General features: G+C 62.9%; 44 protein-coding genes and 1 tRNA gene. 18 read left to right on the forward strand and 27 right to left on the reverse strand.

From position 1 onward, the window contains the following. Positions 1–689: 689 nt before the first annotated feature. The 3 genes from GPK42_RS07185 to GPK42_RS07195 form a co-directional block, all read right to left on the reverse strand. A tRNA-Ala gene (locus tag GPK42_RS07185) sits at positions 690–765 on the reverse strand. A gap of 69 nt (positions 766–834) precedes the next feature. After that, on the reverse strand, positions 835–1,476 hold the full coding sequence (locus tag GPK42_RS07190; protein ID WP_215694548.1) for a thiamine diphosphokinase: 642 nt from the start codon (positions 1,474–1,476) through the stop codon (positions 835–837). A gap of 9 nt (positions 1,477–1,485) precedes the next feature. Beyond that, positions 1,486–2,175, reverse strand: coding sequence for an HAD family hydrolase (locus GPK42_RS07195; RefSeq protein ID WP_215694550.1), 690 nt, complete (start codon positions 2,173–2,175; stop codon positions 1,486–1,488). Positions 2,176–2,506: 331 nt separating this feature from the next. On the opposite strand from GPK42_RS07195, the gene glgB reads away from it, so the two are divergent. The 7 genes from glgB to GPK42_RS07230 all read left to right on the forward strand — a co-directional run bounded on the left by glgB (position 2,507) and on the right by GPK42_RS07230 (position 15,935). Beyond that, positions 2,507–4,765 carry a 1,4-alpha-glucan branching protein GlgB gene (gene glgB / locus GPK42_RS07200; RefSeq protein WP_215694552.1) on the forward strand — a complete coding sequence of 753 codons (2,259 nt, stop codon included), beginning with the start codon at positions 2,507–2,509 and terminating at the stop codon, positions 4,763–4,765. A 94-nt stretch (positions 4,766–4,859) separates the two neighbouring features. Then, positions 4,860–7,286: a glycogen/starch/alpha-glucan phosphorylase gene (locus GPK42_RS07205; RefSeq protein ID WP_215694554.1), complete on the forward strand. Its 2,427-nt coding sequence runs from the start codon at positions 4,860–4,862 to the stop codon at positions 7,284–7,286. Positions 7,287–7,394: 108 nt separating this feature from the next. Beyond that, positions 7,395–8,543 carry a glucose-1-phosphate adenylyltransferase gene (locus GPK42_RS07210; RefSeq protein WP_215694556.1) on the forward strand — a complete coding sequence of 383 codons (1,149 nt, stop codon included), beginning with the start codon at positions 7,395–7,397 and terminating at the stop codon, positions 8,541–8,543. A 4-nt stretch (positions 8,544–8,547) separates the two neighbouring features. Next, a complete protein-coding gene (gene glgD, locus GPK42_RS07215) occupies positions 8,548–9,675 on the forward strand; it encodes a glucose-1-phosphate adenylyltransferase subunit GlgD (RefSeq protein ID WP_215694558.1) in 1,128 nt (375 codons plus the stop codon). Positions 9,676–9,764: 89 nt separating this feature from the next. Then, positions 9,765–12,095: a glycogen synthase GlgA gene (glgA, locus tag GPK42_RS07220; protein ID WP_215694560.1), complete on the forward strand. Its 2,331-nt coding sequence runs from the start codon at positions 9,765–9,767 to the stop codon at positions 12,093–12,095. A gap of 218 nt (positions 12,096–12,313) precedes the next feature. Further along, complete coding sequence (locus tag GPK42_RS07225) at positions 12,314–15,610, forward strand: 4-alpha-glucanotransferase (protein ID WP_215694562.1); 3,297 nt, start codon at positions 12,314–12,316, stop codon at positions 15,608–15,610. Positions 15,611–15,698: 88 nt separating this feature from the next. Then, positions 15,699–15,935: an FmdB family zinc ribbon protein gene (locus GPK42_RS07230; protein ID WP_055310612.1), complete on the forward strand. Its 237-nt coding sequence runs from the start codon at positions 15,699–15,701 to the stop codon at positions 15,933–15,935. A 140-nt stretch (positions 15,936–16,075) separates the two neighbouring features. Here GPK42_RS07230 and GPK42_RS07235 read toward each other — a convergent pair whose 3' ends face one another. From GPK42_RS07235 to gltX, 5 genes are all read right to left on the reverse strand, one after another. After that, positions 16,076–17,476 carry an RsmB/NOP family class I SAM-dependent RNA methyltransferase gene (locus tag GPK42_RS07235; RefSeq protein ID WP_215694564.1) on the reverse strand — a complete coding sequence of 467 codons (1,401 nt, stop codon included), beginning with the start codon at positions 17,474–17,476 and terminating at the stop codon, positions 16,076–16,078. Beyond that, positions 17,473–18,393, reverse strand: coding sequence for a methionyl-tRNA formyltransferase (fmt, locus tag GPK42_RS07240; RefSeq protein ID WP_215694566.1), 921 nt, complete (start codon positions 18,391–18,393; stop codon positions 17,473–17,475). Before fmt ends, GPK42_RS07235 begins: the two co-directional genes overlap by 4 nt. 327 nt (positions 18,394–18,720) lie before the next feature. Further along, on the reverse strand, positions 18,721–19,257 hold the full coding sequence (def, locus tag GPK42_RS07245; protein ID WP_035138252.1) for a peptide deformylase: 537 nt from the start codon (positions 19,255–19,257) through the stop codon (positions 18,721–18,723). An 18-nt stretch (positions 19,258–19,275) separates the two neighbouring features. Further along, on the reverse strand, positions 19,276–21,729 hold the full coding sequence (gene priA / locus GPK42_RS07250; protein ID WP_252200191.1) for a replication restart helicase PriA: 2,454 nt from the start codon (positions 21,727–21,729) through the stop codon (positions 19,276–19,278). Between the two features lie 89 nt (positions 21,730–21,818). Beyond that, entirely contained in the window at positions 21,819–23,294 is a 1,476-nt protein-coding gene (gltX, locus tag GPK42_RS07255) for a glutamate--tRNA ligase (protein WP_215694568.1), read from the reverse strand. Between the two features lie 276 nt (positions 23,295–23,570). Here gltX and metK point away from each other — a divergent pair, with 276 nt between their 5' ends. From metK to GPK42_RS07285, 6 genes are all read left to right on the forward strand, one after another. Continuing rightward, on the forward strand, positions 23,571–24,851 hold the full coding sequence (metK, locus tag GPK42_RS07260; RefSeq protein WP_215694570.1) for a methionine adenosyltransferase: 1,281 nt from the start codon (positions 23,571–23,573) through the stop codon (positions 24,849–24,851). 342 nt (positions 24,852–25,193) lie between these two features. Further along, positions 25,194–26,801, forward strand: coding sequence for an L-serine ammonia-lyase, iron-sulfur-dependent, subunit alpha (gene sdaAA / locus GPK42_RS07265; RefSeq protein ID WP_215694572.1), 1,608 nt, complete (start codon positions 25,194–25,196; stop codon positions 26,799–26,801). A gap of 149 nt (positions 26,802–26,950) precedes the next feature. Next, positions 26,951–28,684: a L,D-transpeptidase gene (locus tag GPK42_RS07270; protein ID WP_215694574.1), complete on the forward strand. Its 1,734-nt coding sequence runs from the start codon at positions 26,951–26,953 to the stop codon at positions 28,682–28,684. A 132-nt stretch (positions 28,685–28,816) separates the two neighbouring features. After that, a complete protein-coding gene (locus tag GPK42_RS07275) occupies positions 28,817–30,250 on the forward strand; it encodes an efflux RND transporter periplasmic adaptor subunit (RefSeq protein WP_215694576.1) in 1,434 nt (477 codons plus the stop codon). Then, the gene (locus GPK42_RS07280; RefSeq protein WP_195363999.1) at positions 30,250–31,023 is read left to right on the forward strand and encodes an ABC transporter ATP-binding protein; all 774 of its coding nucleotides are present in this window, start codon (positions 30,250–30,252) and stop codon (positions 31,021–31,023) included. The genes GPK42_RS07275 and GPK42_RS07280 overlap by 1 nt, the downstream gene beginning before the upstream one ends. After that, a complete protein-coding gene (locus GPK42_RS07285) occupies positions 31,020–32,234 on the forward strand; it encodes an ABC transporter permease (RefSeq protein WP_215694578.1) in 1,215 nt (404 codons plus the stop codon). The genes GPK42_RS07280 and GPK42_RS07285 overlap by 4 nt, the downstream gene beginning before the upstream one ends. 211 nt (positions 32,235–32,445) lie before the next feature. Here the strand turns inward: GPK42_RS07285 and cobK are convergent, their stop codons facing one another. From cobK to cobM, 17 genes are read right to left on the reverse strand one after another with little or no spacing between them, the layout of a single operon-like run. Continuing rightward, the gene (cobK, locus tag GPK42_RS07290; RefSeq protein WP_215694580.1) at positions 32,446–33,219 is read right to left on the reverse strand and encodes a precorrin-6A reductase; all 774 of its coding nucleotides are present in this window, start codon (positions 33,217–33,219) and stop codon (positions 32,446–32,448) included. Then, on the reverse strand, positions 33,216–33,857 hold the full coding sequence (locus GPK42_RS07295) for a precorrin-8X methylmutase (RefSeq protein WP_215694582.1): 642 nt from the start codon (positions 33,855–33,857) through the stop codon (positions 33,216–33,218). Before GPK42_RS07295 ends, cobK begins: the two co-directional genes overlap by 4 nt. Continuing rightward, on the reverse strand, positions 33,858–34,373 hold the full coding sequence (locus GPK42_RS07300; RefSeq protein WP_215694584.1) for a cob(I)yrinic acid a,c-diamide adenosyltransferase: 516 nt from the start codon (positions 34,371–34,373) through the stop codon (positions 33,858–33,860). Then, complete coding sequence (locus tag GPK42_RS07305) at positions 34,370–35,869, reverse strand: cobyric acid synthase (RefSeq protein WP_338404346.1); 1,500 nt, start codon at positions 35,867–35,869, stop codon at positions 34,370–34,372. Before GPK42_RS07305 ends, GPK42_RS07300 begins: the two co-directional genes overlap by 4 nt. Continuing rightward, a complete protein-coding gene (locus tag GPK42_RS07310; protein ID WP_215694588.1) occupies positions 35,862–37,085 on the reverse strand; it encodes a pyridoxal phosphate-dependent aminotransferase in 1,224 nt (407 codons plus the stop codon). The genes GPK42_RS07305 and GPK42_RS07310 overlap by 8 nt, the downstream gene beginning before the upstream one ends. Continuing rightward, entirely contained in the window at positions 37,082–38,056 is a 975-nt protein-coding gene (gene cbiB / locus GPK42_RS07315; RefSeq protein ID WP_215694621.1) for an adenosylcobinamide-phosphate synthase CbiB, read from the reverse strand. The genes GPK42_RS07310 and cbiB overlap by 4 nt, the downstream gene beginning before the upstream one ends. Beyond that, a complete protein-coding gene (locus GPK42_RS07320; protein WP_215694590.1) occupies positions 38,056–39,057 on the reverse strand; it encodes a histidine phosphatase family protein in 1,002 nt (333 codons plus the stop codon). Before GPK42_RS07320 ends, cbiB begins: the two co-directional genes overlap by 1 nt. Continuing rightward, positions 39,054–39,821, reverse strand: a complete 768-nt coding sequence (locus GPK42_RS07325; RefSeq protein WP_215694592.1) for an adenosylcobinamide-GDP ribazoletransferase — start codon at positions 39,819–39,821, stop codon at positions 39,054–39,056. The genes GPK42_RS07320 and GPK42_RS07325 overlap by 4 nt, the downstream gene beginning before the upstream one ends. Further along, complete coding sequence (locus GPK42_RS07330) at positions 39,818–40,360, reverse strand: bifunctional adenosylcobinamide kinase/adenosylcobinamide-phosphate guanylyltransferase (RefSeq protein WP_215694594.1); 543 nt, start codon at positions 40,358–40,360, stop codon at positions 39,818–39,820. The genes GPK42_RS07325 and GPK42_RS07330 overlap by 4 nt, the downstream gene beginning before the upstream one ends. 2 nt (positions 40,361–40,362) lie before the next feature. Continuing rightward, positions 40,363–41,505: a nicotinate-nucleotide--dimethylbenzimidazole phosphoribosyltransferase gene (gene cobT / locus GPK42_RS07335; protein ID WP_215694596.1), complete on the reverse strand. Its 1,143-nt coding sequence runs from the start codon at positions 41,503–41,505 to the stop codon at positions 40,363–40,365. Then, on the reverse strand, positions 41,498–42,880 hold the full coding sequence (locus GPK42_RS07340; protein ID WP_338404347.1) for a cobyrinic acid a,c-diamide synthase CobB: 1,383 nt from the start codon (positions 42,878–42,880) through the stop codon (positions 41,498–41,500). Before GPK42_RS07340 ends, cobT begins: the two co-directional genes overlap by 8 nt. Next, positions 42,877–44,226 (reverse strand): precorrin-6y C5,15-methyltransferase (decarboxylating) subunit CbiE, encoded by a 1,350-nt coding sequence (cbiE, locus tag GPK42_RS07345; protein ID WP_195240339.1) that lies wholly within the window; start codon positions 44,224–44,226, stop codon positions 42,877–42,879. The genes GPK42_RS07340 and cbiE overlap by 4 nt, the downstream gene beginning before the upstream one ends. Beyond that, entirely contained in the window at positions 44,214–44,957 is a 744-nt protein-coding gene (cobJ, locus tag GPK42_RS07350) for a precorrin-3B C(17)-methyltransferase (RefSeq protein WP_215694598.1), read from the reverse strand. Before cobJ ends, cbiE begins: the two co-directional genes overlap by 13 nt. Beyond that, entirely contained in the window at positions 44,957–46,048 is a 1,092-nt protein-coding gene (locus GPK42_RS07355; RefSeq protein WP_252200194.1) for a cobalt-precorrin 5A hydrolase, read from the reverse strand. Before GPK42_RS07355 ends, cobJ begins: the two co-directional genes overlap by 1 nt. 42 nt (positions 46,049–46,090) lie before the next feature. Then, complete coding sequence (locus tag GPK42_RS07360) at positions 46,091–46,324, reverse strand: SAM-dependent methyltransferase (RefSeq protein WP_215694603.1); 234 nt, start codon at positions 46,322–46,324, stop codon at positions 46,091–46,093. Next, positions 46,317–47,501: a cobalt-precorrin-5B (C(1))-methyltransferase CbiD gene (gene cbiD / locus GPK42_RS07365; protein WP_215694605.1), complete on the reverse strand. Its 1,185-nt coding sequence runs from the start codon at positions 47,499–47,501 to the stop codon at positions 46,317–46,319. The genes GPK42_RS07360 and cbiD overlap by 8 nt, the downstream gene beginning before the upstream one ends. A gap of 1 nt (position 47,502) precedes the next feature. Continuing rightward, positions 47,503–48,294 (reverse strand): precorrin-4 C(11)-methyltransferase, encoded by a 792-nt coding sequence (gene cobM / locus GPK42_RS07370; RefSeq protein ID WP_195361483.1) that lies wholly within the window; start codon positions 48,292–48,294, stop codon positions 47,503–47,505. A 458-nt stretch (positions 48,295–48,752) separates the two neighbouring features. Between cobM and GPK42_RS07375 the strand changes: the two genes are divergently transcribed. The 5 genes from GPK42_RS07375 (at position 48,753) to GPK42_RS07395 (ending at position 54,218) form a co-directional block, all read left to right on the forward strand. Further along, positions 48,753–49,679, forward strand: coding sequence for a sirohydrochlorin cobaltochelatase (locus GPK42_RS07375; protein ID WP_035138221.1), 927 nt, complete (start codon positions 48,753–48,755; stop codon positions 49,677–49,679). A gap of 145 nt (positions 49,680–49,824) precedes the next feature. Beyond that, positions 49,825–50,358 (forward strand): hypothetical protein, encoded by a 534-nt coding sequence (locus GPK42_RS07380; protein ID WP_215694607.1) that lies wholly within the window; start codon positions 49,825–49,827, stop codon positions 50,356–50,358. 163 nt (positions 50,359–50,521) lie between these two features. Beyond that, a complete protein-coding gene (locus tag GPK42_RS10075; protein WP_215694609.1) occupies positions 50,522–51,934 on the forward strand; it encodes an ABC transporter substrate-binding protein in 1,413 nt (470 codons plus the stop codon). A gap of 22 nt (positions 51,935–51,956) precedes the next feature. Further along, a complete protein-coding gene (locus GPK42_RS07390) occupies positions 51,957–52,979 on the forward strand; it encodes a FecCD family ABC transporter permease (RefSeq protein WP_215694611.1) in 1,023 nt (340 codons plus the stop codon). A 12-nt stretch (positions 52,980–52,991) separates the two neighbouring features. Beyond that, on the forward strand, positions 52,992–54,218 hold the full coding sequence (locus tag GPK42_RS07395) for an ABC transporter ATP-binding protein (RefSeq protein ID WP_215694613.1): 1,227 nt from the start codon (positions 52,992–52,994) through the stop codon (positions 54,216–54,218). Positions 54,219–54,313: 95 nt separating this feature from the next. On the opposite strand, the gene GPK42_RS07400 is transcribed toward GPK42_RS07395, so the two are convergent. Together GPK42_RS07400 and GPK42_RS07405 are read right to left on the reverse strand one after the other, a co-directional pair. Then, positions 54,314–54,925 carry a TetR/AcrR family transcriptional regulator gene (locus GPK42_RS07400; protein WP_055286458.1) on the reverse strand — a complete coding sequence of 204 codons (612 nt, stop codon included), beginning with the start codon at positions 54,923–54,925 and terminating at the stop codon, positions 54,314–54,316. Positions 54,926–55,041: 116 nt separating this feature from the next. Next, complete coding sequence (locus GPK42_RS07405; protein WP_215694615.1) at positions 55,042–56,349, reverse strand: lysylphosphatidylglycerol synthase transmembrane domain-containing protein; 1,308 nt, start codon at positions 56,347–56,349, stop codon at positions 55,042–55,044. Positions 56,350–56,533 lie beyond the last annotated feature (184 nt).

Genomic DNA, 56,533 nt, shown 5'->3' on the forward strand with positions numbered 1-56,533 from the left:
ATATTCAAACCCTGAGCCCAGTCAGACAAGCACGTGGCTCTGCCCCACCGTGAACGGTATGTATAGAAGCAGTTGCTAGAGACGCGGAGGTGTATCGCAAAAAGACCGCATCCCCAGCTGGCTGCGTGCGAGCCAGTCAAGCGGGTACAAAACTGGACCGCACGCAAACAGCTGTAGGACTACTACGCTTTGACACGCAAGCTATTAAATGCACCTTGGAATTACATCAATGCAAATAAATAACGTCGCATGACTTCTTTATTGGAGCTCGTGGTGTTTCTGGCACCGCCGTTACGGCCGGATGCTGATCAACCCTGCGCTTTATGGCTTGCTGGAGCCGCGAGCACAGTTGAACTCATGTAACGTTATGTATCCTAGCACAAGCTGTTAGTGAAACTGATTTGGGCAGTACTGGACAACATTTCGTTCATTTAGCGTGTTCAAGGGGGCTGTTTTGCGATGTTGTTCACATTGATGCAGGTTATTGGGATGCTAACGGTGATTAGGCGCGTTCCTGATGCCCAAATGGAACGGCGATCTACACTGTTAATAGCGTTTGTCTAACAAACTATGTACAGACATGTGAAATAAATTGTGCAACTTTTTGTTGACGTAGGAGGGGTTTGCGGCGCAAGGTATTTTGGCATGAAAAAAGGCCTTCGGAATACCGAAGGCCTTTGTATTCACGATGGTGGAGACGAGGGGGATCGAACCCCTGACCTCTTGACTGCCAGTCAAGCGCTCTCCCAGCTGAGCTACGCCCCCGTGACGACGAAATACTATAGGGGAAGTTGGCGCGACGTGCAAGGACTTTTTTGGTCAGACTCTAAATGCCTAATGATATAGGTAAGCGATGGCAGTGCCGGTATGGACTTGAATCGTGGCTGTTGACCTGACGACGTTGCTGATGCCCGTGTCGGCCAACAGGCCCAGGGTGCTGTGATCTAGTTCCCACTCTAGTCCGTGTTCGCTTACTACCGTCCCAGGGGCTATGGCGATGATGGAGAACGTCTTGCCTTCGGCGCCTTCGATGGTCCACGACTCGCCTCCGTGAAGGATGCGGGCGACTACCTTGTCCTCGGCAATCCAGACTGGGGCGTCATCGTAGCCCGCGAGCAAGCCCAGTACGGAAAGCGCCATATCAGGACGGCCGCCGGTGGCGCAGCTCGCAACCACTTCGGCACCCGGCCAGCGGCGGCGAACGGAATCGAGGGCCAGTGCTAGATCGGTATAGTCCTTGTACGGGTCGTGGCGCTCAACTTCAAAGTCGGTAGCGGCATCGACCAGCGCGCGACCTGCATCGCTCACCGTGTCGGCATCCCCCACATAAACGTCGCAGCCCAGCCCCGCTCCCAGCAGCGCATCCAGGCCGCGGTCCACGGCGACAACGTGGTCGCACTCCCCCGCGAGCCTACGCAACAGATCCGCACTCGCCACCACAGGTGAGCCGCAGACCACTAATACCTTGCAAGCCACAGCCTTCGCCTAACCTTCATACGCAAGAACGCGATCCAAATCCAGCTCCTCATAGCTGTCAATAAAGATATCGCAGTTGGCGCGCACATCGTCCCGCTTCATGCGGCCGTGTGGGTCATAAATACCTACACGCTTAAAACCGGCGGCGCCGGAGCTCTTAAGGCCAAAGACCGCATCCTCAAACACCCATGCGCGCTCAAACTTGTGCCCGTGACGCTCCTCCAAACGGCGCAGCGCCAGCTCGTATACGTCGGGGAACTGCTTGGAACGTCCCGCCTCGCCCGTGGTGGTAATAAACTCCATGTAGGCATCGAGCCCGGCGCCCGCAAGCGCAGACGTAACCAACTCGGCCGGCGTGGACGTGGCGACGCACATGGCAATACCGGCTTCCTTCGCCTGCTTCAAAAATGCAAGCAGGCCCTCGCGCGGCGGCACCTTGGAGTAGCCATCGATCAGGATGCCGCTCAGCTCGCGGTAGAGCTCCTCGCCATTATCGCCAGTGCCCCACGTGTCGTGGTAGGCCTGGCATTCGTCCTCGAGCGAAAGATGCTCAAACTGGGCAAAATCGTCGACCGTCACGTCGACACCGTGGCGGTGCAATAATTCGGGCTGGGCATAGGCCCAAACGGGGGTGCTATTAACCAGTGTGCCGTCGCAATCGAAAATAAAAGCAACCTTGGGAGCGGCGGTATGGGACATAAACGTACCTTTCGATGTCAAATGGTAAACAACCTGCTAAAATAGTTTTACCAAACGTCAGGCTAACAATTTTGAAACCCTAATTGGTAAAACTGTCAAGAGTTTTACCACAGCAATTCTGCCAGTGGTATAAACATGTCGCTTACCGATTAAACGCCCCCGCAAATCCGCTTTCGTCCATAAAACTAACGCACAGGTGTTATCGTAGTTTCTGCCGAAAGTTCCACCGAGCACGCGAGGTGGAACGAATCACTGAAACTTCGCCGTCCCTTCGATTCGTGCAGCCTTGGACCTTTCGCATCTAGTCACCAAGGCAACACGCTGCCGCGTCATGATGGGATCAAACGTGAGCGATACAAAGCTAAAGCCAACGGCTAAAAAGCCCGCAACCCGCAAACCGGCTCCGCACACACCGGAGCTCTCCAAGGACGATGTCTACCTGTTTGGCATTGGAATGTGGGAGCGCAGCTGGGAAAAGATGGGCGCGCATCCCGACACGCAGCAGCGCACGCGCGGCTGGCGCTTTTGCGTTTGGGCGCCCGACGTAAAGAGTGTCCATGTCATTGGTGAATTTAACGACTGGGATGAGCAGGCCAACCCGCTGGTGCCCGTGCATACGAGCGCTATTTGGGAAGGCTTTATTCCTGGCGCCGAGCAGGGTCAGCTCTATAAATATCTTATTGAGACCAACGAGGGTGAAAAGCTCTACAAGGCCGATCCGTATGCCTTTAAGGCCGAGTGCCCTCCGGGTACCGCGAGCGTGCTGTGGACCCTCGATGGCTACAAGTGGAACGACGCCGCGTGGCTCAAGCGCCGCGCCGGTCACAACCATATGTCGCAGCCGCTTAACATCTACGAGGTGCATATTGGCTCGTGGAAGCGCCACGGTGACGCGCCGCAGGGCGAGCCCGACGAGTACGGCAACTACCCCGGTCCCATGGACCCCTTCCCCGCGCAGCGCGGCGAGTTTTACACCTACGACGACCTGTCGGTGGAGCTCGTGGACTACGTGCGCGACATGGGCTATACGCATATCGAGGTCATGCCGCTCATGGAGCATCCCTTCGACGGCTCCTGGGGCTACCAGACGACCGGCTACTATGCCGCCACATCGCGCTACGGCAACCCGCAGCAGCTCATGCACTTTATCGATGCGTGCCACGAGGCGGGTATCGGCGTGATTATGGACTGGGTGCCCGGCGGTTTTTGCGCCGACTCCCACGGCCTTGCCACCTTTAACGGTCACATGCTGTTTGAGCACGAGATTCACCCCAACTGGGGCACGCACAAGTTTGACTTCGCCCGCGGCGAGGTCCGCTCCTTCCTGGTCTCCAACGTACTGTATTGGCTCGAGAACTTCCACGTGGATGGCATTCGCATGGACGGCGTGTCCAGCATGCTGTACCTCAACTTTGGCATCGATGATCCCGGCCAAAAGAAGTTCAACAAGTACGGTACCGAGGAGGACCTGGACGCCAGCGCGTTCATTCGCCAGGTCAACTGCGCCGTGGAGGCGCACTACCCCGACGTGATGATGATGGCCGAGGAGTCCACCGCGTGGCCGCTCGTGACCTATCCGCCGCAGGACGGCGGCCTAGGCTTCCACTACAAGTGGGACATGGGCTGGATGAACGACACCCTGCACTACATGCAGACCGATTTTCCGTGGCGTCCCGGCAACCACGGCCTGCTCACGTTCTCCATCATGTACGCCTTTACCGAGAATTTCATCTGCCCGCTGAGCCATGACGAGGTCGTGCACGGCAAGTGCTCGCTCATCGGCCGCATGCCGGGCGACTGGTGGCGCCAGTTTGCCGGCCTGCGCACGCTGGCTTTCTACCAAATGACGCACCCCGGTGCCAAGCTCAACTTTATGGGCAACGAGATCGGCCAATTTATTGAATGGCGCTACTACGAGTCCATTCAGTGGTTCCTGACCGACGAGTACGAGACCCACCGTCATCATCAGGCGTTTATCAAGGCGCTCAACCACCTGTACACCGCCGAGCCCGCCCTGTACGAGCGCGGCTATACCGACGACGGCTTTACCTGGATCGACGCGGACAACTCCAAGCAGTCCATCGTGAGCTTTGTGCGTCAGGGCGAGGACGTCGATGACGACCTGGTGATCCTGATCAACTTTGACCCGGCAAGCTACGAGAGCTTCCGCGTGGGCGTACCGCGTGAGGGTGACTGGGAGGTCATCTTTGACTCCGACCGTCCCGAGTTTGGCGGCAGCGGATACGCCGGTGAGGAACCCTACACCTGCTCGAGCGAGCCCTATCCCTGGAACGGGCAGATGGACTCTATCGAGATGAAGGTGCCCGGCCTGGCAGGCGTGGTGCTTAAACGCCGCGGTCCCAGTAGCTACAAGCCGCCCGTGGATGAGGCCCCCAAGAAGGCGACGCGCAAGCGCACGTCCTCGGTAAAGCCCAAGCCCGCGGCTGCCAAGAAGGCTCCGGTTAAGGCGAAGACCGCCAAGCCCGCTGCCAAGGCTACGGCTAAGACCAAGGCCAAGAAGGCAACCAATAAAAAGGCTGCTCCCAAGGCTAAGGCAGGCGCTGTTAAAGCATCCGGCAAGGATGCGTAACAAAGCCGTTACAGCTGTAATTACCCGCCCCGCGAGGGCGTAGGATACAAGTCATAACCGTTCCGGGAGAAACATCCCCGGGGGAAAGGAACGTATGAATAAGATCTTCGACAACAAGCAGGAGTTTACCGAGCTCTATCGCGATGCCGTCATGAGCATCAGCGGCAAGAGCATCGAGGCCGCCAGCGACCTCGACCGCTTTAACGCCCTGGCCAAGCTCGTGGCCGAGAAGGCGCGCACCGTTGCCACCAAGAGTGACGCCCGCGTCACCGCGGAGGGCAAGAAGCGCGTGTACTACTTCTCGATCGAGTTTTTGATCGGCCGCCTGCTCGACAACTACCTGCTCAACTTTGGCGTGCGCGACATGGTCGCCGAGGCGCTCGACGACATGGGCTTTGACCTGTCCGTCATCGAGAACCAGGAGCCCGATCCGGCTCTGGGCAACGGTGGCCTGGGCCGTCTGGCCGCATGCTTCCTGGATTCCATGGCAGCCGAGGGCATTGCCGGCTACGGCAACGGCATGCGCTACCGCTACGGCCTGTTTAAGCAGGAGATCGTCAACGGCAGCCAGGTCGAGGCCACCGACGAGTGGCTCACCCACGGCTATCCTTGGGAAGTCCGTCGTCAGGACAAGGCCGTGACCATTAAGTTTGGTGGCCACGTCGAGGGCTTTGAGGAGAATGGCCGCACGTTCTACCGCACGGTGGATACGCAGGACATCCTGGCCGTCCCTTATGACATTCCCGTCGTGGGCTATGCCGGCGAGACCGTCAACAAGCTGCGCGTCTGGGCCGCCGAGCCGGTCGAGGAGCACTTTGACCTTGAGGCCTTCAACCGCGGCGACTACGCCCTGGCCGACGCCGAGCGCGCCGAGGCCGAGGCCATCAGCGCCATCCTCTACCCCAACGACGCCGGCGAGCACGGCCGTCTGCTGCGCCTGAAGCAGGAGTACCTGTTTGTATCGGCCGGCATCTACAGCCTGCTCGACACCTTTGAGAAGGAGCACGGCGAGAACTGGGAGCTGCTGCCGCAGTTTGTGGCCATCCATACCAACGACACGCACCCCGCTATGTGCGGCCCCGAGCTCATGCGTATCCTCATCGACGAGAAGAAGCTCGAGTGGGACGACGCCTGGAACATCGTGACGCAGGTTGTGAGCTACACCAACCACACCATTCTGCCCGAGGCTCTGGAGAAGTGGCCCATCGGCACGTTCTCCAAGCTCCTCCCCCGCGTGTACCAGATCATCGACGAGATCAGCCGTCGTTGGCACGAGTCGTTCGACACCACGCAGGAGGGCTGGCAGGAGCGTCTGCGCCAGACCGCCATCCTGTGGGACGGCGAGATCCGCATGGCCAACCTGTCCGTGATCTGCAGCCACAGCGTCAACGGCGTGGCCAAGATCCACTCCGACATCATCAAGAACATCGTGCTCAAGGACTTCTATGCCCTCACGCCCGAGAAGTTCACCAACAAGACCAACGGCATCTCGCACCGTCGCTTCTTTGCCGAGGCCAACCCCACCTACGCCAAGCTCGTGACCGAGGCTATTGGCGACGGCTGGCTGAAGGACGCCTTTGAACTGGAGAAGCTCAAGGAGTTTAAGGACGACACCGAGTTCCTGAAGGCCGTGGGTGCCTCCAAGCGCGCCAACAAGGAGCGTCTGGCCGCCTACGTTAAGGCCGAGACCGGTCTGGTCATTGACCCCAACACCGTCTTCGATGTTCAGGTTAAGCGCTTCCATGCCTACAAGCGCCAGCTCATGAACATCATGAAGGTGATGGACATCTACAACCGTCGCATCGCCGATCCCAACTTCCACGTGACGCCGACGACCTTCATCTTTAGCGGCAAGGCTGCCTCGAGCTACACCTTTGCCAAGGAGACTATCCGTCTGATCAACTCCGTGGCCGATGTCATCAACAACGACCCGCGCGTCAACGAGGTCATGAAGGTCTGCTTTATCCCAAACTTCCGCGTGAGCAACGCCCAGCTCATCTACCCCGCCGCCGAGATCTCGGAGCAGATCTCCACGGCCGGCAAAGAGGCCTCGGGCACGTCCAACATGAAGCTCATGATGAACGGCGCCATTACGCTGGGCACCCTCGACGGCGCCAACATCGAGATCGCCGACCTGGCCGGCCGCGAGAACGAGGCCATCTTTGGCCTGACCGCCCCCGAGGTCGAGCAGCTCTGGGCATCCAACAGCTACTTTGCGTGGGATACCCTCAACGGCGACCGCGAGCGCCTGGGCCGCGTGATGGACGAGCTCAAGGACAACACCTTTGCGGGTCTTTCGGGCAACTTCGAAAGCATCTACAACGAGCTCATGAACAACAACGACCCCGACCTGGTCATGGCAGACTTCCGCAGCTACGTGGATGCATGGGAGAAACTCACCGGCAGCTATGGCGACCAGGAGACCTGGAACCGCAAGGCCCTGCTCAACACCGCCTCGAGCGGCTGGTTCTCGAGCGACCGCACCATTCGCGAGTACCGCGACGAGATCTGGCACGCTTAAAGGCGCGCGAGCTCCCCTATGCCAGCACGGCATTACTCGACGGGCGTGACGTTGCGCCGCGCCCGTCGCTAATGGGTTTAGGAACATCGATGACAGAAGGAGAAATCGATGAGTAAGAAAGAATGCATCGCGATGCTCCTCGCAGGAGGACAGGGCAGCCGATTGGGGGCACTCACCCAAAAGATCGCCAAGCCGGCGGTTAGCTTTGGTGGCAAGTTCCGCATTATCGACTTTTCGCTCTCCAACTGCTCCAACTCGGGCATCGACACGGTGGGCGTTCTGACGCAGTATCGCCCCTACCTGCTGCATGCCTACGTGGGCTCCGGCGAGGCTTGGGATCTGGACAGCCGCGACGGCGGCGTTTCGATCCTGCCGCCGTACGAGACGCAGACCGGCGGCGCATGGTATGCGGGCACGGCCGACGCCATTACGCAGAACCTCGACTACATCAAGGCCAACGACCCCAAGTACGTCCTGATTCTTTCGGGCGATCACCTGTATCGAATGGACTACCGCAAGATGCTCAAGACGCACATTGAGAACAACGCCGACCTCACGGTGAGCGTTATGCCCGTGCCGTGGGAAGAGGCCAGCCGCTTTGGCATCCTGACCACCGACCCCGAGGACGGCCACATCACCAAGTTCACCGAGAAGCCCGATAAGCCCGATTCGAACCTCGCGTCCATGGGCATCTACATCTTCTCGGCCGACGTGCTGATCGAGGCGCTCGAAGAGGACGCTCTAGACCAGCGCTCGAGCCACGACTTTGGCAAGGACATCATCCCCAAACTGCTCGGCGAGGGCAAACGCCTGTACAGCTACGAGTTCCACGGCTTTTGGAAGGACGTCGGCACCATCGCCAGCTTCCACGAGACCTCGATGGACCTGCTGGGCAACAACCCCGAGTTCGATTTGTTCGACAAGCACTTCCCCATCATGTCCAACATCACCACGCGTCCGCCGCACTACATTGGTCCGGACGGCCGCCTGGACGACTGCCTGGTCTCCAACGGCTGCAAGATCTACGGCACCGCTCGCCACTCGATCCTTTCGACCGATGTCATCATCGAGGAGCGCGCCGTGGTCGAGGACTCCGTGCTGCTGCCGGGTGCGCACGTTAAGAGCGGCGCGCACATCTGCCGCGCTATTTTGGGCGAGAACTCCACGGTCGAAGAGGGCGTGAAGCTCGGCTCTGTCGATACCACCAAGGATACGGCCGTCGTTGGAAATGACGTCGTTATCGGGAAGGGGGAATGATCCGATGATCAATCGCAAGGCCATCGGTTATATCACCGCTAACTACTCTTCGACCTACGGCAGCGTGCTGCTCAAGGACCGCCCCATCGCGTCCGTTCCGTTTTTAGGCCGCTACCGCCTGATCGACTTCCCGCTGTCCAACATGATGAATGCCGGCATTAAGACCGTCGGCGTCGTCATGCCGGGCAATTACCGCTCGCTGATCGACCACGTGGGTTCGGGCAAGGACTGGGGCCTGGACCGCAAGAAGGGCGGCCTGTTCATGGTGCCCGGCAACGCGTATGGCACCACCAAGGGCGGCATGCGCTTCCTGCTGCGCGACATCATCTCCAACAAGACGCTGTTCCAGCGCTCGGACAAGCCCTATGTTGTGATGATGGGCACCAACATCATCTTTAACATGGACCTCAACACCATCATCGACGCGCACGAGAACTCCGGCGCCCAGATGACCGTGGTGTACTGCAAGGCCACGCACAACGTCGACGACGAGACCAAACTCGAAATCAACGAGAACGGCCGCCTGACGGGCGTGAGCGCTGGCGTCGTGTACGGCGACAACGCCTCTATGGACTGCTGCATCGTCAACCGCGAGACGCTGCTCGAGATCATCGATCACTACCAGGCCGCCGACTATCTGGACCTGCTCGAGGCACTCCAGGGCGACTTTGGCAACATCGACGTGTGCAGCTACGAGTACAAGGGCGAGGTCGTGGGCGTGTTTAGCGAGAAGTCACTGTATCGCCGCAGCATGGACCTGCTCGACCAGACCGTGGCCGACCAGCTCTTTGACCCCGAGCGCCCGATCCTGACCAAGGCTCACGACGTGCCGCCTTCGCGCTACGCGACCGGTAGCCACGCGTGCAACTCGATCATCTCGGCCGGCTGCATCATCAAGGGCACCGTGCGCAACTCGATCCTGTCGCGCGGCGTTGTGGTTGAGGAAGGCGCCTCGGTGACCAATTCGATCATCAACCAGAGCTGCGTCATCAAGAGCGGCGCCCGCGTTGAGAATGCAATCCTGGACAAGAACAACGTGGTTCCCACCAACACCGAGCTTCGCGGCACGCCCGAGAACATCCTGGTGCTGGGAAAGGCCCCGTTAACTTCTGATATCACCAACGCGAGCTAGCTTTGGCACCGCAACATCGCTCGTAACACGTAGAATAGCCGCCCGGTTTGCGCCAGGCGGCTATTCTCGAATTGCAACAGGGAGACAATATGGCTGATTCCAGCAAAAAGATGCAGATCGTGTTTGCCTCGGCCGAGTGCGCACCGTTTGTGAAGACCGGTGGCCTGGGCGACGTGGCGGGCTCGCTGCCTGCGGCGCTTGTGCGCGCCGGCGCCGAAGTAATCGTGATGGTGCCCAAGTACGCCACCATCAAGGACGAGTACAAGTCGCAGATGGAGCACTTCTCCGACTTTTACGTGAGCCTGGGCTGGCGCAATGAGTACTGCGGACTCGAGAAGCTCGAGCACGACGGCGTCACCTATATGTTCATCGACAACGAGCGCTACTTCGCGCGCGACTATCCGTACGGCTTCTTTGACGACGGCGAGCGCTTTGCGTTCTTCTCCAAGGCCATCACCGAGAGCCTGCAGCACCTGCCCGCCGGCTTTGAGTGCGACATCCTGCACTGCAACGACTGGCAGACGGCGCTGGCGCCCGTGTTTTTGCGCGAGTTCTACCAGGGCCTGCCGCTGTATGACCGCGTCAAGACCGTGTTCTCGATCCACAACGTGGCGTTCCAGGGCCAGTTTAGCGACACCGTGATGGAGGACATCCTTGGTGTGGCGCACATTCCGGCGGCCGCCTCGCAGCTGCGTTGCGACGCCTGCAGCATCAACTACATGCTGGGCGCGTTGCACTATGCCGATGCCATCACCACGGTGAGCCCCACCTATGCCAACGAGATCCAGACGCCCGAGTTTGGCGAGGGCTTGGACGGTGTGCTGCGCGAGCGCTCCTACGCGCTGCAGGGCATCCTCAACGGCATTGACGTTGCGGGCTTTGACCCGGCGACCGACAAGCGCATTGCCGCCAACTACACCGTGGAGGACCGTTCCGGCAAGGCCGTGTGCAAGGCCAAGCTGCAGGAGGAACTGGGCCTCGAGGTTCGCGACGACCGTCCGCTCATGGTGATGGTCACGCGCCTGACGCGCCAGAAGGGCATGGATCTGGTCATGTACGCGCTCGACCGCATCCTGTCCGGCGGCGTGCAGGTGGCGGTGCTGGGCACCGGCGACCGCGACTACGAGGACGGCCTGCGCTACTTCCAGGACAAGTACCCCGGCACCATGGCCGCACGCATCGAGTTCGATCCGGCGCTGTCGCAGCGCATGTATGCCGCCGCCGACATGTTCCTGATGCCTTCGAAGTTTGAGCCCTGCGGCCTGTCGCAGATCATCGCCATGCGCTACGGCACGCTGCCGATTGTTCGCGAGACCGGTGGCCTGAAGGACACCGTGCAGCCGTACAACGAGTTTACCGGCGAGGGCACGGGCTTCTCGTTTAGCAACTTTAACGGCGACGAGATGGGCGATGCGGTATTCCGCGCGGCGCGTCTGTTCTGGGATAACCGCGACGCCTGGAACCAGCTGGTCACGCAGGCCATGAGCCAGGACTTTAGCTGGACGCGCTCGGCCGATAAGTATCTGGACCTGTACTTCTTTATGCATCCGGAGATTGAGAGGCCGGCGGCTGTTGTCGACGAGCCTGAGGCTGCAGCTGAGCCGGTGGCCGCCGAGAAGCCCAAGACCGAGGAGATGCCGGTTGAGGCTGAGCCCGCAAAGGCCGAGCCTGAGGTGAAGGCTGAGGTTGTTCCTGAGGCAGAGGCCGAAGTCAAGCCCGCTGCAAAGCCCGCAGTTAAGAAGACCACGACCCGCAAGACGACCGCTAAGAAGGCTACGACGACCAAGGCTGCCACGACAAAAACAACGGCTGCCAAGGCAACGACCACGCGCAAGCGCACGACCGCCGCTGCCAAGAAGGCCGCCGATGTCGAGGCTGCTCCCGAGGTAAAGGCAGAGGCCGCCGAGGCCCAGCCGGCCGCTAAGGCTCCGGCCAAGTCCACTGCCAAGAAGTCGACCGCGTCCAAGACCACGACCGCCAAGAAGGCAACGGCAGCCAAGAAGACCACGGCAAAGAAGTCAACGACCACGAAGGCCGCCACGACCAAGGCAGCCGCAAAGCCGGCCGCCAAAGTCGAGGAGACGCCCGCCGAGACCAAGGCCGAGGCATCCGTCGAAGCCAAGCCGGCCGCCAAGACCACCACGCGCAAGCGTGCCACGACGACGGCCAAGAAGACCACGACCAAGGCTGCTGCTCCCAAGGCAGAGGCTAAGCCCGCTGCTGCCAAAGTGGAGCCCAAGGCCGAGGTAAAGGCCAAGCCGGCGCCGAAGACCGCTGAGGTCAAGGCCGCCCCGAAGGCAGAGGCTAAGCCCGAGCCTGCCAAAGAGACCCCGGTCTCCCCCGCCGCTCCGGCCGAGGAAAAGGCTCCGACCAAGAAGACGTCCGTCCGCAAGGCAACGGCCACCCGCAAGCGCCGCTAGTCCACAGACGATCCAAAACCTCATCAAACCCTTATCAAGGGGCGCTCCAACCGGGCGCCCCTTATCTGTGGATAGTTGGTAAAACGATTTTCTAGGACAACCGTTCGCCGATGGTAAACGGATGTTGTTTATACAGCCTGTGTGCAACAGATATACTTACATCCTGTGCGTAAAGCCCATGGCCAGCAGGTCATGATTCTATTGAACTGGACCGTACTATGAGATTGATACACAACAGCCGTCTGCCGCAGTTTCGCACTCCGTTTGGCGCTGTGACCACAGGAACTACCCTTTCGCTCTCCGTGATTCTGGAGGATGCCGACCCCGCGCAGGCAACGCTTACGCTGCGCACCTGGGTCGATGATATCGGTGAGTCTCTGTATCCCATGACGCACGAGGGCGACGGCATATTTAGCGTAGAACTCAAGTGCACTGAACCATGTCTTATCTGGTACAGCTTTATCTGCAATATCGAAGGCCAGCCTGAGGTTCGCCTGGGCGCACCACAGGGCCGCACCGGCGGCGAAGGCGTAACCTACGACTACGCTGAGGTGCCGTCATTCCAGGTCACCGTCTACAAACACCGTGAGAACCGTCCCACCTGGTACGAGCGCGGTATGGTCTACCAGATCTTCCCCGATCGCTATGCCCGCGACGAGCACTGGCGCGAGCGCACGCTGGCCGAGGTCGAAAAGCCGCGTAAGGGCATTCAGCGCCGCATGGTCGAGGACTGGAACGAGCCGCCTGTGTACGAGCGCGCCGAGGACGGCTCCATCAAGACCTGGGACTTTTACGGCGGATCGCTCAAGGGCATTCAGAAAGACCTGCCCCGCATCGCCGAGCTGGGCTTTACGGCCATCTACCTCAACCCCATCTTTGAAGCCGCGAGCAACCACCGCTACGACACCGCCGATTACACCAAGATCGATCCGATTCTGGGCACCGAGCAGGACTTTACCGAGCTGTGCGAGGCGGCCGAGAAGCTGGGCATTTCCATCATTCTGGACGGTGTGTTCAACCACACGGGCGACGATTCGATCTACTTCAACCGCTACGGCAACTACCCCGGCGTGGGCGCGTGGCAGAGCGAGGATTCGCCGTGGCGTGATGCGTTTTATTTCCACGAGGACGGCTCGTACGACTGCTGGTGGGGCGTGGGCAATATGCCCGCCATCAATGAGAGCTCCGAACTGGTACGCGAGAGGCTCCTGGGCAAGGACGGCGTGATCCGCAAATGGCTGCGCGCCGGCGCTCACGGTTGGCGCCTGGATGTGGCCGACGAGCTTTCCGACGATTTCCTAGCTGAGATCAAAAAAGCTGTGCTCGCCGAGAAGCCCGACGCGCTGCTGCTCGGCGAGGTCTGGGAAGATGCCTCCAACAAGATCAGCTACGGTCATCTGCGTCGCTATCTGCAAGGCTCTGAGCTCGACTCGGCCATGGATTACCCCTTCCGCGATATGGTCATCGGCTTTTTGATGGGCTACAAAAACGCCTACCAAGCTGCCGAGGATATCGAGACCTTGCGCGAGAACTATCCGCGTGAGGCCCTGTCTTGCGCGCTTAATCTGCTTTCGAGCCACGACCGTCCGCGCATTATCTCGGTGCTCGGCGGCGGCCCTGACGAGTCGCAGCTGCCCGAGAGTGAGCGCAGCAAATGGCGCCTGGACGAGAACTCCATGGGCCTGGCCAAGAGCCGCTTTTGGCTGGCGACGCTCATGCAGATGACGTTCCCGGGCGTTCCCTCGATCTATTACGGTGACGAGTACGGCTTGGAGGGTCTCACCGATCCGGGCAATCGTCGCACCATGCCGACCAAGGAAAACCTGCACGACTTCGATACGCTTGCGATCGTCAAGAACGCATCTGCTGTGCGCCGCGCGTTGCCGTTTATGATCGACGGTGAAATCAAGGCCTTTGCGCTCAATGACGAAGTACTCGCTTATACGCGCACCGGTAAAGACGGCGAGTCCGCGACCGTCATCATCAACCGCAGCCTGCGCAATTCACACCGCGTGACGATTCCGGCGCTCGGCGAATGCGCGAGCGATGTGATTAGCGGTCACGAGTGCGAGATCCACAACGGCACGGTCACGCTCGACCTGTACCCGCTGGGTTCGTCGATCATCTATCACCACGCCGAGCAGCGCCTGCAGGAGCCGCTCGATCACGGTGCGGGTGTTGTGTGCCATATCACATCGGTGCCGACCGACGACGGCAAGCCCGGTACGATCGGCGCGCCCACGCGTCGCTTTATCGACCATCTGGCCGCCATGGGCATGCGCTACTGGCAGGTTCTCCCCGTCAACCCCACGGACTTCTTCCGCTCCCCTTACGCCGGTCCTTCGGCCTTTGCAGGCAATATCAACCTGCTACCCGAGAGCCACGAGGAGCTGGCAGCCGACTTTGAGACCTGGAAGGCCCGCGGCGGCGAGGATGCCGATCCGCTGTACACTGCGTTTAAACATCGCAATGCCGATTGGCTCGAGAAATACTGCGTCTACATGGCCGTTAAGAAGTACTTTGAGGGCGAGTCGCGCCATGATTGGCCGGCAGATGTCGCGCGCTACAACGAGCATCTGATCGACGACAAGCGCTTTCACAACGAGGCCGAGCTTCAGGCGTACATGCAGTACCGCTTTGACTTGGCTTGGTGCGAGCTCATGAACTATGCGCACAAGAAGGGCATCGAGGTTATCGGCGATATTCCTATGTACGTGTCCGACGATTCGGCAGACGCGTGGAGCGAACCCGAGAACTTCTGGCTGTCCGATACCGGCAAGGCGATTGAGATTTCCGGTGCACCGCCCGACAACTTTGCGCCCGAGGGCCAGGTGTGGGGCAACCCGACGTTCCGCTGGGACCACATGAAGCAGAACGGCTATAGCTGGTGGATGGATCGCCTGCGTCGCGCGTTCTCGCTCTACGACCGCGTGCGCCTGGATCACTTCCTGGGATTCCACAGCTACTTCAGTATCCCCGCAGGCAAGGCTTGCGCCGAAGGTCGCTGGTTGGCGGGACCGGGCAAGGACCTGTTCCAGACCGCTTATGACGAGCTGGGTCCGCTCAACTTTATCGCTGAGGACTTGGGCTATCTGACGCCCGGTGTTCGCGCCATGGCATCGACCTGCGGTTTCCCCGGCATGGACGTGCTGGAGTTTAGCGACTACGACGTTCGTTGCGGTGTGCATCCCACGCCCGGCAAGATTCTGTACACCTCGACGCACGATACGTCGACGCTGGCCGGCTGGTGTACGCGTTCCTTTGCGGGCGGCGATGAACCGAGCGGTGTTGAGGTGGCGGCCAAGCTGATGAGCGACGCGCTGGCAAGCGACGCTCCCCTGGTGATGATGCCGCTGCAGGATGTCCTGGGGCTTGGCGACGACGCGCGCATGAACGTTCCGGGCGTGGCCACGGGCAACTGGACCTGGCAGGCTGACGAGGCAGACATTGCAGCCGCCGAGAACAAAACCGCACAGCTCCTGCGCAACAACCATAGATTCTGGGGCGAAGCGTGATAAAAGCCCCGATATAGGGTACAGTTACAGATGTTTGAATTTTTGCGGGCAGAGTAATCTGCCCGCTTTGTGCTGAAAAGGAAGTATTATGGCGCGCTACGATTACAAGTGCTCGAGCTGCGGCAACGTGTTTGAGGTTGAGCATCCCATGTCCGAGACTCCCGAGGTCGTGTGCCCCAGCTGCGGTGCCCCGGCGGCCAAGACGTTCTCGGCCAGCGGCATTAAATTTGAGGGCAGCGGTTTCTACAACACCGACCAGCGAAGCGGCGGCTCCAGCACCAGCGCCACGAGCGGCTGCTGCGCCAACTGCCCGCATAGCCACTAGAAACCAAATAGCCCCGCGACCGACACCGATCGCGGGGCTGATTCTTTGCGCTATAGGTGGCTCTATGAGTTGCGGTGAGATAAGGACTGTTTGGTGGGCTGAAGCCGCTATTCAATCCCTATTTCACCGCAACTTAGTAGTTACTTGTGGACCAGTCTGGCGCAGAAGTGACCGTCGTAGGAATCGGCGTTTACCGGCACGCTTTGGAAGAGGCCTCGATCGTCCTGTCGTACGGATACGAGCTTCTTGGCCTGATTGAACTCGGGGAGTTGCAGAATCTGCGCCTCGGAGAGCGGCTCCAGGCTAAAACCGGCACCCTCGGGAGAGGCTAGGAACGCGTCCACCACCTGCGTGTTCTCCTCGTCGAAAACCGAACACGTCGCATAGATGAGCTCGCCGCCGGCAGCCACGCGCGCGGCGGCTTCCTTGAGCATCGTAAGCTGCAGTTTGGGCAGCTCAACCGTTACATCCTTTTCGGTCAGACGCCACGGTATCTCGGGATGACGGCGCATGGTGCCGGTGCCAGAGCACGGCGCATCGATAAACACCGTGTCGAACAGGGCAGGCTCGCCAAGCATGGCATCAAACGATGTGAGCACCTCATCAAGCTCGCAGGCATCACCCGAAACCGTACGAACGCCCTGAATACCGGCCTTATGCAGGCGAGCGAGATTCAGATCGCACTTGCGATCATGCAGATCGAGCGCCGTATGCTGACGCTCATAGCCCGCACGCTTGGCTTGGCACATCATCACATAGGTCTTGGTACCACGACCGGCACCAATCTCAAGGCAGTTACCAGGGCGCGTGGCAGCTGTAGCGATAAGCTGCGCGTTGAGATCAGATGCCACCGCGGCAGCACGCTCAAACACACCCGAAGCAACGGTAACCTGGGCATCAACCGGGGCATGGCAGCCCGGGAAGACCGGCGCGACGAGCTGCGAGATATACGGATCGGACTTAGTCGCAAAGGCGTTCTCATGCAGGGCCAGCGGCGCAGGTGCCAAGTTGCCGGCAAAGTTAAGCGCACCCTCGGGCGTGTCAAACGACGCCATAATACGAGCGCACAGCCAACGCGGCAGACCCATCAGGCGCGACAAACGAACCAAGCGTCGCTCAGACTCATCCACATCGGACGCAGTGGCAAAGTCCTCAACGTTGTCCGCAACCTTGTGCAGCACCGCGTTAGCCAAGCCCGCGGCAGACTTAGCACCGCTGCGAACCAGCTCAACACCCTGACTCACGGCAACGCGGCCCGGCGTATGCAGATAGAGCATCTCGAAGGCCGAGATGCGAAGCGCCATACGAACGCGCGGCGCGACCTTTTTGGGCTTATCCAAAAACTGATCGAGCAGCTCATCCAAACTGCCCTGCGTGGCGGCAACACCGAGCGCCAAACGAGCGGCAAAAGCTGAATCACGCTGGTCAATGGCCTTGGCGGAAGCACGGGAAGACAACACGTCGCGTGCGTACATACCGCGGCGATCGGCCTCCATCAACACATCGAGCGCAAGCTTGCGCGCGGGAGACAACTTGCTCATGACAGTACACCCCAGCTAAGTTCGGCACCCTGCAGACCGGCAGCCCAGGCAGAAGCAGCCATGGCACGCTTGCCATCGGGCTTAACCTCGAGCAGTTCAACCGCGCCATCAGAAAGGCCCAGGTAGACACGCTTGCTCTTGACGGCAACAGCGCCCTCGCCAAGCGACACATCGGCCGGCGCAGCATCGAGCACGCGAACCGACTTACCGGCAATCACGCAACGGGCAGGCGCGGTATCGGACGAAGCGAGCACATGACGCACGCAATCGAGCGCCGCCATCTGCGGATCCAGACGCATCTCCAGCTTGGAAATCTTGGCAGCATGGGTAACGAGCGTCTCATCCTGCTCGGTCCACACGGCGGTGCCATCGGCAAGAGAAGGAAGCGTATCGGCAAGCAGTTTGCCGCCAAGCTCACCAAGCTCCATCGTGAGCGCCTCGGCATGCTTACCGGCAACGGACGTGGAAGCCTGAGCACAATAAGCACCAGTATCCACGCCATGCCCAATGCGCATAATGGAAACGCCAGCAACCTCATCACCAGCAAGGATGGCACGCTGAATAGGAGCAGCCCCACGCCAACGAGGCAGCAGCGAAGCATGGACATTCACAATACCAAGCGGCGCCATATGCAGCACGTCATCCGGTAAAATGCAGCCATAGGCGGCCACGCAGAAAATGTCAGCCTGGGCAGTCTGGAGTGCCTCAACAACCTCAGGCGTCATGCGATTAGCCTCAACAACCGGCAACCCCAGCTCAAGCGCCTTGGCCTTAACAGGAGAAGGCTCAAGCTTCTTACCACGCCCACGAACAGCATCGGGGCGAGTAACAACAAGCGCAATCTCGTTACCAGCCTCGACAAGCGAAGTCAACGAAGGCACCGCAAAATCAGGCGTGCCCATAAACACAATACGCATAAAGGACGTCTCCTCTCAACCAAAGCCGAGACGGCTATAAATAACAGCGGAAAGCAAAGTACCCAGCCCATCCGCAATAACATTTCAACAAGAACAAATATACCCAAAACCAAAGAAAGAGCCGCAATAAAAGCAGCTCTTTCAGCAAAGCACCTATCAGCGAAGACGCCCTTCCCTAGCCCGACGGCACCCGGGCGAACCGAGCCAGAACAACGCAGTCCCCGGTGCTGAGCCCCCACATATCGTCCCGCGCGCAGTTTCGCAGCAAAGCGAGAATGTTTGAGCACGGGATGATATGTGGGGGCTCAGCACCGGGGACGGTGGGACCTACTCCGTTTCGCCCGGTCGAGCGCCGCGGGCCAGGGCGTCCTGGTACTCCTTGACTGCCTTGATCCTCTGCATCGGCTTAAGGCGCTCGAACATGGTATTGCCGTGCAGGTGGTCGATCTCGTGCTGCAGGCACACGCAGAACAGATCGCCCGAGGCTTCGTAGCGAATCAGGTTGGCGTCCAAGTCGTACGCCTCGACGACGACATGGTCGGGACGCTCGATCTCGCAGCTAATGCCGGGGATGGACAGGCAGCCCTCGCTAAACGGCACCAGATGATCGCTCTGCTCAACAATGACGGGATTGATAAGTACGTACGGGTCGTAGTCGTTCTTGTCGCTGTAGTCGCAGTCGATGGTGACGAGCTGAATGAGTTCGCCGATCTGCGGGGCAGCCAGGCCGCAACCGCCGTTCTCGAACATCATCTTCTTCATCTTCTCGGCAAGCGCCTCGATTGCCGGGGTGATCTCCTCGATGACGGCGCACTCCTGGCGAAGACGAGGGTCGGGCGACAGTACGATTCCGTTGGCTTCCATGGCCATCCTTTCGGGTTGTTACATCAAATCATAGGCGTCGACGTCAACGCTCACGCTCACGCCGCGTACAGAGCCCACCTCTTTGAGGCAGGCGTCGATATCGTCAGAGACATGGTACCCCACGGGCGACTTCACAAGCAGATGGAAGCGGTAACGGTCCTTGGCTCTCTCGATTACACACGAAGCCGGGCCCAGCACCTGGGGCACGGCACTCCCCGCCCGCAAAAAGTCGGGCGCGGCGGCATGCCAGCGGCGCTTAAGAAGCTTTGCAATGCGCCCGATGTAGTCTTGCGCGTCGTCTCGGTTCGCCGACCACACCAAAATGTTGACCAGGCGAACAAACGGCGGATACAGGGCGTCGCGGCGCTGGTCCAGGTCGTAGCCGGTAAAGATCGAGCGATTGTGCTCGGCGACGGCACGAATGACCGGATCCTCGGGCAGGTAGGTCTGAATGATAACCTCGCCGGGGCGATCGCCGCGACCGGCACGGCCCGCCACCTGTTCCAGCAGGTCGTAGGCGCGCTCCCCTGCGCGAAAGTCGGGCAGCTTGAGGGCGAAGTCGGCATTGACCACGCCCACGAGCGTGACCTCAGGAAAGTCGAGACCCTTTGCGATCATCTGGGTGCCCAGCAACACGGCGCAATCGGCCGCATCGAACTGCTCGAGCAGCTTTTTGTGCGCATCCTTGCCGCGCGTGGAATCGGCATCCATGCGAATAATGGCGACATCCTCGGGAAGCATCTGGTGCAGTGCGTCCTCGATCTGCTGCGTGCCTAGACCCATTTTTGCCAGGTAGCGACTTCCACATTTGGGACAGCGGCTCGTGGGCGCGGGATACGGCTGCACGCGCCAGGACGATCCGCAGGTGTGACACTGCAGCGTGTGCGTGCGCTCGTGATACGTAAGCGCGGTGGAGCAGTGGTTGCAGGTGGGGACGCAGCCGCACTCGCGGCACATCAGGAATGGCGCAAAGCCACGGCGGTTGTGCAGCAGCACGGCCTTCTCGCGGCGCTCGACCACACGTTCCAGGCCTTCCATCAGCGGTTTTGAGAACATGGAGCGACTGCCGTGCGAGAACTCGCGGCGCAGGTCGGCAATGCGAACCGTGGGCAGCACGGCATGCCCCGGGCGCTCGGGCATCTCGACGCGCGTCCAGGTGGCACCGTTGTACGTGCCGCGGCGGCAGCGGTCGAGGGCCTCGGCAGAAGGCGTGGCGGAGCCCAACACGAGCGGGCAGCGGTAGCGGCGCGCCATCTCGGCCGCCACCTCGCGCGCGTGGTAGCGCGGGCTGGAACCCTGCTTGTAGCTGGTCTCGTGCTCCTCGTCGATGATGATGAGGCCCAAGTCGCTGAGCGGACAAAAGAGCGCCGAGCGGGCGCCCACGACCACGCGTGCGGCACCGCTGGCGACCATATCCCACTGGTCCAGGCGCTCGCCGGCCGAGAGGCGCGAATGGAACACGGCGACCGTCTCGCCAAAGCGAGAGCGGAAGCGGCCGACGGTCTGGGCCGTCAGCGATATCTCGGGCACGAGCACGCAGGCTGAGCGGCCAGCCGCGAGTACGCGTTCGATGGCGGAGAGGTAAACCTCGGTTTTGCCGGAGCCGGTGACGCCGTCGACCAGCACCACGTCGCCATGAGCGTCCAGACGGGCGCGCTCAATCTGCGCGAGTGCCTGTTGCTGGCCGTTGGTAAGGGAGACCGGCGCCTTGCCGCTTGCCGAGGACAGCGTGGTCTGCTCGCTGCATCCACGCCAGGCGCGGCGCTCCTCCACCACTACAACGCAACGTTTTTCGAGCGCTTTAATGGTCGCAGACATACTGTTGTAGAGCAGGTTGAGGTCGCGCGTCGTAACCGGGCCGCACTGGAGCGCCTCGATAAGCTGGCGCTGGCGAACGGCAGTCTTGGGCGGCGTGTAGTCGAAACCCTCGGGCGTGAGCATGACCCAGCGGTTTTGAATAGGCTTGACGGTGGGACGCTCAACCGACCATGCGCCGTCATCGCCCTTGACCACGCGCGGGCTTCCACCCGGGGGCAAGAACAAACGCAGGCACTCGGAAAGCGTTGCGACGTACTCGCGGCTCATCCAGCGCGCGATGCGGGCGGCCTCTGCGGTAAAGAGCGGCTTGCTGAGGATAGCCTCGATGGCTTTAATGCGCACGGGGTCGAGGGCGTCGTTACCTTGCAGGTTGGCCAGCTCGGGCGCGATGTCGACAATGTAGCCTGCGGCGGCACGGGTGCCAAAGTGGACCAGGACCGTCGATCCGACCTGGGCGTCGTTGGCAAGGGACTCGGGAATGCCGTAAGCAAATGGTTCGGACAGCGCACGGGTGGGGATGTCAAGAACCACACTCGCGTAGGCGGCGATGGGCTCAGGCGCAGGCTCGGGCTTTGCCGGGGCAGCAGCGGATGCCGGTACCACCGTAGTCTCCTCAGGTTCCGGCGAACCAAACAGCGACAGTTGATCGGCCATAGCCCCAGCACCTCCTATCCCATACGTCTACAGAAACAAGAGCCCCGCTCGGGGTGAACGGGGCTCGGATACATACGTTTGCGCAGCGATTACAGCGCCATCGTGCGGGCGCGGTCGATGCGCGCCAGGCAGTCGTCGCGGCCGATGAGCGCCATGGTCTCGCCCAGCGGAGGACTCACCATGTTGCCGCAGACGGCGACGCGCACGGCCTGGAACACCACGCGCTTCTTAAGGTCCATCTGCTCGGGCAGCGGCTCAAGCGCGGCGTCGATGTTGGCAGCCGTCCACTCGTTCACACCCTCGAGCGCGGCCTTGGAGGCATCCAGAATGACACCCATGCCCTCCTTGGCCAGGCCCTTGTTGACGGATTTCTCGTCATACTCGAGCGTCTCGGCCGTGGCAAAGATGGGAGCGGCGACGGTCACGGCGTCGGCCGGCATCTTGGTGCGCGGCTTGACGATGGCGGCAAGCGCATCGATCCAATCCTCGCCGTACTCGACATTACCCTCGATGAGACCCGCCTCGTGCAGCTCGGGGACCATGATCTCGTCGGCAAACTGAGCATCGGACATGCCGTTGATGTACTCGGCATTGACCCAATCGAGCTTCTTGGGGTCGAAGGTCGCCGGGTTCTTAGAGATGCGGTCGAGCGAGAACTTGCTGGCCAGGACATCGCGCGGGATGATCGTGGTCTCACCGTCGAGCGACCAGCCGAGCAGCGCCAGGTAGTTGACGAAGGCGTCGGACAGGTAGCCGGCGTCGCGGTACTCCTCCACCGAGGTGGCGCCGTGGCGCTTGGAGAGCTTCTTGCCGTCGGCACCCAAGATCATGGAGATGTGGGCGAACGTAGGCACGGGCGCGCCGAGGGCCTCGTAGACCATGACCTGACGCGGGGTGTTGGACAGGTGGTCGTCGCCGCGGATGACGTGGGTGATCTTCATCATGGCGTCGTCGACGACGGTCGCGAAGTTGTACGTGGGCGTGCCATCGGAGCGGAAGATGACAAAGTCGTCGAGCTCCTTGGCGTCGAAGGTCACCTCGCCGTGGACGGCGTCGTGGATGACGACGTCGCCGCGGTCCTCGGGCACCTTAATACGCAGGACGTAGGACTCGCCGGCCTCGATGCGGCGGCGGGCCTCCTCGGGATCAAGATCGCGGCAACGGCGCTGATAGCCCTGGAAGGGGTCCTTGCGCTCCTGCGCGGCCTTGCGGTCGGCGTCGAGCTGCTCCTTGGTGCAGAAGCAGGGATAGGCCTTGCCCTCGTCCCAAAGCTTCTGGGCGGCCTGCTTGTACAGGTCCAGGCGCTCGGTCTGGGCGTAGGGGCCAAAGTCGCCGCCCACCTCGGGACCCTCGTCCCAGTCCAGGCCCAGCCAACGCATGGCGCGCAGGATAATCTGCGTGTTCTCGTCGGTGGAGCGGGTGGGGTCGGTGTCGTCGATGCGCAGGATGAACGTGCCGCCGTTTGCGCGGGCGAAAGCCCAGTTATAGATAGCGGTGCGGGCGCCGCCGATGTGCAGCTTGCCCGTCGGTGAGGGTGCAAAGCGGACGCGAACGTCTGATGCCATGGAAATCTCCTCGATTGCAGGATGGATGTCTAACCGCATCAGTATAAAGCATCAAAGCAACCTCCGCACAAAGGGCACCGACCCAATCATTGGGGACAGACTTAAATGACCAGTCGTTGGAGACGTTCTTAGTTTAAGGCTGGTCATTTAAGTCTGTCCCCAATGAGTAGGTGCGGAAAGGGTGTGAATGTTTGATTTACGCGTTATGATGTGCCCTTGCATAGAGAGCCCGGCGGAATGGTAACGGTCGCGGGACACGTTTTTGAAAGGACAATCATGTCAGAAGAACTTCGTTCCATCCCACCCCAACACGGGTCCTTTGTTTTTACGTCGGAGTCGGTGACCGAAGGTCATCCCGATAAGATCGCTGACCAGATCAGCGATGCCGTCCTCGACGCAATCCTCGCCAAAGAAATAGAGCTGCAGGAGCAGGGCTACATCGCCCCCAACGGCGTGCCCGCCAACGTGGAGAACGTCCGCTGCGCCTGCGAGACCCTCGTGACCACCGGCACCGTTATCGTCGCCGGCGAGATTCGCACCCAGGCCTACGTCGACGTTCAGGAAATCGCCCGCGGCGTTATCCGCCGCATTGGCTACAACCGTGCCAAATTCGGTTTTGACTGCGATACCTGCGGCGTTATGAGCCTCATCCATGAGCAGTCACCCGATATCGCTCAGGGCGTTGACGAGTCCTTCGAGACCCAGACCGGCGCTACCACCGACCCGATCGACCTGATCGGTGCCGGCGACCAGGGCATGATGTTCGGTTACGCCTCCAACGAGACCAAGACCCTCATGCCCATGCCTCACTACCTGGCAAGCCGCCTGGCCGAGCGCCTGGCTGCCGTGCGTCACGACGGTACCCTCGCCTATCTGCGTCCCGATGGCAAGACCCAGGTCACCGTGCGCTACAAGGACGGCAAGCCCGTCGAGGTCACGACCATCGTCATCTCCACGCAGCACGCCGCCGAGATCGAGGACATGGGCAAGATCAAGGCCGACCTAATCGAGCACGTCATCACCCCGGTCATGGCCGCCGAGAACATGCCGTGGGACAACGCCGACATCTACGTGAACCCCACCGGTCGCTTTGTCGTGGGCGGACCTATGGGTGACACGGGACTGACTGGCCGTAAGATCATCGTCGACACCTACGGCGGCTATGGCCGTCACGGCGGCGGTGCCTTTAGCGGCAAGGACTGCACCAAGGTCGACCGCTCCGCCGCGTATGCCGCGCGCTGGGTAGCCAAGAACGTGGTCGCCGCCGGTCTGGCCGACCGCTGCGAAGTCGAGCTTGCCTACGCCATCGGCGTTTCCAAGCCCCTCTCAATCATGGTCGACACCTTCGGCACCGCACATGTTGCCGAGGACAAGATCGTCGAGGCCGTAGAGAAGACCTTCGACCTGCGCCCGGGCGCAATCATCCGCGACCTAGACCTGCGCCGCCCCATCTACGAAAAGACGGCAGCCTACGGTCACTTCGGCCGAGAAGACGCCGACTTCACCTGGGAAAAAACCGACCGAGTCGAAGAACTCACGGCAGCCTGCGGCCTGTAAGCTTGCGAGAAAAGCTACAGCCAAATAACAACGCACCAAAAGAAGTACCGGCCCCAACCGGTACTTCTTTTTTATTTAAAGGTGGTGAAGATGAGCCTACCTGGGACATGGAATAAATCACAGGCCGATAAATTTTGCAGCAGAGCGACTCCAACCATGTATCCTAAGTTCCGAGGGCTTTGGTATTTGGTCGATCGCGAGTTCCGCACGAGACGGAGGCCACTTAATGTGGCCTCCGTGCGAGCCAGGACTGTAGAGCAGGCGACCAAATACCAAAGCCCTCGGAACGACGGGACAAGTATGCCCCGCCCCTCGGGACGACGGGATAGATAAGGAGCATCCATGGCAGGCAAGCCGCAAACACTAGCTACGACCTCGGCATTCGAGATCTTGGGCCCCGTCATGGTCGGCCCCAGCTCATCACACACCGCCGGCGCCCTGCGCTGCGCCCAAGTTGCCGCCAGCCTGTTAGAAGGCCGCATCGCCAAAGTCACCTTTGGCCTATGGAACTCCTTCGCCCACACCTACCGCGGCCACGGCACTGACCGTGCGCTCGTCGCGGGCATCCTGGGCCTCGACACCGATGACGAGAACATCAAGCAGGCCTTCGACCTCGCTCGCGAGCAGGGCCTCGAATATCACTTTGACATCAAGGGCGACGACGCCTCCATCCACCCCAACACCGTCGACATCGATATGGTCGACGACACGGGCGCCACGGCGCAGGTCCGCGGCGAGAGCCTGGGCGGCGGCAAGATGCGCATCAGCCGCATTAACGGCGTCGGCGTCGACATCTCGGGCATGTATTCCACGCTCTTCGTGGCGCACAAGGACGTTCCCGGCGTGCTCGCCGCGCTCACGAACCTGCTCGCCTACGCCCACGTGAACATCGCCTTCTGCCGCACCTACCGAACCGAAGTGGGCGGCCAGGCCTACTCCGTCTTTGAGACCGACGGTGCGCCCGACGACACCGTCGTCCCCATGTTACGCAAGCTCGACAATGTCGATTACGCGACCTTTATCGAGCTCCCCGGTTCTGCCTCGTCGCTCTCCCCCGGCGTCTCGGCCAAGGAGATCTTCGACGACGGCGAGCAGCTGCTCGATGCGTGCGAGGAACTGGGGCTCAGCATCGGCGCCGTCATGGCCGTGCGTGAGGCGCGCCTGACCGGCGAAGCCCACGCCGTCGACGCCATGCGTCGCGTGCTCGACGTCATGCGGGAGGAGACCACGGCCCCCATCGCCAATCCGCAGCGATCGCTCGGCGGGCTTATCGGCGGCGAGGCCAAACTCGTCGATGCCACCGGCCGCAACGATTTGAGCACGAGCCTGATGGGCACCGTCCAGACCGACGCCGTAGCCCGCGCCATGGCCGTGCTCGAGCGCTCGGCCACGATGGGCGTAATCGTCGCAGCTCCGACGGCAGGATCCGCGGGTGTTGTGCCCGGCTGCGTGCTGGCGCTCGCCGATCGCCTGCAGCTCGACGAGGAGCAGGTCATGGACGCGCTCTACTGCGCAGCCGCCATCGGCCTCAACCTCACCACAAGCGCCTGCGTTGCCGGCGCCGAGGGCGGCTGCCAAGCCGAGGTGGGAAGCGCCGCCGCCATGGCAGCCGCCGCACTGGTGCAGATGCTCGGCGGCACGCCCGAGCAGGCGCTCGACGCCAGTTCCATCGCGCTGAGCAACCTGCTGGGCCTGGTCTGCGATCCTGTAGGCGGCCTCGTGGAGGTGCCCTGCCAAAACCGTAACGCCATCGGCGTGGCTGCGGCCTTTAGCTCGGCACAACTCGCCCTCGCCGGCATTAAGAGCCTGGTACCGTTTGACCAGATGGCACACGTCATGCTCTCGGTGGGCCACGCTTTACCGGCCACGCTGCGCGAGACGGCAAAGGGTGGCATCGCGCAGGCTCCGGCCGCACTTTCGGCCTGTGCAAAATGCGGTGTGTGCGGATAGCGGCAAAGAACGACTCAAAGGTGGGACAAATGTCCCACCTCTTTTGAATGCCACCGTTTCCGTACCACAAACAGCAGGGCAATCGCTATAATGCAAGCCCAGTAAAAACACGATGAACCGCAAGGCGAAAATCGAAGGATATGCATACGATGTCGCAAAACGATCGAACTCAACTGATTCCCGATCCGCAGCAGCCGAGCAGGCACACCGGCGGCGTTCAGTCGCCGCGTCCTATCGCGCCGAGCCACGGTCAGCAGCGTAGTGCGGCAAACGCTTCCCAACGCCCGAACCAACAGCGACAGCAGCGTCAACAACGTCAGCAGCGCCAGGCAAACGGCAATGCGCTCAAGCAGCCCCCCACGCACGCTCGAGGCGATCGTGGCCCCGCGCGCAAACCCGCCGGCAACAATAAGTCGGGCAAAAAGACGACGCTCTTTGTCGTCCTGAGTCTAATCGTCATTGTCTATATCGTAGGCGTCGTAGCATTTTCGCAGGTAGCCTGCCCCAACACCACCATCGCCGGCGTCGATGTCTCGTTCTCCAACGCTTTGTCTGCCGCCACCAAGGTCAATTCGGCATGGAAGCACTATAAGCTCGCCGTAACAGGAGATGACTTTAGCTGGACCTATCAGCCCGAGTCCGATGAACCCATCGTCGACGGTGAAGCTGCTGCAAAAGAGATCATCAGCCACAACGAGGCCTTTGTATGGCCGGTCCGCCTTGTGGAATCCTTAAGCGGCAAGACCAAAACAACCGCTACCTCCAACGAAGTCGATCTTGATCAAGACGTCGACCTGTCCATGCTTTCCGACACCTTTGACCAAAAGAAGTTTGAGAAGGATCTGGGCGCCGCCATCGACGAGTTTAACGAGGGGCGTTCGGGCACGTTCGAGGCCAATAGCTCCTATGACGAGCAAGCGGGCAAGTTTACCGTCGAGAAGGCGCGCTCCAACGAAAAACTCAACCGCGAGCATGTCATTAAGTATGCCGAGCTCGAGCTTGCCTCGCTGGCCGAGACCGTAGATCTTTCCAAGCTCGGCAACGATGCCTATGAGCCGCTCAATGGAACGCTGACCGATGATCAGATTCAGGCCGCATGCGATGCCGCCAACAACTTCCTGGGCGTCAACGTGACCCTCAAGCTCAACGGCGAGGATGCCGGCAAGGTTGATGGCAGCTCCGTGTTGCAGTGGATCAGCTTTGCCGATCCCGCCAACCCCACGCTCGATACTTCGCAGATCAGTAGCTGGGCAGCCGAGCTCGCCAACGGCTTTAATACCGTGGGCTCCACTCGCTGGTGGACGCGCGCCGATGGCAAGCAGTGCGCCGTCGAAGGCGGCGACTTTGGTTGGTCCATCGACAGCAGCTCGCTCGCCAAGCAGGTCGAGGACGCCATTAACAACAAGCAGACCGGCGAGATCGAGATCAAGTACTCCCAGAAGGCCGACACCTTTACCGCAAAGGGAGAGCCCGACTGGAAGGCGTATATCGACGTCGACCTGTCCGAGCAGCACGCGCGCTACTATGACGAGAGCGGCAATATCGTTTGGGAGGCCAACTTTATTTCCGGCAAACCGGGCGAAGACGCCACCCCCGAGGGCGTGTGGCAGATCAACAGCAACGACGGCGGCAGCACCCTGATCGGAGCCAAGGACCCCGAGACCGGTAAGCCCAAATACGAGAGCCCGGTGAGCTACTGGATGCCGTTTGAGGGCAATATGATCGGCTTCCACGACGCTACATGGCAAAACGACAAGAGCTTCGATAATGCCGAGTCGTACAAGTGGTGCGGCAGCCATGGTTGCATCAACCTGCGCCTGGCCGACGCCAAGGCACTGCACGATTGCATCAAAGTCGGCCTGTGCGTGGTTGTCCACTCGTAGTGCAACGCGCGCATTCCTACAACGTGGAACCGCTGCGACCAATCTAACAGTTCCGAAAGAAACCGTTCTATGCGCCCACCCCAACCGGTGGGCGCATATAATTATCGAGGTTCTTTCTATAAAGGAGACGCTATGCCGAATGTCCCCACCATCACCCAGGGCCCGGATGATACCGAGCACACGACCGAAGGTGCCACCGAAACGATTCCTCTGATTACAAACGTACATGCCGATAAGCAGAACGGACGCGCGAACGATGCGGCCGAGATTTCCGATGAAGAGGCATACGCCAAGCTCAAGGCAAAACGTGCCGAACGTCGGCGCAAAAAGCTGATTCGACGCGGTATTGCCGCCGGCGTCGTGGGTGCCATCGCGCTCATTGCCATTGTCGCAACGCTGGTTATCAATGCGCAGCCACAGGGCGCTAGCGAGCCTGTGACCGACATGGTGACCGAGGGCACGTTTACCACAACGGTCGAGGCGAAAGGCCAGCTCAAACCCATTTCGTCCTCAGTGGTCTCCCCTTCTGTCGACGGCACGGTCGATTCTATCAACGTGCAGGCAGGCCAATCCGTTAACGAGGGCGACGTGCTTATGACCATTAAAAACGACGAGCTCGATCGCAACGTTGCCGAGGCGCAGCGTGCAGTTGCAGCCGCCCAGGAAGACCTCACCAACGCGCAGAAAGCCGCCGCTGCCGCGCAGGCCACCCCAACGACGGACGTCGATGGAGCTTCCGCAGCGGCTGGCGTCTCAGCCGCATCAGTGGACACGAACGCCGTATCGGCCGCGCAGCGCAGCCTCGCATCGGCCCAGGCAAACCTCGATCAGGCGAACGCCAAGGCCGCCAGCCGTACGGTCACGGCCCCGAGCTCGGGCAGCATCGTGGAGCTCAACGCCAAGGTGGGCGCCACGGTAACAGGCGGCATGATCATGGGCGAAAGCGATACGAGCGGCGGCAAGCAGTGCATGCAGATCGCCGACCTATCCAAGATGAAGGTGACCGTGCAGGTGGGCGAAAAGGACATCGCCAAGATCGCCGTTGGGCAGAGCGCCAACGTCACGTATCCCGCGTTTCCCGATATCGTGAGCCAGGGAACGGTCACGGCCATCGCCTCGGTGGCAAACTCCGATTCCAACTATGGCAGCAGCAGCGTAACCTTTAACGTCGACATCCTCATCGAGGCGCCCGACGCGCGCCTGAAGCCGGGCATGACGGCCGAGGTATCGGTGGTGACCGAGCAGCTCGACGACGTGGTGATGGTGCCGACGATGGCGCTCATGACCGAAGACGGCGAACACTATTACGTCAACGTGGCGACTGATGACGAGGGCAAGCAAACCCGTCGCATGAAGGTGACCGTCGTGACGCAAAACAACAACGAAGCCGTAGTCGGCAAGACACAGGTCAAGCGCGACGACCAGGGCAACGAGATCAACCCCAACGTGCCGGTTACCAAGCTGCGCGATGGCGACACCCTCGTCATGGACACCGGAGCGGACGCAACGGCTGACGGCGGCTACGGTGCGGATTCGGGCAGTATGTCTGCCGACGAGGGCATGTAATGCGTCCCGTTATCGACATCCGCAACGTGCACCGCATCTTTGAGAGCGAGGCGGGGTGCGCCCACATCCTGCACAACGTGAGCCTGGCGGTAAATCCCGGCGAATTCGTCGCTATCACCGGCCCCTCGGGCTCGGGCAAGTCGACGCTCATGAACATCCTAGGCTGTCTGGATAAGCCGACGGCGGGCGACTACTACCTGCAAGGGCTCAACGTGGCCGAGCTCGATGATGAGGAGCTCACCGAAGTTCGCGCCCTGAGCATTGGCTTTGTCTTTCAGAGCTTCAACCTGCTGCCGCGCCTGTCGGTTATCGAAAATGTGATGCTGCCGCTGGCCTACACCAATGTGCCCCGTAGCCAGCGCGAAATGCGCGCCGTGCACGCGCTGCAGGCTGTCACGCTGCCCGTCGACCACTGGGACCACCGCATATCCGAGCTCTCGGGCGGCCAGATGCAGCGCGTCGCAATCGCGCGCGCCCTCGTCAATGACCCGCCCATCATTCTGGCCGACGAGCCGACGGGAAACCTGGACTCCGCTACCGGAGCGCTTGTGATGGAAACCTTCCATAAGCTCCAGAAGCGCGGCAAAACCATCGTGCTTATCACACACGACCCCGGCATCGCCGCCGAGGCCGACCGTGCCGTGACCATCCGCGACGGTCGCATTCACGATGGCGCGTATATTCCACATGCACCGCGGACCCTGCGCAGCGCCGTGGATAGCCTGCCCAGGATTTCCGCCTCCGCCAACCCGCCGAAAGGAGAGATGGCATGAGCGCCCGCGATCTCATCCAGGAAGCCCTTCACTCGCTCGAGGCCAACAAGGGGCGCAGCCTGCTCACCATCCTGGGCATCGTCATTGGCATAGCCTCGGTCATCGCCATGACCTCGCTCATCGGCGGCATCCAAAACAGCCTGGTCAACAGCCTAGGCCTCAATGCGGCTCGTATGGTTCAGATCTATTCGTCGCAAGAACTCACCGATTCTGACGTTCAGAAACTTCAAAAACTGGTGCCGCAGATAGAGCAGATCGGCATTGTCGACAGCGCTTATACCGAGTACAAGACCGGCGATAAAAGCTATACCGTCATGGCACAGGGTGTCGATAGCGACATGCTCGACGCCGTGGGGGCCAGCAAGCTCGTTGCGGGGCGTACCTATTCCCAGGCCGAGTCTCAATCAGGCTCGCGCGTGGCGCTCATCAGTCGCGGCGGAGCCGATCAGCTTTACGGCAACGAACAGGATGCGCTGGGGAAAACCATCAAGGTGTCCAACGGCGAGGTGCAGATTGTAGGCGTGATTGATGGCGGCAGCGACTCCATGGGCTCGCTCACGCTGTATATGCCACGCGAAACCATCTCCGGGCTATTTGGCGACGAAAATCCTTCATTCCCCAGCGTGACGGCACTTGCCGCCGAGGGCACGGACATGGATGAGCTCTGCAAGACCATCGAGTCCAAGGTGCGCGCGATGAAGGGCATCGCGGAGGATGATGAGAACGACAGTGTATCGGCGACATCCATGAAAAGCGCCATCGATGCGCTCAACTCCTTTATGGGCGCGTTCTCGCTCATCATGGGTGCTGTCGCCAGCATCTCGCTGCTTGTCGGCGGCATCGGCATTATGAACATGATGCTCACCAACGTAACGGAGCGCATCCGCGAGATCGGTATCCGCCGTGCCCTGGGCGCCAGTCGTCGCGATATCACCGCTCAGTTTTTGGCCGAGTCCTCGGCGCTGTGCGTCACTGGCGGCATTCTGGGCGTCGTGATTGGCTATCTGCTGGCCTGGGGGCTCACGTTCTTTGCCGCAAGCTCGGGCATCATGAGCGAGTTTGGAGCCACCGGGACGATCACGCCAAGCTTCTCCATTACGACCGTGTTGATCGCGTTTGCCGTATCGGTCGGCATCGGCGTAATCTTTGGCTTCTACCCCGCTCGACGCGCCGCAAAGCTCGACCCGGTGGAGTGCCTACGCTACCAGTAAGCCACCACCAACAAGTTGCGGTGAATTAGGGACTGAATATGCTATCAAGCAGCAAAAACAGACACTATTTCACCGCAACTTATTGAAGGGCTGCTTGCGCCAGTTCCGGGCGTCGTCCTCGAGCTATTGGCGGATGACGGGCTTGTACGGGTCGAGCTTGCTCGGGGCGCTCCTCTTCGCGGGCGGGAGGGCGCGCAGGCGCGGCGAGCGCCTAGCGCGCGAACTCCCGTAAGAGCGCGTCTTCCACTTCCATAAGCGAAAGGGCCCCGCCTCCCTCGGCGGGACGGGCGACCACGATACAGCGCGCTCCCACGTCGCGCGCGGAGGCGATCTTCTCGGCCGTGCCGCCTACGGTTCCCGAGTCCTTGGTCACAAGCCACTGGGCGCCCACCTGCCGAAGCATCGCATCGTTGAGCTCGCGGGTGAAGGGCCCCTGCATGCCGATGATGTGCGATGGCGAAAACCCCGCGTCGATGCACTTCGTTATAGCACCGGGCAGCGGGAGCACACGCACGAAGAAGCGCTCCGCGTAATCGGCGACGCGCGTGTAGGGAGCAAGCTCCTTGCTCCCCGTCGTGAGAAGCGCGCGACCCGGGTTCTCGGAGAGAAAGCGCGCCGCGCAGGCGATCGACGTGACCGAGACGACGCCTTTGGGCAGCGCCTCGACCGGGCGCGCAAGGCGCAGGCATCGTGCACCCACGGCGAGCGAAGCGGCTCGGATGTTGCCGCTTGCGACCGTAGCGAAGGGGTGCGTGGCGTCGACGACGATGCGCGCGCCGGAAAGCTCGCGCTCCATGTCGGCCTCGTCGAGCCTGCCTGCATGTACCTCGATGCCCGGAAGCTCGCCCAAAAGCTCGCCTCCGTACTCGGTTGCCGCGTAAGCACGGGCGGGGATGCCCGCCCCGCTCGCCCATTCGCACAGAAGGCGGCCCTCGGTGGTGCCGGCGAAGATGCGCAGCGCCGGCGCGGATGCGGGCGCCGTCACTTCGGGCCGCCTGGGCGCGTGATCTGGTAGAGCAGCGCGTTCATAATGGCGGCCGCCACGGTCGAGCCGCCCTTGCGACCCCTCGCGACGATGGCCGGCACGCGTCGCGCGAGTAGCTCCTCTTTCGCCTCGACCACGTTCACAAACCCGACCGGCACCCCAACGACGAGCGCGGGCGCGATCTTCCCCGCGTCCATGAGCTCGGCGAGGCGCAGAAGTGCTGTGGGAGCGTTACCGACGGCCACGATGAGCGGACCCTCGATGCCGCAAGCTTTGTCCATGCTCGCAACGGCGCGAGTCGTGCCCGCGGCGCGCGCAGCCGCGGCGACATCAGGGTCGGCCATGTAGCACACGGTCTTGCAGCCGAGCTTCGCGAGCGCGGGCTTGCTTATGCCTGCGAGCGCCATGTTCGTGTCGGTGAGCACCGTGGCCCCTGCGCGCAGTGCGTCGAGCGCACAGTGCGCGGCGTCATGGGTGAACACGAGGGAATCGGCGTACGAGAAGTCAGCAGTGGTGTGGATGACGCGCTTCACGACGGGCTCTTCGAGCGGCGGGAACGTGCGGCCGCCGAGCTCTTCGGTGATGATCTCAAAGCTGCGCCGCTCGATGTCGCCGGGCGCCATCTCCTTGGAATCCATCTAGTACTCCACTCCTTCCCTTGCACATATCCCCTGCTCGTAGGGGTGTTTTTCGCACCGCATCTCGGTTATGTAGTCGGCCTTCTCCACGATCTTGCGGGAAGGCGCGCGCCCGGTGAGCGCTACTTCGACGCCGCGCGCGGACATATCGAGCGCGCGGTCCACGAGCGCCTCGTCGACAAGCCCCTTCGAAAGCGCGTCGAGCGCCTCGTCGAGCACGAGCAGCCCCTCCTGCGCGCCCTCGAGCTCGGCGAGCGCGGAAGCGAGGTTCCCATCGTGCAGCTCGCGCGTCGCGGCAAGTTCTTCCGACGTCATGGACCAGGTAAACTTGTCCGACGCCTTCCCCGCGAACACGGACACGCCGAAATGCTCGGCGAGCAGGCGCACCTCCCCGCTTTCGCCGTCTTTCAGGAACTGCACGACGACGACGCGGCGGCCTGCGGCGAGCATGCGAAGGGCGAGGCCCATCGCCGCCGTGGTCTTGCCTTTGCCGTCGCCATGATACACGTGGATCATACGCCCTCCTCGATAATGCGGTAGACATACTCCATGTCGAGCGCCCCGCGCACGGAGTCGGTCAGGCGGTCGAACTCGCGCGCACGGTGATCGGCCGCGGACGCCGCGCCCGCAGCACCCACGACGCTCTCGGGCAGGCCACGCATGCGCGCGAGCGAGCGCGCGAGGGCGAGCGCCACCCCCGGTTCGTCGAACAGGCCGTGGAGATAGGTTCCAAACACGTTTCCGCAGGCCGCGCCTTCTGGTTTGCCGCCAATCGTGCCCGCAGGGGCGCAGGAGACGATCGTTTCGCCGTCGTGGATCTCGTACCCGCGAGCCGTCATGCCGTTCCACACCGAGAACGCGCCTTGGGCGCCTGTGATGCGCAGCTCCGACTGGGCGAGGCGCTTTTCCTCCCTGAACACCGTACTTGCAGGGATGAGCCCGAGCCCGCGCGCGGTGCCAGCGCCTTCCCTGCCGTGCGGGTCGGAAAGCTCGTCACCCAAAAGCTGGTAGCCTCCGCATATGCCGAGCACCGGCGTGCCCGCACCCGAAAGCGCGCGTACACAGGCTCCGATGCCGGTAGCCGCAAGCCAGCGCGCGTCGTCGAGCGTGGTCTTCGAGCCGGGGAGCACCACCAGGTCGGGTCGGCCCAGATCGGTCGTCGAGGAAACGTAGCGCACGCCTACGCCGGGCACGCGCGAAAGCGGGTCGAAGTCGGTGAAGTTCGACAGATGCGGAAGGCGCACGACGGCGACGTCGATGACACCGCGCGCCTCGCGGGCAGATAGGCGCGGTGCGAGCGAGTCCTCGTCGTCCAGGTCGAGCGTAAGATACGGCACGACCCCCACGACGGGAACCCCGCACATCTTCTCGAGCGGGTCCAAACCCGGGCGCAGGATTTCCACATCGCCGCGGAACTTGTTCACCACAAGCCCCCGCAAAAGCGCACGATCCTCGGGCGCAAAGAGCGCGACCGTGCCGTAGAGCTGGGCAAACACCCCGCCTGGGTCGATGTCGCCCGCGAGCAGCACGGGGGAGGACACGGCGCGCGCGAGCCCCATGTTGACGATGTCGTTTTCGGCAAGGTTGATTTCGACGGGGCTGCCGGCGCCCTCGATGACGATGACGTCGTTTTCCTCCGCGAGCGAATCGAACGCCTCCAAAATCTGCGGCATGAGCGCCTTCTTTCGCGCGAAGTAGTCCCTCGCAGCGAAGGCTCCCTGCGCCTTGCCGGCCACGATGAGCTGGCTTCGGTGGTCGCTTTCGGGCTTGAGCAGGATGGGGTTCATGCGCACGTCGGGCGCGATGCCGCACGCCTCGGCCTGCATGATCTGGGCGCGCCCCATCTCGAGCCCGTCGGCCGTGACACCGCTGTTGAGCGCCATGTTCTGGCTCTTGAAGGGAGCCACGCGCAGGCCGTCCTGCGCAAGCACGCGGCACAGCCCCGCCGCAAGCAGGCTCTTCCCCGCGTTCGACATGGTGCCCTGGATCATGATGGGCTTCGCCCTACCCACGGGTATCGACCCCCTTCGCCGAGCCTCGGCCATCCGCGCCCGCCATCGCGCCGCTACAAGAAGCGCCGCCCCGTTCGTCGGGTTCACCTTCGCCCGATGCGCCTTCCGCCCGAAGCGCGCGGCTGAACGCCATCGCAAGCCGGGCGTTCTCCTTGCGCGTGCGCACCGCGACGCGGCACCAGAAACGGGACAGTACCGAAAACGAGTCGCACGTGCGGACCAAAACCCCCTGATTATACAGACGCTCGGGGATGTCTTTCGCCGGCGTGCGGACTAAAAGGAAGTTCGCATCCGACGGCACGACGGAAAGCCCGAGCGAGGAGAGCTCGTGGGAAAGCCACGCTCGCTCGCCCGCCAGTACATCGCGCGTGCGCGAGACGTATTCGACGTCTTCCAGGGCGGCGATGCCCGCGGCCTCGGCGACCGAGGAGACGGGCCACGCCTGCCCCGCCCGGCGAATCCCCTCGATGAGTTTGGCGTTTCCGCTGATCAGATATCCCAACCGCAACCCCGCCATTCCGTAGAGCTTTGTGAACGCGGAGAGCACGGCCACATGGCGCGAACACGCGGCGCGTGCGGCCACGCTCCTTTCGCGGGCGTCGGGCGCAAATCCGAGGAAGCACTCGTCCACGACGAGCAGCGCTCCCACCTGCTCGCAGCGGCAAACCGCGGCATCGATCACGCGGGGGTCGACGAGGCGCCCCGTCGGGTTGTTCGGATTGCAGAGGTACGCCACGTCTCCCGGCCCCTCGATCGCGCGGGCGAAGGAGGCGGGCACGTCGAAGTCGTCCGCTTCGGAGAGCGGGAACTCCTGCACGCATGCGCCGTAGTACGATGCCGCCTCCGCATATTCAGAGAACGTCGGCGCGCACACGACGATGCGTTTCGGGCGTACCGCCGCGGCGAGCCGCCAGATGATGTCGGACGCGCCCGCGCCGCAGACGATAGTATCTTCGGGAATGCCCTGGGCGCGCCCTAGGGCGCGAACGAGTGCGAGGCTTTCCCTATCGGGGTAGGCGTCGATTCGAGAAAGCGCCTTGCAAGCTGCGGCGACGGCGCGCGGCGAGGGGCCTGCCGGATTCACGTTCACCGAGAAGTCAATGAGGTCGGAGGCGCCCCCTTCGCAAGCGATGCCGAGCGATTGCGAGCTGCCCCCATGCGTACGGGCGCGCAGGATTCCCCCGGCAGCCTGGGGCGCGGCGTGGTCTTCCCTCATGCCATCGCCCCCACGGCGAGCACGACCGCCGCGCACGCGGCGCCGAAGACGACGAGCGCGCATACGGACGCGGCGAGCATGAGCCTTGTCGCCCGTGCGATGTCGCCCCACTCGATTTCGCGGGACGCGTCGCCTATCGTCGGTTTCTCAACGAGCTTGCCGAAATACACCGCAGGTCCTGCCAGGCGCAGCCCGAGCGCGCCCGCGCACGCTGACTCGGTCTGCGCCGAGTTGGGGCTCGCATGGCGACGCCTGTCGCGGCGCCAGATGCGCGCCGCCCCGCGCGCGTCAAGCCCGACGATCGGGCACACGGCGATCATGAGCAGGGCCGATAAGCGCGAGGGAATCCAGTTCACCGCATCGTCGAGGTGCGCCGAGGCGCAGCCGAAGTCGATGTAGCGCTCGTTTTTGTAGCCCACCATGCTGTCGAGCGTGTTCACTGCCTTGTACGCCATGCCCAAGGGCGCACCCCCGATCATAAGATAAAAAAGCGGCGCGATGACGCCGTCGCTCGCGTTCTCCGCCACCGTTTCCACGGCGGCGCGCGCAACGCCCTGCTCGTCGAGAACAGACGTGTCGCGTCCCACGATGAGCCCGACGGCTTCGCGCGCCGCGACAAGGCCGCCCTTCGAGAACGCGCGGGCCACGGCCAGGCTCTGGCGGCGCAGCTCGCATGCCGCGAGAATCTGATAGCTCGCCCATGCCTCGGCCACAAAGCGCAAGCCGGGGTGAACCATGCCGCAAAGATGCAGGATTCCCCAGGTCAAAAGCCAACACGCAAGCGGAAGCGCCACGGCGAGCACAAGCCCTGCGGCGCGCGTGCCCGCGGACGTTTGCGGGAATGTGCCCCGCAGGCGATCTTCGGCCCACGTGATCGCGCGCCCCATGGCGACGACGGGATGGGGAAGCCAGCGCGGGTCGCCGAAGGCAAGGTCGGCCGCGAACCCGGCGGCGACGGCAAGAATCGTCATCACCGGGCATCGCCCCCCGAAGCGGGGCGAACGTCGCGAAGGCAGCGCCCATTCCAGGTGGCGGCCCATGCGCCGCCCGGCTCGGTATGCACGTCAAAGTATTCCATTTTCGGGACAGCTAGCTCGGAGAGCAGCGCTTTCACGGTACCCGCGTGAACGACGAAGACGGCGCGCCCACTCCCCTGGGCGCGCTCCGATTCGCACGCCTCCCGAAACGCCGCGACGACGCGGCGGGTGAAATCGCTCTTGCCCTCGCCATGCGGGCAGCGCGTCTCGCACCAGGAGTCTACCCAGGCGCGGTAGCGCGCATCCTCTTTAAGCTCGGCGGCGCTTCGCCCCTCGAAGTCGCCGAAATCCATCTCGCGCAGACCGGGGCACGCCATAAGCTCCGCCTTCGGGAAGAGGATGCGCGCCGTCTGGTCGGTGCGGGCCATGCCGCTCGTGATAACACGGAACACGTCACGATCGCAAGCGAGGTCGTGCAAAGCGCGCTCGCCCGCGCTCGACAGGGGCTCGTCGGTGCCCGCCCCGCTGTAGCGATGGTCTTCCGTGCCCGCCGTGGCACCATGGCGCACGAAGACGACTTCCAAAGGCGCGGGCGCGCCCTGCGTACCTCGAGGCGCATCGGCAAGGTTTCCTTTGATGACCTGGGGAATCCCGCACGTCATGTGCACGACGACGTCGGCGCGCGCAGCGAGCGCGCATCCTAGGCGCCCCGCGCGCTCGCGCCATTGGGCGTCTTCCGCACGCATGGGGACGACCCCCGAGCCGACCAAGGGCAGAATCACTGCGTCGAAGCCGATCAGCCGCTCGAGCGCCCGGTCAGCGTCGAGCGCGCGTACGAGTTCCTCAGCACGGTACGCGACACGGCCGGCAAAAGCCGCGGGCACGCCGCCCTCAGCAAGCTGCGCCGCGTCGACGAAATCGTCCGCCGCGAACCCGAGCCTTTCGCGCACGAAGGTCCTCTTCCCCGAATGCGCGCCACCTACCACGAGAATCATAGGAGCATGCCCCCCGCCACCAGCATGGCAAGCATCGCGAGCTCGGCCCATTGCAGAAACCATCCGGCCAAATCACCCGTCACCCCGCCGAAGCGGGACAGGGCAACATGGCGGTACCACGCGAGCGCCAAAAGCCCCGCCACCGCCATAAGGGCGCCGACGGCCTGAGCGCACGCGACCATCCCTGCAGCCGAAGCCGCAGCGAAAGCGCAAAGCGGCACGACGATCGCCGCGCGCCTCTTCGCAGGCGAGAGCCCCACGGCCATGCCGTCCGCCCGCGCGGCAGGCCAGCATTCTACGGCGAGCCCCGAAAGCGCGCGGGAGAACACGAGCGAGCACAGAAGCGCGAGGAACGCCCCCGCCGTAAGCGGCAGCGCGGTGAACAGGGAAAACTGCAGAATAAGGTACACGACAACACCAATGACCCCGAAGGCGCCCGCCCGCGGGTCGTGCATGATCTCGAGCTTTCGCTCGCGCGGGGCCCAACTTGCAAGCGCATCGGAGGTGTCGCAGAGCCCGTCTAGGTGGATGCCTCCCGTCACCGCCACAGGCAACGCCACGAGCACGGCCGCGACGATGGTCGCGGGCGCGCCGAGCAGGTTCGCCATGTGCCCCCACGCCGTCATGAGGAAGCCTTCCGCAACGCCCACCAGGGGAAACGCGGCAAGCGCATGGGTTGATCCGAAATCGGTCCAGGCCGATTTCGGGACGGGGATGCGCGAGAACGTTCCGAACGCCGCGCCGATTGCCTCTGCTATCTTCACCTTGTAGGTCCTTCGCCTTTCATCCACACGGGAATCCCGCATACCACTTCGACTGCGCGGTCGGCCAGCGCCGCCACGCCCGCGTTCACGCGCGCGAGCGCGCGCCTCCATCCCTCGGTCCCCTCATCGTAGCGCATCCCATCGGCGAACACGTCGACGGAGACCACCACCGTATACGCAGCGGCCTGAGTGAGTCGTTCGATGCCTCCGAGCACCTCGCGCGCCACAGCGTCGGGGTCACGTGGGGACAAGCCGCCTTCCGCGAAGAGCTCGTTCGCAACCAGGTTGCCCACGTCCTCCAAAAGAAGCGTGCAGCCGCGCGGAAGCCCGGGCACTGCGGCGCCCACGTCACGCGTGCGCTCGAGGGTGGAAAACCCCTTGCCCTCGCGCATCGCCCGATGGCGCGCGATACGGCGGGTGCCCTCTTCCCCGAAGGGCTCCATCGTTGCCAGGTACACGCGGGGGCCGTCGTGCCCGAGGCACAGGGACTCGGCATAGGCGCTCTTGCCGCTCGCGGCGGCGCCGATAACGAACGTCACCGTCATTTCCCGGCCTCGAAATGCTCGTAAGCAGCCATGCCAGTCGCCGTGAACGTCTTCCCATCCCGGTACACGCGCAGCGCCGAATCCAGAAGGGGCAGATACGCCATGGCGCCCGCGCCCTCGCCCAAGTGCATGCCTGCGTCGAGGGGTGCCTTTATGCCGAGCTCGCGAAGGAGCTCCTGGCTTGCGGGTTCGCTAGATGCGTGGGTGCCCACGAGGTAGCCCAAGGCGTTGGGGCACAGGCGCACCGCGCACAGGGCCGCCGTGCAGGATATGACCCCGTCGAGGAGCGCCGGCGCCTTCGAGGCCGCGGCCCCCAGGTAGAAGCCACACATCGCCGCGATGTCGAAGCCGCCCACCTTCGAGAGCACGTCGATCGGGTCGGCGGGATCGGGCGAGTTCGCGTCGATAGCGCGCTCGACCACGTCGCGCTTGCGCGCGAGCGAGGTGTCCGAGAGCCCCGCGCCGCGCCCGACGAGGCTCCGCGCGTCCGCTCGGATGAGCACTGCGGCCACCGCCGCCGAGGTGGTCGTGTTGCCGATGCCCATCTCGCCCGCGGCGAGAAGGCGCACGCCGGCGCGGGCAAGCCCGCACGCGACGGCGATTCCGACCTCGATCGCGCGCACGGCCCCATCGCGAGACATGGCGGAGCCGTGCGCGATGTTGCCGCTCCCCCGCCGCACGTTCGCGCGCACCATGCGAGCGTCTTCTATGCCCCGGGCCATACCCACGTCGACGGGCACGACCTCGGCACCCGCGAACGCCGCCATGCGGCAGGCGCTCGTGGCCCCCTCGCACATGTTGCGCGCGACGGCTCGCGTCACGTCTTGCCCGCTTTGCGACACGCCCTCGGCAACGACCCCGTTGTCGGAGAAGAATACCGCGAGCGCACGGGGAAACTCGGCCACCTCGGCGCTCCCCTGAGCTGCGGCGATACGCGCGACGGCGTCTTCAAAGTCGCCCAATCCCCCCAAAGGATGCGCGATGGAATCCCACGCGGCGTACGCGGCGGCGCGGGCACACTCATCTGCGGGCGCGATCCGGGAGAGCGCGGCTTCGAGCACGGCGCCCGGCGCCGACGAGAACGCGCGCTCGACTTCCTCGCGGATGCAGGCAAGCGCGGTTTCGCTTGCTTCAGCCATGCCGTCTCCTCTCTGCGAACGACGCTGTGGCAGACGCGAACGCGCGCGCAACGTCGGGGTTCGCAGGATAGTACACATGCGGGAAGCCCGCAACCAGGGCCGGGGTGGTCGTCATGCACGGCCAGCCCTTGTCGCGCCGGGGCTTCTGCGCCCAGAAGTCGCCGCCCGGGCAGGTGGACTGCCAGTAGTGGAACTCGTGCGCGCGGATGCGTGTGCCGCGCGGCCCGTAGAGCCCGTAGCGTTGGGAAGTGAGCTCCACGTACCCGAAATGGGACAGCCTTCCCCCGTTCTCGCTTGCGCCCTCAAGGGCGCCCGCAACAGGCCAGCGCCGCCCCTCGCTATCGGAGATTTCGCGCTGCAGGTACAGAAACCCACCGCATTCGGCAACCGTCGGCATGCCGGATTCCACCGCACGCCGCACCGCCTCGCGCATCGGCGCGTTCTCGGAGAGCTGCCGCGCATGGAGCTCCGGGTAGCCGCCTCCCAGATAGAGGGCGCTTGTCCCCCGGGGCAACTCGCTATCACACAGGGGGCTGAAAAAGGCCAGCTCGCAACCCAGGTCCTCGAGCGCGCGCAGGTTCTCCTCGTAGTAGAACGAGAACGCCTCGTCACGTGCGACGGCGACGATGGGCCGCGCTCCCGCGATCGGCTCCAACCGGTAAGGTTCCTCGCGGATATCGGGTGCCGTCGCCGCTATTTCGAGCAAGCGGTCGACGTCGACGCTCTTTTCCACCAGCTCGGACATCTTGTCGATGCGCGCGGAGAGCTGCTCGACCTCGTCGGCGGTCACAAGCCCCAAATGCCGGCTTTCGAGCGAGAACGCATCGTCGGCGGGGATATTCCCCAAAACCGCGACACCCGTGTGCTTCTCGATCGCAGGCTTCGCGTAGGCGCAGGCAGCGGCGCTCGTCTTGTTCAGCACGACGCCGCGCACGTTCGCACAAGGCAGGAACTCGGCGATGCCGCGGATTACGGCGGCGAGCGATAAAGACGCCCCGCGCCCGTTCACCACTAAAACGACCGGCGTTTCCGTGTCGCACGCAACCTGGTAGCTGCTCGCATCGGCCACGCCGGGCGCCATGCCGTCGTAGAAGCCCATGGCCCCCTCGAGCACCGCGACATCCGCGCCCGCAGCGCCGCGTGCGAGCAGGGCGCGCAGCGTCGGGGCGTCGGTGAAGAAGCCGTCTAAGTTGCCCGAGCGCGCACCCACGACGCGGCGATGAAAGAGCGGGTCAATGTAGTCGGGGCCGCATTTGAAGGCCGCGCATGCGAGGCCGCGGCGCGCAAGCGCGCGCAGGAGCGCGCACGTAACGACCGTCTTGCCGCTCCCGCTCGAGGGCGCAGCGACCATGAAGCGAGGGATGGTCGTGCTCACCGGGCGCCGCCTTCCCCACCTGCACCACGCGCGCTGACGAGGAACACGGGGTTTTGCGCCTTCATAAGATGGTGCGAGCCTACAGCCTCGGCGCGGGCGGCCGACACCTGGCACGCCTCGAACCCCTTAAAGCGCGAACCCGAGAGGAGCGCGCACGCCTCGGTGAGCGTCTCAACGGTGACGCATGGCACGCACAGGCGAACCTGCGAGTTCTTCTCGAGCGCCGCCTCCACGATGGAGGGAAGCTCGCCCGCGCTCCCGCCGACGAACACGGCGTCGGGGACGGGCAGTTTCGCGAGCGCTTCGGGGGCGACACCGGGGATCGCATGCACGTTGCCGCACCCGAATGCATCCGCGTTCTCTCGGATGAGCCGCACGCCGGCCGCGTTGCGCTCGACCGCCCATACCGACCCCGTTCGCGCGACGAGCGCCGCCTCAATCGACACGCTCCCCGTGCCGGCGCCGACGTCCCACACGGTGTCGGTCGCGGTAAGGCGCAGCTTCGCGAGCGCGACGGCGCGCACCTCCTGCTTGGTCATGGGAACGTCGCCGCGGATGAAAAGCTCGTCGGGAATGCCCGAGGAAGCGTACGGCCAGCGGGAGCTCGCGGCGCGGGATGCGCCCGCAAAGTCCGCCGCGGAAGAAGCCGCCGCGGGCGCGGACGCGCCGGCCGGCGCCTCGGAGGCTGCGCTAGAGCCCACAGGCGACCCGGCGCCGCCTGCGAACTCGATAAGCATCACGTTCAAGTCGTCGAACGTCTGACCTGCGATTTCACTTGCGGTCGCGCAGGTGATGCGCTCGTTGGGGTACGACAGGCGCTCGGCCACCGTCACGCGCGCGTCCCCGAAGCCCGCCTGCACAAGCTCGCCCGAAAGCCGCGAGGGGTCGTCCCCGCCCGACGTGGCGAGGAAGAGCTCGCCTGAGCGCTCGGCCTCGGCCACGATGTCGCACGCCACGCCGTGAGCGCTCGCGAAGCGCCAATCCTGCCATGGACGCGCGAGGCGCGCGGCGAGATACGACGCTGAGCTTATGCCGGGAATGATGCGCACGTCCACCTGCGCGTCGCCGGAGAGCGCCTCCACCAGGCGGCGCGCGCCGCTGAACAGCCCCACATCGCCCGTCATCACGACCACGGCGCGCTGCCACGACGCCGCATCGGTGAGCGCGGCGACGATGTCCGCCGTCTTCACGAGCTCGCATCTCACCACGTCGGGCGGCACGTCGATGCCGGCAAGCGCGCGATGAGCGCCGATGACCACGTCGGCGATGTCGATCGCGTCGAGCGCCGCGCGCGAGAGCAAGTCGGGGTTTCCGGGCCCCGCCCCGATGATCGTTACCTTTCGCATGGAATCTCCCGATACCCGCGCGGCGTGACCATACGGCCGCCTACGAGCTTCGTGTCCGCGTTGCCGACGAACACGGTGGTGAACATGTCGGCGTCGATCTCCCCCAGCTCGGAGAGCCTGCACATGCCCGACTGCTGCCCCTCGCGCCCGATGTTACGTACCCAGCCGCAGAGCGTGTCGGGGGCCTTCCATTCGAGCATAATCTTCGCCGCGCGTGAGAGCCTGTCGGCGCGCTTTCTGCTGCGCGGGTTGTACAAACAGATGCAGAAGTCGGCGCTCGCCACGGCGGCGAGCCTGCGCTCGATGACCTCCCATGGCGTGAGCAGGTCGGAGAGCGACACGACCGCGAAGTCGTGGGCAAGCGGGGCGCCGAGTACCGCCGACCCGCTCTGAGCCGCGGTGGCCCCGGCGATAACTTCCACGTCTACATCGGGGTAGTCCTCCGCAAGCTCCAGCACGGGGCTCGCCATGCCGTACACGCCCGCGTCGCCGCTGCACACGAGCGCCACGGCTTCTCCACTCTGCGCGCGCGAAAGCGCAAGGCGGCACCGTTCGACCTCGTGCATCATCGGCGTCGCGAGATGCGCCGCGTCGGCCACGGCGGCGAGCGCGAGCTCCACGTATTTCGTGTAACCCACAACGACGTCGGACGCCTCGAGCGCACGCCGAGCCGCAATCGTCATGCCGTCGGGGCCGCCCGGGCCGATTCCCACCACGAAGAGCTTTCCCATCACCGCTCCTTAAACGAAAGTTTAATAGTTACCTTGGAAAACGCGACGGTCACGCCGCCGTGAGCGAGCTTCGGGAAGATAAGTTTGCCCCCCTCCGCGAGCGCTGCCCGCTCGCACACGTTGTCGACCCCCACCGTCGCGCGCACGAAATCAGATGGCGAAACGCTGCCTTCGACCTGCGACAACTCCTCTGCGGAATACGTCGCAAGCGGGATATTGCGCGCGCAGCAGAAGGCGAGCAGACCCTCCTCGTGCGCCTTCACGTCGATCGTCGCCGCCTCGCGCACGGCCGAAGGCGAGATGCCCGCCTGCCCGCACGCGAGAAGAAACGCCTCCCCAATCGCTTCGGCGCACGCACCGCGACGGCACCCTATGCCCGCAACGATACAGGGCACGACAAGGCGAAGCGGCTCGGGCGCAGGCGCCTGCGCCCGCATGCCCGCCGGCATCCCCGTCTCACCGGCGGGCACGACCTCGTCCGTTGTCTCCGCCGCGCGAACGGACGCGCCTGCATTCGCGCCAGCGAACGGCGACACGACGATATCGGCCCGAGCGCGGTCGGACGCAATGTCAACCCCCTCAGGCGGCTGTCCCGAAATAGGCATGTCGGAATAGAGCGCCACGCGCCCGCCCGAAAGCAGCCGCGCCGACACTCGCTTGATGGCCTCGGGATTCGAAACGGCGAGCCCCGCACAGCGCGCCCACGTATCCACCGCCCACACGCCGCGGACGTCGGTCGCCGTGGTGATGACGGGGATGGCCCCTACCGCGCGGGCCACAGTTTGCGCAAGCTCGTTCGCACCGCCCAAATGCCCCGACAAAAGCGGGACGGCAAAGCGCCCCGCCTCGTCGATCGCCACAACCGCGGGATCGGTTGCCTTCGAGGCGACATGCGGCGCGATCGCCCGCACGGCGATGCCCGCCGCGCCCACGAACAGAAGCGCGTCCGACGCTTCCCACGCGAGCGCCGTCCATGCGCGCAGGTCGGCCTTCCCCTCGCCGAACCCGCGCGAAACGGAAACGTCCCAGCCGGGGTCATCTTCACCTGCCTGCGCGCAATCGGAAAGCGCGCGTGCGGTGCGCTCCGCCAACGCATACCCCCTCTCAGTGAACGCTATGCAGGAAACCCTCATCTAGCGCACCACCATCGTCGAGAAGTAGCTGCCCCGATCGAGCACATCGTCGAGCGAGCGGTACACGCGCTCGCCCGGAAGCCCACAGTCCTCTACAAGCTCGGCACCGTCGAAGGCGCCCTCCTCGCGAAGAATGCGCTTCGTGTCCGCAAGCGAGCGGCGCGCCTTCATGACCACCTTCGTCCCCGGCCAGCCGATTGCGCGGCCCACCTCATACAGCACGCCTTTACTCATACGTCGCCCCCAATACCCCGATAACTGCATCGGCGCCCGACGTGCGGAAAAGCTCGCGGCGCTCGGCGTCGAACACGACCGCGGCGATATCGCATGCGCCCGCCGCGCGGCGGCGCAACCTGTCATCGATTGCCGCAGCGAGCGAGGCGCGCGCAGCGTCCCCCACGCCGGCGGCCTCGATTACCTCGAGCGCCGCCGTGGTCGTGACCGACGACATGATCTCACGCACGGTCTTCGCGCCCGCGCCGGCCATGGCCGCGTGGGCGGCCAGAATCTCCGCGCGGCAGTCGGCGGTACGCGAATGGGTGTCCATGATGCCGCCCGCGACCTTCACCAACTTGCCGATGTGTCCCACAAGAAGGACATTGGTGAATCCCTCGCGAACGCAGCAATCAATCGCATCGCCCACAAAGTTGGAGATGAAGACCACCGGCGCACCGTTTAAGTGGAAATGCCCCGAGATGAACTGCGCGCCGTAGTTGCCGGGCGTGAGCACGACTCCGCGCCGCCCCATAGCCGCATGCTGCCGGATCTCGAGCTCGATGCTGTCGCGCAAGGCAGCGAGGCTGCGTGGCTCGACGATGCCCGTCGTGCCCAGGATGGAGATGCCGCCCTCTATCCCCAGGTGCGGGTTGAAGGTCTTTTCGGCAAGGGCGACACCCTCGGGTACCGAAATCGTCACAGCAATTTTTCCAGAGAGGCCGTGCGCGGCGCACACCTCGCGCACCACCGAAGTGATCATCGCGCGCGGCGTCGCGTTGATGGCGGCCGCCCCCACCGGCTGCTCGAGCCCGGGCAACGTCACGCGCCCCACGCCCACGCCGCCATCGACGGAAACTTCCGATTCGTGCGCGGGTACGTCCTTGCTGCCCGCAGCGCCCGTGCCCGACCCCGCATGTTCCACGCGCGCGTACACGAGCACGCCGTCGGTCACATCGGCATCGTCGCCTGCGTCCTTTCGCACGGCACACTGGGCGCACCCCTCGCCGATGCATGCGTCGACCACGTTCGCCTCGACGGGCAGCCCGCCGGGGGTGACGATCGACACGAGGCCGACGGGCTTTCGTGACAAGAGCATCTCGCAGGCCGCCTTCGCCGCGAGCGCGGCGCAGCTCCCCGTGGTGTAGCCGCAGCGCAGGCGGGTCGTCCCGGTATATATGTAGTGCTCGAAGGCCACGCTAGCTGCTCGCCTTCCGATACCCCGTGGAAAACGAAGGGTCGTAAAGCTTGCTGCGCTCGTACGACTCCGCTTGCGCGCCGTTGTGTGCAAGCCTGCCGCGAGCTCCGAGCACGCGGCCCACCACCACGAGCGCCGTGCGGTCGATGCCCTCTCGCGCGCCCGCATCGGCGAGCGTGCCCACTGTGCATCGCACCACGCGCTCCTCAGGCCAGGTCGCCTTGTACACGAGCGCCGCCGGCTCATCGGAGCTGCGGCCCGCGGCCAAAAGCTCGGCGGAAAGCTCGGCGAGCATACCCGAGCTCAGGAAGATGACCATAGTCGAGCCGCTTTCCGCCATGGTGCGCATGCCCTCGCCCGCGGGCATGGGGGTGCGCCCGGAAAGCCGCGTGATCACGACCGACTGGCTGATTCCCGGCAGCGTATATTCCTGGCGAAGCGCCGCCGCGGCACCGCAAAAGCTCGACACGCCGGGCACCACCTCGTAGTCCACGCCGCGCGCGTCGAGCGCGTCCATCTGCTCCTGGATGGCGCCGTACAGGCACGGGTCGCCCGTGTGCAGGCGCACCACTTCCTCGCCCCGCGCATCTGCCGCGCACATCACGTCGAGCACTTCCTCCAAGGTCATGTGCGCGCTGTCGTAGACGATGCAGGATTCCTTGCACTCGGCGAGCAGCTCGGGGTTCACAAGGCTCCCCGCCCAAACGACCACGTCGGCCGCGCGCAAAAGGCGCGCCCCGCGCAGCGTGATAAGGTCGGCGGCGCCCGAGCCAGCGCCAACGATATGAATCATCCGAGCCTTCCCTTCCCGTTTCTCATCGCAACCGTTTACGCTGCCATTCGCGCAGCGGCCAAAACACGGCGCCCGCAGCGGCAATCGGCGCAAATACGCAGGCAGGAGGCGCAATGCCGCCCGCCCTGGCTTTGACACGTTCAAAAGTGCCCACTATCATAGTAAAAGATTCGGCAACGAGCATATGACAATCGGATAAAAGGAAATGACCGGCGCGGCGCCCGCACAGCCCGCGCTGGCTTGCGGAGGGAACCAGGTGGGAATCCTGGGCAAGGGACATTACTGTATAGGACGCACGGGCGAACCGCCTCGCGCCCCAAGCCAGACTGCTTCGCCTTTTCCTCACGGCATCGCCGTGGCGTTAGCTCCTTGTGAACCCCGAGGGGTGCGCTTTTCTTTCGCTTGTGCCGACAAGCAACTGTCGCCGGGGGACCGGCAAACCGAGGAAAGGAAAAACCATGTCCGACCAGATGTCACGCCGCGGCTTCATGGGCGCCGCAGCAACCGGAGCCTTCGCGCTCGCCGGAGTCGCGCTCGCGGGCTGCTCCAGCACCTCCGCGAGTTCCGAGAAATCGAGCGAAAAGGAGAAGGCCGTGAAGCCGGTCATCCTCGTCACGAGCTTCGGCACGAGCTACAACGACTCGCGCCACATCACCATCGGCGCCATCGAAGACGCTATCCGCGAGAAGTACTGGCAGGACTACGACATCCGCCGCGCCTTCACCGCGCAGATCATCATCGACAAGCTGAAGAAGCGCGACGGCATCACGATCGACAACATGACCGAGGCGCTCGACCGCTGCGTGGAAGACGGCGTGAAGGAAATCGTCGTGCAGCCGACGCATCTCATGGCTGGCCTGGAATACGCCGACGTGAAAGACGAGCTCGACAAGTACGCCGACAAGTTCGACAAGATCTCGCTCGGCGACCCGCTGCTCACCTCCGACGACGACTACAAGAAGGTGGCCGCCGCCATTAAGGAGAACATGGCGTCCTTCGACGACGGCAAGACGGCGCTGTGCCTCATGGGCCACGGCACCGAAGCCGATTCCAACGCCGACTATGCCAAGATGCAGGAAGTGTTCAAGAACGAGGGCTTGACGCAGTTCTTCGTCGGCACCGTCGAGGCTGAACCGACCTGCGAGGATGTTATCGCCGCCGCGAGCGCCGCAGGGTACAAGAAGGCCGTGCTCGCGCCGTTCATGGTGGTCGCGGGCGACCACGCGAACAACGACATGGCAGACGAGACCGACCCCGACAGCTGGGCTGCGAAGTTCGTGGCCGCCGGCTTCGAAGTGACGTGCCTGCTCCAGGGTCTGGGACAGAACGCCGCGGTCGACGACATCTACGTCTCACACGTGGACGACGCCATCGCCAAGCTGTAAACTCGCCGCGCACGGGGGCGCCGGTCGCGTCCCCGTGCAACGGGCATGCGCCTTCCCCGACCGACGGCGCATGCCCGTTGCATTCGCGTCCCGCCCGCCCACCGCACGAGCGGGCGGTCGAAGCGATTGAAAGGAACCTCCCTCCATGTTGAAGAAAACCCTCGCCTTCGCCCTGTCGGCGGCGCTTTTCGCGTTCTCGCTCGCCGGCTGCAGCGGAAATTCAATCGACAGCGCAAAGGCAAGCGATGTCGATTCCCAGGAAAAGACCGAACAGGCGGCCGATGCGCCCAAGGGCGCAAGCGCTGCCCCCATCACCGCCGACAAGGTGGCCGACGGCACCTATCCGATCACCGTAGATTCCAGCTCGAACATGTTCAGGATTGTGGACGCCCAGCTCATCGTGGAAAACGGCTCCATGCACTGTGTGATGACGCTTTCCGGCACGGGCTACGGCAAGCTCTTCATGGGCACGGGCGACGAGGCTGCCGCCGCGAGCGAGGCCGGCTTCATCCCCTATGTGGAAAACGCGGAAGGCAAGTACACCTACGACGTGCCCGTTGAAGCACTCGACGAGGACACCGCCTGCGCCGCGTGGAGTATTAGAAAAGAGCAGTGGTACGACCGCACGCTCGTGTTCGAATCCGCCGGCGTCGATCTGCTCGCCGACGCACTGAAGTAACGCCATGCGGTCGATTCTTCCCAAGGGGGAAAGCAGGAAGCGCCGCAGCATCGCGACGCGCGCGATCGCCTGCGTTCTCGTCGCATTGCTCGCGCTTCCCTTCGCGGGGTGCAGTGCAAACCCAAACGCGACCGGTGGCACGGCGGGCTCTCAGGAATACACTGTGAGCGTCTCGCTTTCCGGTGGGTCAGGGCGTGCAAGCATCGCCTCGCCCACCACAATTGTGAAGGATGGCGACACCTACACCGCGACCATCACCTGGTCGAGTTCGAACTACGACAAGATGACCGTCGACGGCGTGGACTACGCGCCCGTAAACGACGGCGGCAACTCCACGTTCGAGATACCCGTCACGCTCGACGAGGACATCGCCGTGTCGGCCGAGACCGTCGCCATGTCGACGCCGCACACCATCGACTACACGCTCCACTTCGACTCATCCACCATGAAGGAGAAATCGGGCGACGATGCAAGCGGCGGCTCCCCTGCGGGAACGGCTTCAAGCGCCGCGGCCGACTTCCACAACGCCGATTTGGGCTGCGGCTGGGAGCCGACGGGGGCGCTTCAGCTTGAATACGCCGAGCACTTCACTGTCGACGAGTACGAAGGCGGCCTGCGGCTTATCTGCATTTCGAACGGGGAGCGCTTCCTCGTGGTACCGCAAGATGCAAAGGTACCTGATGGGTTGAGCTCCGACATCGCGGTCATAAGGCGTCCCGCCAACAAGGTGTACCTCGTGTCGTCGGCGACGATGTGCCTGGTCGACGCGCTCGATGCGAACGACAACATCCTCATGTCGGGCACGAAGGCCGACGATTGCTCGGTCGCGGGCTTCAAAAGCGCACTCGAAAGTGGGGCGATCGCCTACGGCGGCAAGTACAGCGCGCCCGACTACGAGCGAATATCGGCCTCGGGCTGCACGCTCGCCATCGAGAACACCATGATCAACCACACGCCCGATGTGAAGGAAAAGCTGCAGAAGCTCGGGCTCGTCGTGCTCACCGAACAGTCGTCGAGCGAGCCCGAAGCACTCGGGCGCGTCGAGTGGATTAAGCTTTTCGGCGTCCTGTTCGACAAGGAAGACGAGGCCGCGCACCTGTTCAACGAGCAGAAGGCCCGCGTCGAGCAAACGTCGAGGCTCGCGTCGTCAGGTAAAACCGTGGCGTATTTCTACATTAACTCGAACGGGGCCGCCGTCACGCGGCGGGCGGGCGACTACGTGGCGCAGATGATCGAGCTTGCAGGCGGCAACTACGCGCTCGATGACGCGCAGACGGCGTCGACGTCAGGTTCGTCAGTAACGCTCGAAATGGAGCGCTTCTACGCGACGGCGAAGGATGCCGACATTATCGTCTACAACGGCACCATCGACGAATCGGTTGCCACCTTGAACGACTTCGTAGGCAAAAACGCGCTATTGTCGCAGTTCAAAGCCGTGAAGAACGGCAACGTCTGGGTCACAAGCGCCGACATGTACCAGCAGATGACTTCCACCGCCGACATTATCGACGAGCTGCACGGGGCGTTCACCGGCGATGACGCGAGCAACTTCCATTATCTGAGGAAGCTCGGCTAGCGCCATGAGAAGCCGGCTTTCCATGACATACGACGAATCGGGGCGCGCCGCGCGGTGTCGCGTCGTGACGGCGCTGCTCGCTGTTGCCCTCATCGTGCTCGTCGGGGCCAACCTGTGCATCGGGAGCGTGCTCGTGCCCGCAGACCACATCCCCGGCATCCTTTCGGGAGGCGCGGCCAATTCCATGGAAATCCAGATCATCTGGGAGATTCGTCTGCCGCGCGTGCTTTCAGCCGTGCTTCTCGGCGGGGCACTTTCGCTCTCCGGGTTCCTGCTGCAGACGTTTTTCAACAACCCCATCGCCGACCCGTTCATCTTGGGCGTCTCCTCGGGCGCAAAGTTCGTCGTCGCGCTTACGATGATCGTACTTCTGGGCGCGAACCAGGCCATGTCCTCGCCGGCCATGGTGGTCGCAGCGTTTCTGGGCTCGCTTATCACCATCGGCTTCGTGCTCCTCATCGCACGGCGCATAAGTTCCATGGCCATGCTCATCGTGGCGGGCGTCATGGTGGGATACATCTGCTCGGCGGCGACGAACTTCCTCATCGCCTTCGCCGACGACCAGTCCATCGTGAACCTGCACAACTGGTCTTTGGGTAGCTTCTCGGGTTCGAGCTGGGACGACGTCGCGGTCATCGCGGTCGTGGTGATCACCGTGAGCGCATGCGTATTCGCGATATCGAAGCCCCTTTCCGCCTTCCAGCTGGGAGAAGCCTACGCGAAAAGCGTCGGCGTGAACGTCGCACGCTTCCGCATGGTGCTCGTCCTTCTAGCGAGCATGCTCTCCGCCTGCGTGACCGCGTTCGCTGGTCCGGTGTCGTTCGTAGGCATCGCGGTTCCGCATCTCGTTAAGTCGGCGCTGAAGTCGTCGAAGCCCATCCGCGTGATTCCTGCGTGCTTCTTGGGAGGCGCCATCTTCTGCGCGGGCTGCGATTTAATCGCGCGCACGCTGTTCTCCCCCGTCGAGCTTTCCATCAGCGCCGTCACCGCCATCTTCGGCGCGCCGGTGGTTATCGCACTCATGTTGAAGAAGCGGGTGAGGTAGATGGGGGAATTCGTGCCGCGGCCCAAAACGCTCGGAGGGGAGTCGAACCTCGAAACCCCGGTAAAAACGCAGGCTGACGGAGCGCCGCTTTTCCGCATAAGCGACCTGTCGGCGGGCTACGACAAGAAGGTCGTAGTCGAAGGCGTCGAGCTGGAGGTTCGCGCGGGCGACGTCGTGGCGCTCATCGGGCCGAACGGCTCGGGCAAGTCGACCATCTTGAAAACCATCACACGCCATCTGGCACCGCTTGCCGGCGCGGTCGAGCTCGACGGGCGGGAGATTTCCCGATGGAAGACGGCGGAGTTCGCAAGGAACCTTGCCGTTATGCTGACAGATCGACCCCGGACCGAGCTCCTCACCTGCCGCGATATCGTAGAGGCGGGAAGGCATCCCTACACCGGGCGAATGGGCACACTCTCGCCCGACGACCATAGTCGGGTCGATGAGGCCATGAAAACCGCACATGTGGAAGAGCTCGCCGAGCGCGACTTCATGCAGATAAGCGACGGGCAACGCCAGCGCGTCATGCTCGCACGAGCCATCGCGCAGGATCCGCGTGTGCTCGTGCTCGACGAGCCCACGTCGTATCTCGATATCCGCTACCAGATCGACCTGCTGCGAATACTTCGCCACCTTGCGAAATCGCAGAATGTGGCTGTCATCATGTCCATCCACGAACTCGAGCTCGCGCAGAAAAGCGCCGACAAGGTGATTTGCGTGAAGGACGGTCGGGTCTTCCGCGCCGGCGCACCCGAGGACATATTCACGCGCGAGACGATTGGCGAGCTCTACGGCCTTCAACATGGCACCTTCAACGAGCGCTTCGGCAGCGTGGAAATTGGGCGCCCACACGGCGATGCGCACACGTTCGTCATCGCCGGCGCAGGTACGGGGTCAGCTGTGTTTCGCCAGCTCATCCGGCAGGGCAAGGCGTTCTACGCGGGCGTTCTGCACGAAGGGGACATCGACTGCGAGCTCGCGCGCGACCTGGCGACGGAATGCGTGGCCGAGCGCGCCTTCGAGCCGATCGGGGATAAAACCATAGCCCGCGCCAAAGAGCTCCTCGTCCACTGCGCGCGCCTTATCGTGTGCCCCGCCGCCTTCGGCACCATAAACGCCCGCAACGCAGAGCTCGTCGAGTTTGCACGCTCGCATGGTATCGAGGTCATGCGAGCGTGCGAAGGCGCATCGGAGGATTCCAAAATTGGAGTGGGAAGGATAAACTGGACTTTCTTTTAAGGATCCTCAGGCTACAGCTCCTATGCCGGCAAGGTCTCCAAGGCGCCGGAGAACCTCAGGAACAGGAATTTCCACGCCGACGAGCCCAACTAGGCCTAATCCAAGCGAGATTCCAGACTCGACAGACCATTGAGAGTCAGATCGTTGGCGACCTCAGAGACGCGCTCGATAGGAACCGAGCCGTCAGACAGCGCCCACGTGCGATAGATACCGATAATACCCGACAGCAAAAACGCCAGATAGTAGTCGAACATCTCGTCCTTGAGACCTTGGGGCAGCAGATCGCGCTCGGCAATCTCATGTTCGAGCGGCGCACGAAGACGAGCCATGAAATCATCGAGCGGAATATTCTCGATCAGCTGACGATTGAGCACTAAGTTGTTGCACAGTGCCTCATTAACGGTTTTAAAGAAGGTCGCCGCCGCGCCAAGAGCGCGCTCGCTGGTGTCACCGTCCATAGAAGCAAGCGTTTTCTCGACCGAGTCGACAATCATCTCCACCACATCGACGGCAATGGCATCGAGCAGGCCGTCAACCGTACCAAAGTGAACGTAAAAGGTCTTGCGGTCGACATTGGCCTCGCGCGCGATGGCACTCACCGTAATGTCTGCCAGCGGCTTTTCCATGAGCAGGCGCTCGAAAGCCGAAAGGATGGCATTACGGCTGCGAATGATGCGACGATCAAGACGCGGTTTGCTGGTTGCCATGGGCGTGTCCCTTCGATATGCAAGCATTCATCAACAGATGAGAGATAATCTACGTAAGAGGATTATCCCCCAAACAGCACAAATATGCCCCGCATCATGAAGAACGCACGACTGCCCTACTGCGACTTAGGGTGCTTCTTCTTATTGAGTGCCGACGGAGATACGCGAATACCATCGCCTGTCTGGCGCACATAGGCTTTATGAGCCGGCTTAGCGGTCCCAGAAGCCTTCTGAGCGCGCTTCTTGGGATCAACGGTAAGAGCATTCGTGGGGTGCGGCTTAGTGGGCGCAGAGGGCGTCTGAGGCGTGCGGCCGAGCTTGCGCATCACACGATCCCAGCGCGCATGGATGCTCTCGTTGTGGGCGCTCTTAAGTCCCAGCAGGGGCGCAGCCAAAATGGTCGGCGCAATAAACGTAATGAGGCGCCACAGCAGATAGCCAGCGGTCGAAGCCGAACCGAAGAAATGACCCAAGAACAATGCAAAGCCGCCCTCAGCACCACCAGTTCCACCGGGCAAGGGAACCGCAGAGCTCAGCAGCTGGACAAAGGCGCTCGCGGCCATGACCGAGAAAAAGTCGACCTCGTGGTGGCCAAAGGCAAGCATCAGGAAATACGGAACCAGATAGAAAAACGCGAGCTGCAGCATGGTGATAAACACGGTGAGCAGCATGGAAGAAAAATGTCCGGCCGAAAGCTTAAACTTCTCGGAGAAGGAGTAGATCTCGCCGTCGACAAACGTGCGCCATCCCTCGATCTTAGTGGCCGAGACACCTATGCGCTCGAGCCAATTGATGATGCAATGGGCGACGCGCGTGACGGTCTTAGGCATGAGCGCGACGGCGAAGATGCCCAGCAAGATGCAGCAGTGCCCACCAAAGCTAAAGACGCACAGCAGCGTCATGTCGCCATAGCGCTCGGCAAAAAAAGGCATGCGAGCAAGCAGTAGGATAGCGCCCCAGGCAACGAGGCCAAACTGGTACACGATAAAGCGCGTGAACTGCGTGGCTCCGGCCTCGCCGACATTTTGGCCCGCCTTGGTCAGGCGGTAGATCTGGGCGGGAGTCGAGCCCATCATCATGGGCGTCAGGTTGCCAAAGAAGATGCCGCTCGCCTCGACCGAAATCAGGTCGCGGATGCCGACGGGTGAATTAGGATCGAGCCAAACGGCAATCGCGTACGCCACGATGCCAAAGAAGAGGTACAAGAACATGCAGAAGCATGCAGCAATGAGCCATGGCGCCTGGACGCTCGACATTGCGGCCCAGAACTGCCCCATCTGCCCGGTTACCACCAGATAGACGATATAACCCACCAGTACGGCGCCGATAAAGATGGCGCCGCGGCGTGCGCTCTTATTGTCATCTCCGCCCGAGGCCTCAACCTCGACCTGGGGCTTAGACGTATGCTGAGAGGACTCCGTCATGAGACTCCTTCTAACAGTCAAAATATCTTGGATATTGTACCCGCAAGGACCATAAGCAGAACGCAAAGCTCTGGTTCAAACGGGAATTGCAGACGGTTGTTTGAAAATCAGAACCACCCTTAAAAAGGGTGGTTTGCTCTTAGGGTATAACCCACGGGCCCCGGGCTCGCGTCTAAAGGCGCGG

The sequence above is a fragment of the Collinsella aerofaciens genome (assembly GCF_018785265.1).
Taxonomy (GTDB): Bacteria; Actinomycetota; Coriobacteriia; order Coriobacteriales; family Coriobacteriaceae; genus Collinsella; species Collinsella aerofaciens_AI.

Coding starts and splice junctions, on each gene's coding strand:
- GPK42_RS07380 (WP_215694607.1), top strand. CDS start 49,825: ATGTTGAAGAAAACCCTCGCCTTCGCCCTGTCGGCGGCGCTTTTCGCG.
- GPK42_RS07235 (WP_215694564.1), bottom strand. CDS start 17,476: ATGAGCAAGTTGTCTCCCGCGCGCAAGCTTGCGCTCGATGTGTTGATG.
- cobT (WP_215694596.1), bottom strand. CDS start 41,505: ATGGCTGAAGCAAGCGAAACCGCGCTTGCCTGCATCCGCGAGGAAGTC.
- GPK42_RS07280 (WP_195363999.1), top strand. CDS start 30,250: ATGCGTCCCGTTATCGACATCCGCAACGTGCACCGCATCTTTGAGAGC.
- glgD (WP_215694558.1), top strand. CDS start 8,548: ATGATCAATCGCAAGGCCATCGGTTATATCACCGCTAACTACTCTTCG.
- cobM (WP_195361483.1), bottom strand. CDS start 48,294: ATGATTCATATCGTTGGCGCTGGCTCGGGCGCCGCCGACCTTATCACG.
- cbiE (WP_195240339.1), bottom strand. CDS start 44,226: ATGCGAAAGGTAACGATCATCGGGGCGGGGCCCGGAAACCCCGACTTG.
- GPK42_RS07375 (WP_035138221.1), top strand. CDS start 48,753: ATGTCCGACCAGATGTCACGCCGCGGCTTCATGGGCGCCGCAGCAACC.
- cobJ (WP_215694598.1), bottom strand. CDS start 44,957: ATGGGAAAGCTCTTCGTGGTGGGAATCGGCCCGGGCGGCCCCGACGGC.
- GPK42_RS07275 (WP_215694576.1), top strand. CDS start 28,817: ATGCCGAATGTCCCCACCATCACCCAGGGCCCGGATGATACCGAGCAC.
- fmt (WP_215694566.1), bottom strand. CDS start 18,393: ATGCGTATTGTGTTTATGGGCACGCCTGATTTTGCGGTGCCTTCGTTG.
- GPK42_RS07320 (WP_215694590.1), bottom strand. CDS start 39,057: ATGATTCTCGTGGTAGGTGGCGCGCATTCGGGGAAGAGGACCTTCGTG.
- glgB (WP_215694552.1), top strand. CDS start 2,507: ATGATGGGATCAAACGTGAGCGATACAAAGCTAAAGCCAACGGCTAAA.
- GPK42_RS07360 (WP_215694603.1), bottom strand. CDS start 46,324: ATGAGTAAAGGCGTGCTGTATGAGGTGGGCCGCGCAATCGGCTGGCCG.
- GPK42_RS07400 (WP_055286458.1), bottom strand. CDS start 54,925: ATGGCAACCAGCAAACCGCGTCTTGATCGTCGCATCATTCGCAGCCGT.
- GPK42_RS07285 (WP_215694578.1), top strand. CDS start 31,020: ATGAGCGCCCGCGATCTCATCCAGGAAGCCCTTCACTCGCTCGAGGCC.
- glgA (WP_215694560.1), top strand. CDS start 9,765: ATGGCTGATTCCAGCAAAAAGATGCAGATCGTGTTTGCCTCGGCCGAG.
- GPK42_RS07270 (WP_215694574.1), top strand. CDS start 26,951: ATGTCGCAAAACGATCGAACTCAACTGATTCCCGATCCGCAGCAGCCG.
- GPK42_RS07405 (WP_215694615.1), bottom strand. CDS start 56,349: ATGACGGAGTCCTCTCAGCATACGTCTAAGCCCCAGGTCGAGGTTGAG.
- def (WP_035138252.1), bottom strand. CDS start 19,257: ATGGAAGCCAACGGAATCGTACTGTCGCCCGACCCTCGTCTTCGCCAG.
- GPK42_RS07300 (WP_215694584.1), bottom strand. CDS start 34,373: ATGATCCACGTGTATCATGGCGACGGCAAAGGCAAGACCACGGCGGCG.
- GPK42_RS07295 (WP_215694582.1), bottom strand. CDS start 33,857: ATGGATTCCAAGGAGATGGCGCCCGGCGACATCGAGCGGCGCAGCTTT.
- metK (WP_215694570.1), top strand. CDS start 23,571: ATGTCAGAAGAACTTCGTTCCATCCCACCCCAACACGGGTCCTTTGTT.
- GPK42_RS07230 (WP_055310612.1), top strand. CDS start 15,699: ATGGCGCGCTACGATTACAAGTGCTCGAGCTGCGGCAACGTGTTTGAG.
- gltX (WP_215694568.1), bottom strand. CDS start 23,294: ATGGCATCAGACGTTCGCGTCCGCTTTGCACCCTCACCGACGGGCAAG.
- priA (WP_252200191.1), bottom strand. CDS start 21,729: ATGGCCGATCAACTGTCGCTGTTTGGTTCGCCGGAACCTGAGGAGACT.
- GPK42_RS07205 (WP_215694554.1), top strand. CDS start 4,860: ATGAATAAGATCTTCGACAACAAGCAGGAGTTTACCGAGCTCTATCGC.
- sdaAA (WP_215694572.1), top strand. CDS start 25,194: ATGGCAGGCAAGCCGCAAACACTAGCTACGACCTCGGCATTCGAGATC.
- GPK42_RS07390 (WP_215694611.1), top strand. CDS start 51,957: ATGACATACGACGAATCGGGGCGCGCCGCGCGGTGTCGCGTCGTGACG.
- GPK42_RS07225 (WP_215694562.1), top strand. CDS start 12,314: ATGAGATTGATACACAACAGCCGTCTGCCGCAGTTTCGCACTCCGTTT.
- GPK42_RS07210 (WP_215694556.1), top strand. CDS start 7,395: ATGAGTAAGAAAGAATGCATCGCGATGCTCCTCGCAGGAGGACAGGGC.
- GPK42_RS07310 (WP_215694588.1), bottom strand. CDS start 37,085: ATGAGGGAAGACCACGCCGCGCCCCAGGCTGCCGGGGGAATCCTGCGC.
- cbiB (WP_215694621.1), bottom strand. CDS start 38,056: ATGACGATTCTTGCCGTCGCCGCCGGGTTCGCGGCCGACCTTGCCTTC.
- GPK42_RS07195 (WP_215694550.1), bottom strand. CDS start 2,175: ATGTCCCATACCGCCGCTCCCAAGGTTGCTTTTATTTTCGATTGCGAC.